The organism is Burkholderia sp. AU32262 (assembly GCF_020419985.1).
GTDB lineage: Bacteria > Pseudomonadota > Gammaproteobacteria > Burkholderiales > Burkholderiaceae > Burkholderia > Burkholderia semiarida.
The window spans coordinates 282,318-339,074 of sequence record NZ_JAIZRS010000002.1 but is presented as its reverse complement, the minus strand read 5'-3'; the positions used below and the strand labels follow the sequence as shown (position 1 = coordinate 339,074).

Annotated in this window: 48 protein-coding genes, 4 pseudogenes and 2 riboswitches (1 of these 54 cut by a window edge); of the genes and pseudogenes, 29 read left to right on the top strand and 23 right to left on the bottom strand. The window is 66.2% G+C overall.

The annotated features are described in order from the left end of the window. From LGN10_RS03165 to LGN10_RS03150, 4 genes and pseudogenes are all read left to right on the top strand, one after another. Nucleotides 1-64 (top strand): annotated as a pseudogene (locus tag LGN10_RS03165) (transposase) (its annotated part extends 155 nt beyond the left edge of the window); the annotation flags it as partial. Then, entirely contained in the window at nt 49-3,054 is a 3,006-nt protein-coding gene (locus tag LGN10_RS03160) for an ATP-binding protein (RefSeq protein ID WP_226221722.1), read from the top strand. The pseudogene LGN10_RS03165 and the gene LGN10_RS03160, both read left to right, overlap by 16 nt. Before the next feature lie 282 nt (nt 3,055-3,336). Beyond that, nucleotides 3,337-5,058, top strand: a complete 1,722-nt coding sequence (gene poxB / locus LGN10_RS03155; protein WP_226221720.1) for a ubiquinone-dependent pyruvate dehydrogenase — start codon at nt 3,337-3,339, stop codon at nt 5,056-5,058. Between the two features lie 498 nt (nt 5,059-5,556). Beyond that, nucleotides 5,557-6,147 (top strand): class I SAM-dependent methyltransferase, encoded by a 591-nt coding sequence (locus LGN10_RS03150; protein ID WP_226221782.1) that lies wholly within the window; start codon nt 5,557-5,559, stop codon nt 6,145-6,147. Between the two features lie 173 nt (nt 6,148-6,320). On the opposite strand, the gene LGN10_RS03145 is transcribed toward LGN10_RS03150, so the two are convergent. The 4 genes from LGN10_RS03145 to LGN10_RS03130 form a co-directional block, all read right to left on the bottom strand. Further along, nucleotides 6,321-7,460, bottom strand: coding sequence for an acyltransferase family protein (locus LGN10_RS03145; protein WP_226221714.1), 1,140 nt, complete (start codon nt 7,458-7,460; stop codon nt 6,321-6,323). After that, nucleotides 7,457-8,263 carry an OXA-1043 family class D beta-lactamase gene (gene blaOXA, locus LGN10_RS03140; RefSeq protein ID WP_226221713.1) on the bottom strand — a complete coding sequence of 269 codons (807 nt, stop codon included), beginning with the start codon at nt 8,261-8,263 and terminating at the stop codon, nt 7,457-7,459. The genes LGN10_RS03145 and blaOXA overlap by 4 nt, the downstream gene beginning before the upstream one ends. Nucleotides 8,264-8,606: 343 nt before the next feature. After that, nucleotides 8,607-8,960 carry a hypothetical protein gene (locus LGN10_RS03135; protein ID WP_059579670.1) on the bottom strand — a complete coding sequence of 118 codons (354 nt, stop codon included), beginning with the start codon at nt 8,958-8,960 and terminating at the stop codon, nt 8,607-8,609. After that, complete coding sequence (locus LGN10_RS03130; protein ID WP_226221711.1) at nt 8,957-9,634, bottom strand: hypothetical protein; 678 nt, start codon at nt 9,632-9,634, stop codon at nt 8,957-8,959. The genes LGN10_RS03135 and LGN10_RS03130 overlap by 4 nt, the downstream gene beginning before the upstream one ends. Nucleotides 9,635-10,154: 520 nt before the next feature. On the opposite strand from LGN10_RS03130, the gene LGN10_RS03125 reads away from it, so the two are divergent. Beyond that, the gene (locus LGN10_RS03125) at nt 10,155-10,727 is read left to right on the top strand and encodes a hypothetical protein (RefSeq protein WP_059640534.1); all 573 of its coding nucleotides are present in this window, start codon (nt 10,155-10,157) and stop codon (nt 10,725-10,727) included. A gap of 27 nt (nt 10,728-10,754) precedes the next feature. Here the strand turns inward: LGN10_RS03125 and LGN10_RS03120 are convergent, their stop codons facing one another. Then, on the bottom strand, nt 10,755-11,630 hold the full coding sequence (locus LGN10_RS03120) for a LysR family transcriptional regulator (protein ID WP_059579674.1): 876 nt from the start codon (nt 11,628-11,630) through the stop codon (nt 10,755-10,757). A 161-nt stretch (nt 11,631-11,791) separates the two neighbouring features. On the opposite strand from LGN10_RS03120, the gene LGN10_RS03115 reads away from it, so the two are divergent. From LGN10_RS03115 to LGN10_RS03105, 3 genes are all read left to right on the top strand, one after another. Next, the gene (locus tag LGN10_RS03115) at nt 11,792-13,111 is read left to right on the top strand and encodes a DUF3422 family protein (RefSeq protein WP_059640532.1); all 1,320 of its coding nucleotides are present in this window, start codon (nt 11,792-11,794) and stop codon (nt 13,109-13,111) included. 34 nt (nt 13,112-13,145) lie between these two features. Continuing rightward, on the top strand, nt 13,146-13,349 hold the full coding sequence (locus tag LGN10_RS03110) for a hypothetical protein (protein ID WP_059579677.1): 204 nt from the start codon (nt 13,146-13,148) through the stop codon (nt 13,347-13,349). Between the two features lie 108 nt (nt 13,350-13,457). Continuing rightward, entirely contained in the window at nt 13,458-13,892 is a 435-nt protein-coding gene (locus tag LGN10_RS03105; protein ID WP_226221710.1) for a GNAT family N-acetyltransferase, read from the top strand. A gap of 61 nt (nt 13,893-13,953) precedes the next feature. Here the strand turns inward: LGN10_RS03105 and LGN10_RS03100 are convergent, their stop codons facing one another. Continuing rightward, a complete protein-coding gene (locus tag LGN10_RS03100; protein ID WP_226221708.1) occupies nt 13,954-14,850 on the bottom strand; it encodes a LysR family transcriptional regulator in 897 nt (298 codons plus the stop codon). A 138-nt stretch (nt 14,851-14,988) separates the two neighbouring features. Between LGN10_RS03100 and tam the strand changes: the two genes are divergently transcribed. Continuing rightward, nucleotides 14,989-15,774 carry a trans-aconitate 2-methyltransferase gene (gene tam, locus LGN10_RS03095; protein WP_226221707.1) on the top strand — a complete coding sequence of 262 codons (786 nt, stop codon included), beginning with the start codon at nt 14,989-14,991 and terminating at the stop codon, nt 15,772-15,774. 90 nt (nt 15,775-15,864) lie between these two features. Here the strand turns inward: tam and LGN10_RS03090 are convergent, their stop codons facing one another. The 4 genes and pseudogenes from LGN10_RS03090 to LGN10_RS03075 all read right to left on the bottom strand — a co-directional run. After that, complete coding sequence (locus LGN10_RS03090) at nt 15,865-16,749, bottom strand: helix-turn-helix transcriptional regulator (RefSeq protein WP_226221705.1); 885 nt, start codon at nt 16,747-16,749, stop codon at nt 15,865-15,867. A 502-nt stretch (nt 16,750-17,251) separates the two neighbouring features. Then, entirely contained in the window at nt 17,252-18,124 is an 873-nt protein-coding gene (locus LGN10_RS03085; RefSeq protein WP_226221703.1) for an XAC2610-related protein, read from the bottom strand. Nucleotides 18,125-18,164: 40 nt separating this feature from the next. Continuing rightward, nucleotides 18,165-18,533, bottom strand: a complete 369-nt coding sequence (locus tag LGN10_RS03080) for a hypothetical protein (protein ID WP_059579694.1) — start codon at nt 18,531-18,533, stop codon at nt 18,165-18,167. A 21-nt stretch (nt 18,534-18,554) separates the two neighbouring features. After that, a pseudogene (locus LGN10_RS03075) lies at nt 18,555-18,770 on the bottom strand (winged helix-turn-helix transcriptional regulator); the annotation flags it as partial. Between the two features lie 44 nt (nt 18,771-18,814). On the opposite strand from LGN10_RS03075, the gene LGN10_RS03070 reads away from it, so the two are divergent. The 6 genes and pseudogenes from LGN10_RS03070 (at nt 18,815) to LGN10_RS03045 (ending at nt 26,429) form a co-directional block, all read left to right on the top strand. Next, the gene (locus LGN10_RS03070; RefSeq protein WP_226221698.1) at nt 18,815-19,471 is read left to right on the top strand and encodes a glutathione S-transferase C-terminal domain-containing protein; all 657 of its coding nucleotides are present in this window, start codon (nt 18,815-18,817) and stop codon (nt 19,469-19,471) included. 85 nt (nt 19,472-19,556) lie between these two features. Continuing rightward, nucleotides 19,557-19,943, top strand: a complete 387-nt coding sequence (locus LGN10_RS03065) for a hypothetical protein (protein WP_059579699.1) — start codon at nt 19,557-19,559, stop codon at nt 19,941-19,943. 92 nt (nt 19,944-20,035) lie between these two features. Further along, complete coding sequence (locus LGN10_RS03060; protein ID WP_226221697.1) at nt 20,036-21,328, top strand: TolC family protein; 1,293 nt, start codon at nt 20,036-20,038, stop codon at nt 21,326-21,328. 11 nt (nt 21,329-21,339) lie between these two features. Then, entirely contained in the window at nt 21,340-22,863 is a 1,524-nt protein-coding gene (locus LGN10_RS03055; protein WP_226221695.1) for an efflux RND transporter periplasmic adaptor subunit, read from the top strand. After that, a pseudogene (locus LGN10_RS03050) lies at nt 22,860-26,064 on the top strand (efflux RND transporter permease subunit). The gene LGN10_RS03055 and the pseudogene LGN10_RS03050 overlap by 4 nt, the downstream one beginning before the upstream one ends. Continuing rightward, nucleotides 26,061-26,429: a copper-binding protein gene (locus LGN10_RS03045; RefSeq protein WP_226221694.1), complete on the top strand. Its 369-nt coding sequence runs from the start codon at nt 26,061-26,063 to the stop codon at nt 26,427-26,429. Before LGN10_RS03050 ends, LGN10_RS03045 begins: the two are co-directional and overlap by 4 nt. A gap of 94 nt (nt 26,430-26,523) precedes the next feature. Here the strand turns inward: LGN10_RS03045 and LGN10_RS03040 are convergent, their stop codons facing one another. Continuing rightward, nucleotides 26,524-27,534: a sodium:calcium antiporter gene (locus LGN10_RS03040; RefSeq protein WP_226221693.1), complete on the bottom strand. Its 1,011-nt coding sequence runs from the start codon at nt 27,532-27,534 to the stop codon at nt 26,524-26,526. A gap of 69 nt (nt 27,535-27,603) precedes the next feature. Then, nucleotides 27,604-27,772: riboswitch (yybP-ykoY riboswitch) on the bottom strand. A gap of 115 nt (nt 27,773-27,887) precedes the next feature. On the opposite strand from LGN10_RS03040, the gene LGN10_RS03035 reads away from it, so the two are divergent. From LGN10_RS03035 to LGN10_RS03000, 8 genes are all read left to right on the top strand, one after another. Then, nucleotides 27,888-28,163, top strand: a complete 276-nt coding sequence (locus LGN10_RS03035; protein ID WP_059579714.1) for a metal/formaldehyde-sensitive transcriptional repressor — start codon at nt 27,888-27,890, stop codon at nt 28,161-28,163. A gap of 12 nt (nt 28,164-28,175) precedes the next feature. Further along, complete coding sequence (gene dmeF / locus LGN10_RS03030) at nt 28,176-29,183, top strand: CDF family Co(II)/Ni(II) efflux transporter DmeF (protein ID WP_226221692.1); 1,008 nt, start codon at nt 28,176-28,178, stop codon at nt 29,181-29,183. 2 nt (nt 29,184-29,185) lie between these two features. After that, nucleotides 29,186-29,371 (top strand): DUF1289 domain-containing protein, encoded by a 186-nt coding sequence (locus LGN10_RS03025; RefSeq protein WP_059579721.1) that lies wholly within the window; start codon nt 29,186-29,188, stop codon nt 29,369-29,371. Between the two features lie 90 nt (nt 29,372-29,461). Further along, nucleotides 29,462-30,670 carry an MFS transporter gene (locus LGN10_RS03020; protein ID WP_226221685.1) on the top strand — a complete coding sequence of 403 codons (1,209 nt, stop codon included), beginning with the start codon at nt 29,462-29,464 and terminating at the stop codon, nt 30,668-30,670. Between the two features lie 310 nt (nt 30,671-30,980). Continuing rightward, nucleotides 30,981-32,795 carry an ExeM/NucH family extracellular endonuclease gene (locus LGN10_RS03015; protein ID WP_059579743.1) on the top strand — a complete coding sequence of 605 codons (1,815 nt, stop codon included), beginning with the start codon at nt 30,981-30,983 and terminating at the stop codon, nt 32,793-32,795. Between the two features lie 703 nt (nt 32,796-33,498). Then, on the top strand, nt 33,499-35,346 hold the full coding sequence (locus LGN10_RS03010) for a S10 family serine carboxypeptidase-like protein (RefSeq protein ID WP_226221683.1): 1,848 nt from the start codon (nt 33,499-33,501) through the stop codon (nt 35,344-35,346). A gap of 43 nt (nt 35,347-35,389) precedes the next feature. Further along, nucleotides 35,390-35,821 (top strand): hypothetical protein, encoded by a 432-nt coding sequence (locus LGN10_RS03005; RefSeq protein WP_059579750.1) that lies wholly within the window; start codon nt 35,390-35,392, stop codon nt 35,819-35,821. Between the two features lie 135 nt (nt 35,822-35,956). Further along, nucleotides 35,957-36,124: a hypothetical protein gene (locus tag LGN10_RS03000; protein ID WP_226094112.1), complete on the top strand. Its 168-nt coding sequence runs from the start codon at nt 35,957-35,959 to the stop codon at nt 36,122-36,124. Between the two features lie 97 nt (nt 36,125-36,221). Here LGN10_RS03000 and LGN10_RS02995 read toward each other — a convergent pair whose 3' ends face one another. The 7 genes and pseudogenes from LGN10_RS02995 to LGN10_RS02965 form a co-directional block, all read right to left on the bottom strand. After that, complete coding sequence (locus tag LGN10_RS02995; protein WP_226221681.1) at nt 36,222-37,700, bottom strand: aminotransferase class V-fold PLP-dependent enzyme; 1,479 nt, start codon at nt 37,698-37,700, stop codon at nt 36,222-36,224. Nucleotides 37,701-37,855: 155 nt separating this feature from the next. Next, on the bottom strand, nt 37,856-38,170 hold the full coding sequence (locus LGN10_RS02990; protein ID WP_059579849.1) for a TrfB-related DNA-binding protein: 315 nt from the start codon (nt 38,168-38,170) through the stop codon (nt 37,856-37,858). Between the two features lie 18 nt (nt 38,171-38,188). Beyond that, nucleotides 38,189-38,446 (bottom strand): PAAR domain-containing protein, encoded by a 258-nt coding sequence (locus tag LGN10_RS02985; protein WP_059579755.1) that lies wholly within the window; start codon nt 38,444-38,446, stop codon nt 38,189-38,191. Nucleotides 38,447-38,525: 79 nt separating this feature from the next. After that, nucleotides 38,526-39,868: pseudogene (locus tag LGN10_RS02980) on the bottom strand (virulence factor). Between the two features lie 65 nt (nt 39,869-39,933). Continuing rightward, entirely contained in the window at nt 39,934-41,415 is a 1,482-nt protein-coding gene (locus LGN10_RS02975) for a virulence factor (protein WP_226221678.1), read from the bottom strand. After that, on the bottom strand, nt 41,412-43,724 hold the full coding sequence (locus LGN10_RS02970) for a DUF3274 domain-containing protein (protein ID WP_226221676.1): 2,313 nt from the start codon (nt 43,722-43,724) through the stop codon (nt 41,412-41,414). The genes LGN10_RS02975 and LGN10_RS02970 overlap by 4 nt, the downstream gene beginning before the upstream one ends. A gap of 19 nt (nt 43,725-43,743) precedes the next feature. Next, a complete protein-coding gene (locus LGN10_RS02965) occupies nt 43,744-46,362 on the bottom strand; it encodes a type VI secretion system Vgr family protein (RefSeq protein ID WP_264163050.1) in 2,619 nt (872 codons plus the stop codon). Between the two features lie 21 nt (nt 46,363-46,383). Here LGN10_RS02965 and LGN10_RS02960 point away from each other — a divergent pair, with 21 nt between their 5' ends. From LGN10_RS02960 to LGN10_RS02950, 3 genes are all read left to right on the top strand, one after another. Further along, nucleotides 46,384-46,545, top strand: a complete 162-nt coding sequence (locus LGN10_RS02960) for a hypothetical protein (protein WP_226221785.1) — start codon at nt 46,384-46,386, stop codon at nt 46,543-46,545. An 829-nt stretch (nt 46,546-47,374) separates the two neighbouring features. After that, complete coding sequence (locus LGN10_RS02955) at nt 47,375-48,124, top strand: hypothetical protein (protein WP_264163057.1); 750 nt, start codon at nt 47,375-47,377, stop codon at nt 48,122-48,124. A 151-nt stretch (nt 48,125-48,275) separates the two neighbouring features. After that, nucleotides 48,276-48,379: riboswitch (SAM-I-IV-variant riboswitch) on the top strand. A gap of 42 nt (nt 48,380-48,421) precedes the next feature. After that, complete coding sequence (locus LGN10_RS02950) at nt 48,422-48,778, top strand: hypothetical protein (protein WP_226221674.1); 357 nt, start codon at nt 48,422-48,424, stop codon at nt 48,776-48,778. 48 nt (nt 48,779-48,826) lie between these two features. On the opposite strand, the gene glmS is transcribed toward LGN10_RS02950, so the two are convergent. Further along, nucleotides 48,827-50,656 (bottom strand): glutamine--fructose-6-phosphate transaminase (isomerizing), encoded by a 1,830-nt coding sequence (gene glmS, locus LGN10_RS02945; protein WP_226221672.1) that lies wholly within the window; start codon nt 50,654-50,656, stop codon nt 48,827-48,829. Between the two features lie 156 nt (nt 50,657-50,812). On the opposite strand from glmS, the gene LGN10_RS02940 reads away from it, so the two are divergent. After that, nucleotides 50,813-51,304 carry an Lrp/AsnC family transcriptional regulator gene (locus LGN10_RS02940; protein WP_226221663.1) on the top strand — a complete coding sequence of 164 codons (492 nt, stop codon included), beginning with the start codon at nt 50,813-50,815 and terminating at the stop codon, nt 51,302-51,304. Between the two features lie 68 nt (nt 51,305-51,372). Here LGN10_RS02940 and LGN10_RS02935 read toward each other — a convergent pair whose 3' ends face one another. Next, the gene (locus tag LGN10_RS02935; protein WP_226221661.1) at nt 51,373-51,906 is read right to left on the bottom strand and encodes a methylated-DNA--[protein]-cysteine S-methyltransferase; all 534 of its coding nucleotides are present in this window, start codon (nt 51,904-51,906) and stop codon (nt 51,373-51,375) included. Nucleotides 51,907-52,319: 413 nt separating this feature from the next. Here LGN10_RS02935 and LGN10_RS02930 point away from each other — a divergent pair, with 413 nt between their 5' ends. Continuing rightward, the gene (locus LGN10_RS02930; protein ID WP_226221659.1) at nt 52,320-53,612 is read left to right on the top strand and encodes an MFS transporter; all 1,293 of its coding nucleotides are present in this window, start codon (nt 52,320-52,322) and stop codon (nt 53,610-53,612) included. 80 nt (nt 53,613-53,692) lie between these two features. Here the strand turns inward: LGN10_RS02930 and LGN10_RS02925 are convergent, their stop codons facing one another. After that, the gene (locus tag LGN10_RS02925) at nt 53,693-54,796 is read right to left on the bottom strand and encodes a LacI family DNA-binding transcriptional regulator (RefSeq protein ID WP_226221658.1); all 1,104 of its coding nucleotides are present in this window, start codon (nt 54,794-54,796) and stop codon (nt 53,693-53,695) included. A gap of 71 nt (nt 54,797-54,867) precedes the next feature. Here LGN10_RS02925 and LGN10_RS02920 point away from each other — a divergent pair, with 71 nt between their 5' ends. Then, nucleotides 54,868-55,704: an NAD-dependent epimerase/dehydratase family protein gene (locus LGN10_RS02920; protein ID WP_226221656.1), complete on the top strand. Its 837-nt coding sequence runs from the start codon at nt 54,868-54,870 to the stop codon at nt 55,702-55,704. A 28-nt stretch (nt 55,705-55,732) separates the two neighbouring features. On the opposite strand, the gene LGN10_RS02915 is transcribed toward LGN10_RS02920, so the two are convergent. Further along, nucleotides 55,733-56,053, bottom strand: coding sequence for a DUF1330 domain-containing protein (locus tag LGN10_RS02915; RefSeq protein WP_059579788.1), 321 nt, complete (start codon nt 56,051-56,053; stop codon nt 55,733-55,735). A 176-nt stretch (nt 56,054-56,229) separates the two neighbouring features. Beyond that, on the bottom strand, nt 56,230-56,688 hold the full coding sequence (locus LGN10_RS02910; RefSeq protein WP_059579790.1) for a MerR family transcriptional regulator: 459 nt from the start codon (nt 56,686-56,688) through the stop codon (nt 56,230-56,232). Between the last annotated feature and the right edge of the window lie 69 nt (nt 56,689-56,757).

The window sequence follows — 56,757 nt, the reverse complement described above, 5'->3', positions numbered from 1 at the left end:
CATCCTCTGCTGGCGGCAACTTCAAAAATCATTCTGCCAGCGTCTCTTATGCCCACCAAACTGAAAGCGCTGATTGCGCACGCTACCGCCCCGGGCCGCAAGCCGTTCGAGCCCGGGCGCGTGCGGCGCCAGCAGCAATGGCTGCTGTACGGAAGCGGTGTGGCGATCACGGTGTTCGTGCTGGTTTGCGCGGCACTTGTCGTGCGACTCGACCTGCAGGAATCGCTTACGCAGTACCGTTCGGAGTTTCTGGTGCGCAAGGCCGACCTGCTCACGGAGATGGAGGTGGTCAGGGCGCTGCAGAACCGCTATGTCGAGAACATCGAGTTGATCGCCAGGAACCGCACGGCCGTGGCGCCCGATACGCTCGGGCGCTTCGCCGACGATCGCGGCAGGCTGGTCGTCGTTGGCGAGGCGGGGCGGGTGGCCTTTGCCGCGTTCGCGGTCGCTTCGTCATCGCAGTCGGCAAAGGCCTACGCTCCGTGGCTGGGCAGGCTGCTCGCGCAGAGCGAGGTCACGGGCACCATGCCGGCACAACAGCCCGGCGATCCGGGAATGGGCGGATATCTGATCGATCCGGAAGGCAATTTCGTCATTGTCGCCGGGTATCCGTTGGTCAAGCAGGTGCTGGCGCTGCCCGCGGGCTTCGACATCAAGGCATTGATCCGGCAGTTGCAGCCGCCGCCCGAGTTCATATCGGCGGCGGCCGAATCGGATTACCGGAAGATCCTGCTGGACCGGCGACAAGACCCGCTCGTCGGGCGTTCGGTGCTGCGGTTCGTGCAGGCAGTACGCGACGCGCAGGGCAAGCCGATCGCCTGGTTTGCCCTTGTCACGCGACCTGCGATCGACGATTTTCTGCGTTCTTCGTCCGTCGGCAAGGATTACGCGCTGGTCGCCCCGGGCGCGCATGTCCTGACGGGGCGCGAAGCGGATCCGGCGCTGACTGCCCGCGCACTCGACTTTGCGCAAGGGGCGCGCGATGAAAGGGCGGCGCTCCATCGCGTCGGCATGAATATCGTCATCGGCGACCAGATGGCGGGGTTCCGCGCGGCGTTGATCGCGACCATCTCGTGGCGCAGCCTGTTCGACGACGTGGCTGCCCGCCTCGGAATCGCGATCGGTCTCGCGGTGCTGGCGATCGGCATGGTGTGGTTCGCGATCGTGATGTTCGACCGACGCGCGCTGCGCCCGATGAACCGTCGTGCAATCCGGCTGATCGAAAGCGAGGCGCTGAACCGCACGCTGATTCGCACGGCGCCGGCCGGGCTCATGCTGCTGTCGCTCGCCAACGGCGACACCATGGTGCGCAACGAGGCCGCGCAGGCATTTGACGACACCCGAACCGAGCCGCCGCTCGGCAAGCGCATCTGGCAGGCCTATCACGACAGTATGGCGGGTGGGCGGACGCCACGTGTCGTCACGCACGAATTGCCGGTCAGTCTCGCCGGCGACGGGACGGCCTTTCTCGCCGCGCACATCGTCCGTACGCGCTATCGCGGCGTCGATGTGTTGCTCTGTACGCTGACCGACATCACCGCCCACAAGCGGGTAGAGGGCATGCTGCGCGAGGCCCGGGAGGCGGCGGACGATGCGAACAAGGCGAAGTCGACGTTCCTCGCGACGATGAGCCACGAGATCCGCACGCCGCTGAACGCGATCGTCGGCAATCTGGAGTTGATGGAGCGCGCGCCGCTGCCGGCCGACGAGCGGCGACGCCTGCAGACGGTGATGTCGTCGTCGGATGCGTTGCTGCGCGTGATCAACGACGTGCTCGATCTGTCGAAGGTCGAATCGAACCAGATGGTGCTGGAGGCCGTGCCGTTCGATTTGCGTGCGGTTGTGCGCGACGTCGCGGCGATTTTCCGTCCGCTCGCCGCCGCCCGGCACCTCGCGCTCGAATGCAGGATCGATCCGCGGCTGGCCGACGGTCATGTCGGCGACCCCACTCGCCTGCGTCAGATCGTGTCGAATCTCGTCAGCAACGCAATCAAGTTCACCGAGCGCGGCAGCGTGACGATCGAGGCGCGCCCGACAGGCGCCGACGGTCGAGCGCATGGCGTCGAGGTGGTGGTACGCGACACCGGTATCGGTATCGCGCCGGAGAGTCTGCCGACGTTGTTCGACGTGTATGTCCAGACCGATGCGTCGATCTACCGGCGCTTCGGCGGCACGGGGCTCGGCCTGCCGTTGTGCCGGCGCCTCGCGCGGCTGATGCATGGCGACCTGGCGGTCGAGACCCGGCCGGGCCAGGGCGCGACGTTCATCGTGTCGCTGCCGTTGCGCGACGCCCCGTCCGGATGGCGCGCCGAGTTCGACGAGACGGATTCCGCCGCGTCGTCGTTGCCGGCATACGCGGCGGGCGAGACTCCGCTGCGCGTGCTCGTTGCGGAGGATCATCCGGCGAGCCGCGCGCTGCTGCGCGATCAGCTCGATGCGCTGCATTGCGACGCCATGCTCGTCGCGAACGGTGTGGAGGCGATGCGCGCGTTCTTCGCGCATCCGTTCGACGTGGTGCTGACCGATCTCGGCATGCCGGAACTCGATGGCTTCGCGCTCGCGAACTTCCTGCGCGAGCAGGGCGCGAAGGTGCCGGTGATCGCGATGACCGCGCATGCGACCGAGGAGGATCGGCGGCGCTGCGCGCAGACCGGCGTCGCGGAGGTCGTGCTCAAGCCGCTGTCGATCGATGCGCTCGGCGCGGTGTTGCGGCGCCACGGAGGACGCGGCGCTGCGGCGTCGCATCAGGCCGATCGTGCCGCCCGGCCGGTGCCGCCCATGACGGACGAGATACGCGAAAAATTGCGTGCCTCGACGCTGCATTCGCTGGCGACGATCGATGCCGCGCTGCTGCGCGGGGACGTCGCATGCCTTCGCGGCGAACTGCATTCGATGCGAGGCGGTTTCGCGCTGGCCGGCGATGGGGAGTCGAGCGAAGCATGCGCGAAAGGCGAGCGTATGCTGGCTGCGGGCGGTCTCGACGCGTTCAAGCGGGAATGGCCGGAGATACGCGCGGCGATGGAGGCCGCGCTGGCGAGATTGGCCGGCATCTGAACCGATTGGCGCCGCGCCGGGCTGCGCCTCCTGCGCGCGAACTTCGTCCGCGAAACCGATGAAGCCGAGCCCGCCGAGCGGATGCGCGTTCATGGTGCTCGCGGAGATCCTGTCCACGCACGCGTTGCCGCTGTCGCGCGGCGTGACGGCCGGTTTCGCGCGGGTGTTCCGCGCGCAACGGGCCGCGATTGCACCGATCAGACGTCAGTTTGCGTCCTTGACTATCATGCGCCCATGCGGGGCAGATGCCGCATATCGCGATAACCTAACTGTGAGGGCATCATGGCAAGACAGACGATGGCGGAATACCTGGCGAAGACGCTGGCGGCAGCGGGCGTCGAGCGCATCTGGGGCGTGACGGGCGACAGCCTGAACGGCCTGTCGTTCAGCCTGAGCCAGATCGGCTCGATTCGCTGGATGCATACGCGGCACGAGGAAAGCGCGGCGTTCGCGGCCGGCGCGGATGCCGCGTCGACCGGGCGGCTCGCCGTTTGCGCGGGCAGCTGCGGCCCCGGCAACCTGCACCTGATCAACGGCCTGTACGACTGCCACCGCAATCACCAGCCGGTGCTCGCGATCGCCGCGCACATCCCGTCGACCGAGATCGGCCTCGGCTATTTCCAGGAAACCCATCCGCAGGATCTGTTTCGCGAGTGCAGCCACTTCGCCGAACTCGTGACGAACGCGTCGCAGTTTCCGCGCGTGCTGGCGCGGGCGATGCGCACCGCGATCGAGGAACGCGGCGTCGCGGTGATCGTGCTGCCGGGCGACATCGCGCTCGGCGACGGCCCCGACGAGGCGCCTGTCTGGAGCGAGTCGGCGCCGCCGTCCATCGTGCCGGCCGATGCCGATCTCGACCGGCTCGCGGCGCTGCTCAACGGGTCCGACGCCGTCACGCTGCTGTGCGGCAGCGGCACGCAGGGCGCGCACGACGAAGTGGTCGCGCTGGCCGACACGCTCGGCGCGCCGGTCGTGCATGCGCTGCGCGGCAAGCAATTCGTCGAATGGGACAACCCGTTCGACGTCGGGATGACGGGGCTGATCGGTTTCAGCTCCGGGTATCACGCGATGGAATCGTGCGACACGCTGCTGATGCTCGGCACGGATTTCCCGTACCGGCCGTTCTATCCGGCGAACGCGAAGGTCGTGCAGATCGACTGGAAAGGCTCGCAGCTCGGCCATCGCGCGCCGCTCGCGCTGGGGCTCGTCGGCACGGTGAAGGAGACGATCGCGGCGTTGCTGCCGCGCTTGACGCGCAAGACGGAGCGGCGCTTCCTCGAGAATGCGCTGAAGCACTATGCGGCCGCGCGCAAGGGGCTCGACGATCTCGCGGTGGCCGAGCCGCCGGGCCGCGCGATTCATCCGCAGTACCTGACGAAGATCATCGACGAAGTCGCGGCCGACGATGCGATCTTCACGGCCGACGTCGGCACGCCGACGCTGTGGGCGGCGCGCTACCTGACGATGAACGGCAAGCGGCAACTGCACGGCTCGTTCAACCACGGGTCGATGGCGAATGCGATGCCGCAGGCGCTCGGCGCGCAGGGCGCGCATCCGGGGCGGCAGGTCGTGTCGCTGTCGGGCGACGGCGGGCTGTCGATGCTGCTCGGCGATCTGCTGAGCGCCCGCCAGCTCAAGCTGCCGATCAAGATCGTCGTGTACAACAACAGCCTGCTCGGCTTCGTGTCGATGGAGTTGAAGGCGGCCGGCTATCTCGACACGAACGTCGACCTGAGCCCGACCGACTTCGCGGCGATCGCGAAAGGCGCCGGCATTTTCAGCGTGCGCGTCGAGCATTCGGAGAACGTCGAGCACGCGTTGCGTACGGCATTCGCGCATAACGGGCCGGCGGTGGTCGACGTCGTCACGTCGAAGTACGAGCTCGCGATGCCGCCGAAGATCGAGCTCGCGCATGCGAAGGGCTTCAGCCTGTTCATGCTGCGCGCGATCCTCAGCGGGCGCGGCGACGAGATCGTCGAACTCGCGAGAACCAACTTGCGGTGACGTGTGCTGCGCGTCGTGCAATCAGCATGGCGCGCGGTGCACAGCGCCGGCAGTGCCGCCTGCTCGCACATGGCATCGAAGACCACCGTCGACGCCGTCGGCGGGTGGGGCGCGGGCGAATGGCACTCCGCATCATTGTCCAGACCCCATTTCGGCCGTCACCACGAGGTCGCGGGCCGACGATCTCGCCGCGATCGAGAGACGACGCGGCATCAGGTATGGATCGTCGGCGAGCGTTGCGCCGCGCGCTTGCCGCGGCGCGTCGATCGCCGCGCGTGGAACGGGCGGGTGGTCGGGCACGAATGGGTCACGCGAATCAGGGTCAATCTTCACGTCGCCTTAAGTTTGCGTTTCCTAGAATCGATTGACCGTCGCGCGTCCTGCGGCGGACCGATTCGCCAGGAGGATGCACATGAACCTTGCCCGTGTCGCCGTAACCCTGTTCCGCGCAGTCGTCGGCACGCCGCCGCTGACCGCACAAGCGCTGGAGGCGCGCCTATGACGTGGCCGAACGCGTGGCGTGTCTCGGCACTGTTCGTGCGCGAGTGGGCTGGCCGGCCGGCCTCGGTGGGGGCGTTGTGCCCGAGTTCGCGGCATCTGGCGCGCGAGATGGCCGACGCGGTGCCGGGCGGCGACGGGTTGGTCGTCGAGCTCGGCGGCGGCACTGGCGCAGTCACCGCGGCGCTGCTCGAACGCGGCGTCGCGCCACGGCGCCTCATCGTGGTCGAACGCTCGCCGGCGTTCGTGCAGCATCTGCGGCGCCGCTTTCCCGGCATCTCGATCGTGTCGGGCGACGCGCGGCAGCTCGAGCGGCTGCTGCCGCCGGGCGCCACGGTCGACGCGATCGTGTCGTGCCTGCCGCTGCGCACGCTGCCGCGTGAGGACGTGGCGGCGATCCTCGGTCAATGTCAACGCGCGCTGTCGGCCGACGGCGTGATGATTCAGTTCACATACGATCTGCGCCCGCCCGGCCGTCATCCGCTCGGCGATCCGGGATTCGTCGCGTGCGACAGCCGGATCGTCTGGGCCAATCTGCCGCCGGCGCGCATCGTGACCGTGCGCTGCGCCGCCGCCGAATACGCCGGCTGAGCTGGCCCCGGCGCGCTGCCGCATCCTAGCAGCGGCCATACCGACTCTTCCAGATTCCATCCATCGTGCCGTCATGTCCGGTTCTTGCCGCTGGATGGGTCGACGCGTCGTGAGCCATGCTTGCGATCAGGTCGCCGGTGTCGTGTCGGCGATACTGGCGATATGGTCACGCGCTAGACACGCGCGCTGTCCGTTACCTGCACCCCGGGCCGCGACGCGACCCGCTTGATGAAGCGATCGAGCGGCGTCGCGTAGCCGCGTGCGATGACCGCGCTCACGCCGGCCGACAGCGCCAGATAGGTGACGAGCAGCGCCAGCTTGCCGTTGCCGTGCGTGGCAGACGGCGGCCAGAACGTGCGCAGCGCGCCGAGCACGATCAGGTGGAACAGATACAGCTCATAGCTGAGCCGGCCGCTCCAGCGCAGCGGCGCGAGCGTGCGACCGCGAGCGGCGCCGCGTTCCGCATGCGCGCCGATCAGCAGTATGGCCGTGCCGAGCGCCATCGCGGACACACCGAACACATGGCTTTCGGCGATCGGCCACGCGAGATAGAGCGCGGTCATCAGTGCGGCGGCGAGCCATTGCACGGGCGCGGCCGCAAGCTTCTGCCATCGCGCGCGTGCGGCCAGCAGCGCGGTGCAGCAGCCGATCGCGATGCCGTCGAAGCATGCGAAGTACGCGTACAGGAACCCGCCTTCATCACCCGGATGCGTATAGCGGTACACGGGACCGATCGCGGCAATCAGCAGCCAGAACGCGAACAACCGCGTGTCGCGACGCAGCGCGATACACAGCAGCGGGAACGACAGATAGAACACCTCTTCGACCGACAGCGACCACAGCACGCCGAGCGCGTAATTGACCCATCCGTACGCGCCGATCAGCACGTTCATCCAGAACGTGAGCGACGCCAGATTCACGAGCCAGTACGACACGGCGATGCCCTGCGGCGCATGGTTCGTGAAGATCGGCACGCCGGCCGCCGCGAGACCGTTGACGAGCGCGAGCAGCAGAAGCAGGCATGGGACGATCCGGGCGACCCGTGACACGTAGAACGCGCGCACGTCGAGCGCGCCGAGGCCGCCCCAGCGGCGGCGCGCGTTCGACGTGATCAGGTAGCCCGAGATCGTGAAGAACATCGTCACGCCGTAGTTGCCATTGCGCACGATCGCATGGATCGTGTCCCAGCCGAGCACGCGCGCGAGCGCGGTGTCGCGCAGCGAATACGCGATGTTGAAGTGATGCAGCAGGACGAGCAGGATCGAGACGCCGCGCAGCAGGTCGATGCGGGCGTTGCGGGGGGCGGTGCTCATTGCGGCCGGGCCGGTTCGGCCAGCGTCGGCAGCGCCGCGAGGAACGTGTCGCGCGAGCGCAGGCCGGCGTTCGGCGTCTGCCGCTCGTCGTCCTGGATCAGGTTCGCGAACACCAGCGTGCGCGCACCCTTCGTCGCCCAGCCGACAAACCAGCCGTATGCGTGCGCGGCATCGTACTTGATACCCGGCGAGCCGGTGCCGGTCTTGCCGTGCACCGTCCAGCCGCCCGGCTGCGTGTCGATCAGCGTGATGCGTGCGGTCATGTCGTACGCGTGCGCGCTGACGGGCAGCGTCCGTCGCGCGATCCCGCGCATGAACGCGACTTGTTCGAGCGGCGAGATGCGTAGCGACGAATTGACCCACGCGCCCATCACGCCGGGGCGTTCGCCGTCGTTGCTGGTGACGTCGGCGTTGCCATAGCCGAACGCGCTCGTGTACTGCTGGAAGCGTGCCTGCCCGAGCGCCTGCGCGACCTGCTGCGAATACCAGAAGATCGACAGTTTCATCCAGCGTGCCGGGTCGGTTGGCTCGCGCCACGGCGCACCGCCCCAGTCGGGGTAGCCGGTGTGGAAGTGGAGCGTGGGCGTGTGCTCGTCCTTCAGCACGCCGGCGTCGAAGCCCATCAGGCCGATTGCGACCTTGAACGTCGATGCCGGCGTCACGCGGGTCGTGCAGTCGCCCTGCTGCACGAGCACCGTGCCGGTGTCGGCGTCGGCGACGACGGTGCAAACGGGATGGGCGTGAGACGGCGCGGCGGCCGCGAGGCCGGCGAAGGCGAACAGCGCATGGCGCCAGGGCTTCAAGTGCAACTCCTTGGAAAGCGTGCGGAAGGTGCGCGGGGCGGGCGGGAAGCGGGAGGGCCGTGCGCAATCGAAGCCGACGGTCGGCATGGGTGAGCACGATCGAGGCCGTCGGGGTGGGCCACAGTGTATCGGCGGATCGCCGACTGTCGACCTGTCATGGTTGACGGGGCGCGCATGGCGACCCTCGCCGGGTCCAGCGGCTCGTGTCGATCACACGCATTGTCACGCCGATGAGAGGCTCGCGGCCGGCCTGTGCCTGCGGGCGGACAAAGACACCTCGCGCAGACCGGCGCGGTTGTCGCATGGTGGCAGGGGGAGGCGGCTGCCCGGGGCTTGCGACGCGTTACAGGTCCGGATCCAACCCGAAGTGCAGGAGCGTTTCGCGGCGGCAACGCGCTTCGGCGTCGGCTATCGAGATGACGCTCAGCGTGCTCTTCGATCGGTCGATCGGCCCCACGTCGAAGACTTTTCGTTGCGGTGGCGCGGGCGAGTGGAGGGCCGGCAGTGTATCGGGCGCGACGGTGGTCGTATTTGACGCCTGCGAGTGTCCGTCATGACGTTCGTGCGTGATGAGCGCGTCGATGAACTGCTTGAACTGCGAGAAGCGAATGGGAAGATGGGTGTTCGGCGCGCGACCGCGTCCGGCCGTGGGCTTCACGATCCGAAAGCCGGCAATTGGACGGTGTTTCCGAGTCATCCGTATATCCCTTTTTCGATCAGGTATCGTTGCAGTGCCAGTACTGACGCGCCATGAGGCGCAACGTTGAATGTCATCACGCGATGCGATCCGGCCGCCCGCCAGAAGTCTCGTCCGGATCGCGTCGCGTAAAGCGCATGCAGAGACCGAAGCGATCCGTCGGCCAAGCCGACCGGATATCCCTGGAAGCACTGGAACAGTGCAGCCTCGTCGCCATGCGTGCCGGGAATGGGCGCATCGAAACCAAACCGCGGCCACGCGTAATATCCGCAGAGCCGAGGCCCGCCGGGTTCGGGTGGTACTTTGCGGCCGCCTATTGCGAATGCGCTGATCCGCGCGATCTTCAACCTATCACATGCCCTGACGATTCGCCACAGCATCGCCGCGCCGAGCCCGACGACAGCGTTATCGACGAGATCGATGATCCCAAGCTCGAGTATGGACGCATCGTGGGTTTGAAGCACGGATACGCGGTTCTCGGATCGGATGAGTCCTGGATGCGTCACGGAGAACGTCAGTCGATTCGTGCTATCGAGATACACCTGAACGTCCGACCCGGCAGGCGCACCACACAGCGAAACCAGCAGTTCGTCCGGCACGTCGCCGTCCACGCCGAGGCACGCGGAGATATCCAGATCGTTTCGATCGACCGTGAGCGGATCGTCGAAGTACATCGTCTCGTATGGGAGGACGTGACTGAGATCGACACGCTGAACGGTCATGGCTGCGGGCGACGAGTGGAAAGCGCCCAGCATATCGCCGCGCCCCCGGCGGGCCGAGTCCGCCAAACGGCCGATCGGATGTCGACTCGATTGCCCGTCGTATCCGCCTTGCCCCTGTCGAACGTCGGCAGCGCCACGCGGCAGCTCGGCTCGTAAAACAGCAGGATCCGTCCGTCGCGCGGCATGCCGTTTTTTGCACGACCGCCCCGTTTTTTTGCACGGCTTTTATACGGTCGCTTCTAAGCTGGGGACGTGTCGAACAGCCGGGACGGCTTCCGTCCGCGCCATGACCTTCATTCATCCCTTTCCCGCGTTCGATGGGCGTTCTGCCCGCCGCCCGCTGAGCCGGGAACGCCGATTGCTCGGCTAATCCGCCGCCGATTCGCCGGCCGGCGTGCTGTCCGCCGGCCGGCAACGGCGGCCGTTTGTGCGCTGCGTCGAACGCGGCGCTACCCCTGAACAGGGAGGGCCCATGTACCTTACGGAAGAAGTGCGTATCGCGCGCCCGGCCGCCCGTCGCGCGCACGCCGCGGCGTTGCCGTCGGGCAGGCAGCTTGCCCGGCAATTGATGGTGACGGTTCGCGCGGCGGACGTGCTGCTGCGCCAGGCGATTCGCGTGCCCGATCGCCATCAGTGGTCGGTCGACGCCGAACGCGTCGATGCGGCCGGCGGGCCGCTCGCCGCGTGGGATTCCCACGTGACGTTCCGCATCGTCAAGTCACTCGCACCGGCGTTCGATGCGGACGGGGATGCGAATGCAGCCGACCCCGATCAAGTCGCGGTCGAGATCCGGTTGTTTCTTCCCGAACAGGCTTATGTGGCCGAGCGGCGCATCGGCATCTTCGGCCGGCGACACGGCCAGCGGTTCAGCGCGACGCTGTCGGTCACGGCCGGCTCGCAGTGGGGCGGCCGGCGCAGCGAGCACGTTCCGCCGGCAGGGCGGCACGTGCACGGCGACACGCTCGAAGCGCTCGTGGACACGGTGGCCGGCATCGTCAACGCGGCGTTGCGCGCGGCCGGACATGGCGCGACGGGCCACGGGTGAGCCTGCGGCGAGCGAGCGCCGGCGGGCTCAGGCGTCGCCGGTCTGCCCGGTCTGCCGTTGCAGGTCTTCCATCAACTGTTCCGCGAGGAAGTCGCACGGCGGCCGTTTCGACTTGGTGCTGCGCGCGAGGATCAGCTCGAGCGGCGGCAGATCGGGCAGCCCGTGCGAGCGGCCGAGCATCGACAGTTGCGCGGGAATCGCGCAGCGCGCGAGCGGCGCGACCGCGAGGCCGGCCTCCACCATGCTGAGCAGCCCGAGCAGGCTCGGGCTTTCATACGACGTGCGGTACGGCACTTTCGCGCGTTCGAGGCTGCGGATGGCGTTCTCGCGCGCGACGCTGCCCGGCATGAACACCGCGATGGGCAGCGGCCGCTCCTCCCACACGCGCGGCCCGTTCGTCATCGCGGCCCACGCCATCGGCTCGTGGCGGATGAAGTCGCCCGACAGCCCCTTGATGCGCGTCCCGCACACGAGATCGACGGTGCCCTCCTTGATCAGCGGCGCGAGGGCGCTGCTCGGCAGCCCCATCACCTGAATCTCGACCTTCGGGTAGGTCGCGGAGAATTTCTTCAGCACCGATGGCAGCAGCGACGACGCATAGTCGTCCGGCACGCCGATCACGACCTTGCCGGTCACTTCCGGCCGCACCACGGCCGCCCATGCCTCGTCACGCAGCGCCAGCATGCGTCTGGCGAATCCCAGCAGCACCTCGCCTTCGCGCGTCAGCACGATGCTGCGCGGCTTGCGCACGAACAGCGGCCGGCCGATCGCGTCTTCCAGGCTCTTGATCTGCATGCTCACGGCCGACTGCGAGCGGTTCACGACCTCGGCCGCGCGGGTCATGTTGCCGGTTTCCGCGACGGCGACGACGGTGGCCAGCACGTCGTGATCGAGCATCTTCATGGGGTATCAGGAAAACTGAACGTAACGATCAGCATTATGCGTTTTTATTGTTGCTGTGTGTCTGCCATAGTGCGATCACGCTGGCGCTTCGCCCGACGAGGCGCGGCGCTCGGGCCGGACGATCCGGCGTGCGGGACCGAACAGGGAAGCGTGGTGAATCGATGATGGACCATCCGTTGCGCGCCGCACTGGCCGCGGAATTGCATGCGCGGCCGTTCCTGCGGCTCGCCGAAGCCGTATCGCTCACGCATTACGCGATCTATGCGGACGGCCAGCCCGACATCCACGAAACGCTGCTGCACGCGCTGTGCCGCGACACGGGCATCGACGCGCCGCACGAAGGCGCGACGCACCACGCGGTGCAGTCGCCGTGCGGCTGGCACCTGAAGTGGGAGCGCCACACCGAATTCTCGACCTTCACGTTCGTCGCGCCGCGTCGCGACGCCGGCTATTTCGACGATCTCGCGATCACCGGCATTCCGGCTGCGTGGTTCGCGCGGCTGGCGGGCATCCGCTTCGTCGCGGTGCGGATGGAACTGCTGTCGGGCGATGCCGCGCAGCGTGTGTGCGGCGACCTGCGGCGCTGGATCGACGGGCCCGCGCTCGTCGGCAGCCACGTGCTCGGCGGCGGCAAGGTGTTCTGCGACTGGCACGTACGCGACGACGGCTTCATGCGCTTTCTCGTCGTCGACGAGGATTTCCGCGAGGAGCAGGGCGGCCGGCTGTTGCAGCGTCTGTACGAAATCGAAACGTACCGGATGATGGCGCTGCTTGCGCTGCCCGTCGCGCGCCGGATGAGCCGCGAGCTCGACGAGATCCATGCGGCGCTGCATGCGTTGATGCAGCGGATGGACGCGAGCGGCGCCGACGGCGACGACGCGGCGCTGCTCGTCAGGCTCACGCATCTCGCGGTGCGGGTCGAATCGTTATCGGGATCGGGGGCGCGCTTCAGCGCGTCGCGCGCGTACGAAAAGCTCGTGCTCGCGCGTATTCAGGAGTTGCGCGAGGAGCGTATCGAAGGGATGCCGACGATCGCCGAATTCATGGAGCGGCGCTTCGCGCCGGCGATGGAAACGTGCCGCAGCGTATGGGCGCGCCACGAGCAGATCGCCGCGCGAATCGCGCGTGCGGTCGACCTGCTGCGCACCCGCGTGAATCTCGCGCAGGAAAAGGACGTCACGCGGCTGCTGGCCGGCATGGAGCGCACCGCGCGCAACCAGCTGCATTTGCAGCACGCGGTCGAAGGGCTGTCGGTGGCGGCCATTTCGTACTACGTGCTATCGCTCGCGACGGCGGCGTTCAAGGCGCTGCACGTGATGAACCTGCCGGTCGATCCCGAACTGGCGGAAGGGCTGCTGATCGCGCCGGTCGTGTTCGCGGTGATCCACATCACGCGACGCACGCGTGCGCAGCTTGCGCGTTCGGAGGCGGCGCATGACGGTGCGCCCGTGCATGCGGCGGCGTTGAAGCGGGCCAGCTAAAACATCAACGACCTATCAAGGCAAAGGAGTGGAGATGACTTTTTCGCAGAAGCAAGCGGCGTTCTATAGCGGTTTCGATGCCGCGTTCGACGAGCCGGCCGCGGATGACGCGGGTATGCCGGAAGAAATGCGCGTGACGTCGTATCAGGCCGTGCTGCAGGAACCGATGACGTCGCTCGTCGGGAATACGCTCGACCGGCCGGAGGTCGCGGCGGTGGCGATTCTCGGGTACAACTGACGCGCGTTTCGTTCGCCGCGATCGTTGTGACCTGACGCGCTATAGTCGTGCGATATCCGCCGCGTGTGCTGCGCAGCCGGCGGCCTATTCACGTACGCGTTCGCTTCCATGACAGCCCATCCCGACGTCACCCTTCAACTGACCGACACCGAGCAGCCGGCCGCCCGGGACTTCATCAGCCGCAAGCTCGGCGAATTCAACCACGCGATGACGGGGCGCACCGATACGGCCGCGCTCGACGTCTACGTGACCGATCCCGCGACCGGCGACGTATTGGGCGGCCTCACCGGCCGGACGTCGCTGGGCCTGTTCTTCATCGATTTGTTCTATTTACCCGAATCGCTGCGCGGCGGTGGCTTCGGCAGCCGGCTGCTGCGCGAGGCGGAAGCGGAGGCGAAGCGGCGCGGTTGCGCGCGTGCGGTGCTGTACACGATCTCGTTCCAGGCGCCGGACTTCTACCGGAAGCACGGTTACGAGACGTTCGGCGAAGTGCCGTGCGAGCCGGAAGGCGCGGCGCGGGTGTTCATGGTCAAGGTGCTGTGAGCGGCAACGGGCCGCTTCCTGACATCTCGCGACGCGCCGGTCGCCCCGCACGGCTCGCGAATCACCGCCCGGGCGTCGCACGCTCGACGATCATGTCGTACAGCGCCCGCGCCGCGGGCGACAGTTGCGCGCTTCGCCGCGTGACGAGCACGAGCGTGCGCGACACCGACGGCTCGATGAGCTCGATCGTGCGGACCATCGGATACGCATTCTTCTGGATCGCGAGCTTCGGTACGACGGCCGCGCCGAGCCCTTCCGCGACGAGCCCGAGCGCCGTCGAACTACGCTGCACCTCGTAGAACGAATGCAGCGACACGCCGCTCGTTTTCAGCGCGCCTTCGAGCAGCCCGCGATTGCCGCTCACTTCGCCGGCGAAGATCAGCGGATGCGGCTGCAGCGCCGCCCAGCGGATGCGCCGCCGCTTCGCGAGCGGATGATCGTCGCGGCACACGAGTACGTAAGGGTCATGCGTGAGCGGCACGCTGACGAGTTCCGGGTGCTGGTCGCCGGCGATGCTGATGCCGAATTCCGCCTCGCGCCGCAGCACGGCCTGCAGCACCGACGCCGATGCGTGATCGAGAATCTTCACGCGATCGTGCGGCCGGTGCCCGGAGAACGCGCGCAGGATGCGCGGCAGGTACTGAACGCCGACCGTCGGCACGCACGCGATCGTGACGTCGCCGCGCTGGCTCAGGCCCGTCTCGCGGATTTCGGTCAGCGCATCGGAGAGCTCGTTCAGCAGCCGGCGCGCCTGCGGCAGGAAACGCCGGCCGATCTCGGTCAGCGTGGTGCGGCGCGTCGTGCGTTCGACCAGCGCGACGCCGAGATACGCCTCGAGCTTGCGCAGCCGCTGCGTGATCGCCGTTTGCGTGACATGGAGCGTATCGGCAGCCTGCCTGAAGCTGCCGCCGTCGGCAATCGCGACGAAAGCCTGGACACCGAGCGTATCGATTTTCATCAGAATTTTGAATCAATCACGATATTAAATTCATTTTACTGAAGGCCGGCGGCAGTCGCAGAATGCGCTGGACCGATGGCCAGCCGCTTCCCCCGCGCGGATGCGCGGCGGCCGGTCATGCCGACAAGGAGATCTATCGTGACGACCCCGCTCGATCAATACGCGAATCAGTACGTGCAGTTCGAGGACGAACGGACACGGCCGGTGCGCGACCTGCTGGCCGCCGTGCCGAACACACCGATCCATACGGCGATCGATATCGGCTGTGGGCCCGGCAATTCGACGGAAGCGCTGATCGCGCGCGCGCCGGACGCGACGATCCACGGGATCGATGCGTCGGCGGACATGATCGCGGCCGCGCGCAAGCGCCTGCCGGCGCTGCGTTTCGACGTGGCCGATGTTTCCACCTGGGACGATCCGGGCGGCTATGACCTGATCCTGTCGAACGCGGTGCTGCAATGGGTGCCGGCACACGACGTGCTGTTCCCGAGGCTCGTCGACCGGCTCGCGCCGGGCGGCCATCTCGCGGTGCAGATGCCCGACAATCTCGACGAACCCGCGCACCGGCTGATGCGCGAAGTCGCCGCGGCCGGGCCGTGGGCCGACAAGCTGAAAGGCGCGGCGCGCACCGAGCGGTTCGATGCGCGTTATTACCATGCGCTGCTCGCGCCGCTGTGCTCGCGCGTGGACGTGTGGCGTACGACCTATTACCACCCGCTGCGCGGCGGCGCGGATGCGGTCGTCGAATGGTTCAAGGGCAGTGCGCTGCGGCCGTTCCTCGCGGCGCTCGACGCGTCCGAACAGCGCGCGTTCGTCGCGCGCTATCGCGACGCGCTGGCCGGACCGGACGGTTATCCGGCGCAAGGCGACGGCACGGTGCTGCTGCCGTTTCCGCGCCTGTTCATCGTGGCGACGCGCAAGTAACGCGGCAACGACGCGGCATCGATGAGACCGATGGCCGTGCGTCAGCGCACCGCCTGCAGCGATGCCGGGACGCCGACGCGGTGGCGCAGGTCAGCGCAAGATGGCCGGCGGCGCGCCGCCGTCGCGCGCTTCGGCGGCGGGGCGCGCGGCGGTGGCCGAACCCCACGCGGCGAGTTCGCGCTTCGTGCGTACGCCGAGCTTCGCGAAAGCACGCTTCACGTAAGACTCGGCCGACGCGACCCGCACGCCGAGAATCCCGGCGGTTTCCGGCACGGTCTTGCCGGAGAGCAGGTGCTTGCAGGTTTCGTATTCGCGCTTCGACAGCTTCACGCCGTCGGCCGCGAGCCGCGCATCGAATTGCGCGAGCGGATGGACGTCGGGCGTCGCGTGCGCGATGCGCCGCGCGGCGGTGGTCGACGCATGCAGTTCGAGCAGCGGAAACAGCATGTCGCTGATGCTGCGGAAGCGGTTCATCTCGGCGAGCGTGAACGGCGGCCGGTCGCGGCCGCGCTCCAGCGCGATCGAATGCTGCGAATAGCGCGTGCCGCGTGCGAGCACGCATTCGTGCCCGATATGCACGTCGTCGAACAGGCGCTGGCGGAACTCGCCAGGCGGGATCGCCGCGACGTCGCGCACGACGAGCATCGTGCCCGTCTTGCCGCGCAGCCCCGCGAACAGCGGGTCGCTGTCGAGAAAGCGCTCGTAGTAGAGCGTCATCACGTCGGAGACGCCGGTGGACGCGGCGCCGATGCCGCTGCTGCCGATCCATTCGCAACGGTAGCCGGTCGGCATCGTCGCGTCGACGCGCGAGCGTTCGACGTGTGCGACGTCGAGCGGCACGACATCGTTCAGCAGTTGCGTGAGCCGCGGCACGAAGTGCGGCGTGCCGACCGTCTCGATCAGCTCGCCCAATGCCTTGAACGATACGTTGAAGCGATCGTTGTCGCGGTGGAAGGAATTCACGTTGAGCAGCATGCGGTTCCGAAGGGCCTGTTCCGCCCATGACGCGCGTTCCCCTGATACGAAAAAAACAGGTGTCGGGCCGGCCCTCGGCGGGGCCGACCGCCCGCCCGTCATCCGCGGGAGCACGCCCTTGACGCGGCTGGATTCTAGCGCTTGCCGTTCGCCCCGTAAAACGTCGCGCGTCACCCCGAAGAGGGCATACCGGGGCAGTGTAAACGAGTCACTGCATCTCCACCTTTTTTCTTGCGCGGCTACGCGTCGATGCGTGCCACCTCGCCGACGAGCAGCCCGTACGATGGCTGCCCGCGAGCGCCATCGCGGCGATGCAGGTGGGCCACGGTCGTCTCCTGTGTTCTATGCGCCGGCCGGCGCGCGCGAACGAGGCGGCCGGATCGAATGGCGTTGGAGCGAACGTTGGAGCCGTGGCGCGGCGTGCGTGACATTTGGGCAGGCATCCCGTTAATGGGATGTTCAGCGCTCGATATGTGGCGGCGGGGGAGCACTGCATCGTGCCTCAGTTTCCCATCGCCTCCTTCGCACTGACCCAGCCCTGCACGGCGCCGGCTTGCGGATTGCGATACCGCACCTTCAACCACCGGAAATCGTCGCTCGCGTCGATCACCTCCACCGTGTCGCCCGCGACGACATAGCGGCGCGTGGGTGCGTCGGCCATCGCGACGTGCAGCGGCAGGCGCGCCGGCCGCACCTTGAACGTGACCGTGCCGCCATCATGATCCTGCGGGCGGCGCGACACGCGCCTGCCGTGCTCGTCGTAGGTGAGCAGCATCGACGACGGGCCCGAGTCGCCGTCGAGCAGATCGCGCAGATCGCGCAGATCGTCGGGGATCGCTTCGCTGGTTTGATACAGATACATCTTGCCGTTGCCGCCGAAGCGGTACGCATCGGTGTACCAGATCGGGCCGCCGCGGCACGAGCTGTACAGCGTGCGCGTTTTCGGCTTCGCTTCGACGTTGATCAGGTCGTCGCAATTGCCGTGCGGCCCGTTGCCCGCCGGCATCTTCAGCGGTTCGAACCGCTGGCGCGCGGGGTCGTACAGGTAGATGCCGTAGTTCTCGTTGACCATGCCGAGCACCGCGCGCATCGCGAGATCGCGATGGCCGTCGAAGTTGTAGTCGTCGGTCGCGAGGTGGTAGCGGCCTTCCTCGTCGGCGGCGGTGACGGCCAGCGTCTGGGTCGTTCCGCTTGGCAGGAAGCGGACCGTGACGTGCGCGCCGTCGGTGCGCTCGACGCGTGCCGTGACGGCATCGTCGATCTTGAACTCGAGCAGCGGCCGGGCGGCGTGCGCGGCGGGTGCGATCGACGCACACGTGGCGAACAGCAGCGCGGCGACACGGGCAAGCGGGTGGAATCGCGGAAATCGTGTCATGGGCGGTTGTCGTGGCGAGGAAGAGCGTGCAGGCGACCGATCAACCGCGCGTGCTGTCGTCGCGATAGCCGTCCTTGCCGACGAAGATTTCCTTCAACGCGGCGCGCAGCGTCACCGGATCGTACTGACCCGGCGCGAGATGGATCACGTAGCGCGTGTGGCCGTCGAGACGCGCGGCGACGCCCGGTTCGATCTCGACGTCGATCGTGTCGTCGGTCAGCCGCACCGACAGATCCTTGACGCGCAGGTTGAGCTGGTCGCGCACCATCACTTCGATCAGCGTGTCGTCCGGAAAGCGCGACAGCGCGAAGCAATAGTCCTGCTCCGCGTCGTGACAGTAGATGTTGGCGAAGCTTTCGTCGTCGTCGAGGTCGGACGTGGCCGCGCCGACGGTAGCGTGAAGTTCCATGAGCGTGGTTCCTGCGTGGGGTTATCGGGGGACATGCGCCGTCGGCTCGATTGCGGCCGGGGCGTTGGGTGTCGCGTCGGCGTGCGCGTCGCGTGCCTTCAGCCACAGCCCGAGTTCGCGCATCACGTCGACCACCGGCCGCAGCCGGTCGCCGTCCGCGGTGAGATCGTACTCGACGCGCACCGGCACTTCCGGATAGACGGTGCGCCGCACGAGGCTCGCGTCTTCCCGGTGCCGTGCCGATGCGAGATATTAGCGCCCGCGTCGCGGCGAATCGATACATGGACAACCCACGAAGGAAACGCACGAAGCTCTATCACGCTCCCGGCAGCTGTTCGCAGGCGATTTGCATTGTGCTGCGCGAAGGCGGATTCGACGCCGAGATCGTCGAGGTCGACGCGCGCAAGCATGTCGTCGAGGACGGCCGCGATTACTACGACGTGACCGAACTCGGCTACGTACCGCTGCTCGAACTCTACGACGGCACGATGCTGCGCGAAGGGCCGGTGATCGCGCAGTATCTCGCGGACCAGCGCCCGGAAGCCGCGCTCGCGCCCGCTTACGGCACGCTCGCGCGCTACCGGCTGCTGGAATGGCTGAACTTTCTCGGCACCGAGATCCACAAGGGCTTCATTCCGCTGCTGTATGCGGTGCAGGCGGGCAAGTACGTCGAGCCCGTGCGGCAGAAGCTCGACGGTCGCTTCGCGTGGATCGACCGCCAACTCGCCGGCAACGCTTTCCTGACGGGCGACACGTTTACCGTCGCCGATGCGTACCTGTTCGCGCTGACGGGCTGGGGCAAGGCCGGCTGGATGCGTTCGGTGTACAACGCGGATATCGACCTGAGCCGGCATGCGCATCTGCGGGCGTGGTACGAGCGGGTGCGCGAGCGGCCGGCCGTGCAGGCCGTGCTGGCGGCGGACGACCTGCCGCGATGACGCGCGGCGGCCGCCGCGGGAAACGCGTCGTTTCTTCGTCGCGACGCCGCGCCATGCCGCGACGGGCCGCGCTATAATCGCCGCCATGAAACTGTTTCGGACTTTCATCCTGCTGCTGCTGTGCGCGGTGCTGCCCATCACTGGGCTGGCAGCCAGCGGCCTGACCGGTGAATGTCCGATGCAGCACACGATGTCGATGGACGCGGATACGGGCATGAACATGGCCATGTCCGCCGACATGAGCAACTGCGATTCGATGCAGCCGCCCTCCGCCGATCACGCGAAGGCCAAAGCCAAGGGCATGGCCTGCAAGGTGACGGCCCAATGCCAGTTCGGCAGTCTCTATCATCCGGCCGCCCGCGTCGACGTCAGCCGTCCCGCTGCCTTCGCCAGCACGATCGTCTTCCACTACACGCAGTCCGTCCCGGCTCGCGACCCGAACGGGTTGTGGCGCCCGCCACGCATCAGCTGATCCCGATTTGACCGGTTCACCGCGCACGCGGTGAGGTTTCGTCCTGTGCGCAGGACGTGGAATCCCTTTGGGTTCCGATTTGGGGTTACACCATGTCATTCGCTTTCCGCACGCCGCGCATGCCGCGTGCATGCCGGCGCGCGCCCGTATCGTGGGCCGCGCTGCTGATGGCGGGCGCGGTTCACGCGCAGCAGTCGCCGCTCACGCTGGACGCCGCGCTGCAGTCCGCCACGGATCATTCCGCGTCGATGCAGGCCGCGCAGGCTGCCGTGCTCGCGCGTGCCGAAGCGGCCGTCAGGGCCGGCCAGTTGCCGGACCCGATGCTCAAGGCCGGCATCGACAACCTGCCGATCAACGGCGGGCAGCGCTTCACCGTCGGCCAGGACTTCATGACGATGCGCCGCATCGGCATCGAGCAGGAGTGGGTGTCCGGCGACAAGCGGCGGCTGCGTACCGCGCTGGCCGACCAACAGGTCGGCCGCGAGCGCGCGGGCTATCTCGTGGAGCTGGCGGCCGTGCGCCGGCAGACCGCGGCCGCGTGGCTCGATGCCGTCTACGCGAAGCAGGCGCTCGCGCTTCAGCAGGCGCTGCTCGGTCACATGAACCATGAACTCGACGCGACGCAAGCGTCGTATCGCGGCGCGAAGGCGAGCGCGGGCGACGTCGTGCAGGCGCGCGCGATGCTCGCGCAGACGCAGGACCAGGTGCTCAAGGCGCAGCAGGCGTATCGCACCGCGCTCGTCGCGCTGGCCCGCTGGACGGCGACGCCCGTGACGGACGTGACGGGTACACCGCCCGCGCCCGAATCCGTCGTATCGGCATTGCCGCCGGACGAGCTGCGCGTGTCGCAGCCGGCGCTCGTCGCCGCCGCGGACGATATCGCGGTGGCCGAAGCCGACGCCGCGGTCGCGAACAGCGAGCGCAGCCCCAACTGGACGTGGGAAATCGCGTACCAGCAGCGCGGCGGCGCGTATTCGAACATGGTGTCGGTGGGCGTCTCGATCCCGCTGCCGCTCAATCGCAAGAATCGCCAGAACCGCGACGTGGCCGAAAAGGCGGCGCTCGCGACGAAGGCGCGCCTGATGTACGAGGACACGCTGCGTCAGGTACAGGCCGACATCCGTACGCAATCCGACACGCTGGCGAGCGGCCGCGAACGTATCGCGAACCTGAGCGCCGCGCTGTTGCCCGCCGCCGATCAGCGCGTGCAGCTCGCGACGGCCGCGTACCGGGCCGGCACGGGGTCGCTCGCCGACACGTTCGCCGCGCGGCGGGCGCAGCTCGAAGCGCAGTTGCAGGTGCTCGACCTCAGGCGCGACGTGTCGCAGACCTGGGCGCGGCTCGAATATCAGGTCGTGCCGTCGGCGATGGCCGCCGCGCAGTGAAGGAGACGCTCATGACAAGGCAATCACTGATGCGTGCGGCGCTGATCGCATCCGCCGGCACGATACTCGTCGGCGCCGGCTATGTCGCCGGCGTCCGCCATGCGATGAACGGCGCGGTGGCGTCCGCCGTGCCCGCTGCGGCGCCGTCGGGCGCGCCGGCGCCGCAGGCCGCGCGCAAGGTCCTGTACTGGCACGACCCGATGGTGCCGAACCAGCACTTCGACAAACCGGGCAAATCGCCGTTCATGGACATGCAGTTGCAGCCCGTCTATGCGGACGAAGGCGGCGACGCGCCGGGCGTCCGGATCGATCCGGGCCTGCAGCAGAACCTGGGCATTCGCTATGCGACCGTGCGCCGGCAGCAGACGGCGGCCGGCTTCGACGCGGTGGGCGCCACGCAGTTCGACGAAGCGCGCTCGGCGGTCGTGCAGTCGCGCGTGACCGGCTACATCGACCATCTGTATGCACGCGCGCCGATGCAGCGCATCGCGAAGGGCGCGCCGGTCGCATCGCTGTTCGTGCCCGACTGGCTCGCGCCGCAGGAGGAATATCTCGCGCTGAAGCGCGGCGGGATGGACGGCAGCCTGCTCGACGCGGCGCGCGCGCGGATGCGGGCGCTGTCGATGCCGGACGGGATGATCGCGGCCCTCGACCGCACCGGCCGCGCGCAGACGCACGTCGTGCTGAGTGCGCCGGAGGCCGGCGTCGTCAGCGAGCTGAACGTGCGCGACGGCGCGATGGTCGCGCCCGGCCAGACGCTTGCGAAGATCGCCGGCTTGTCGACGCTGTGGCTGATCGTCGAGGTGCCCGAGGCGCTCGCGCTGAACGTGCAGCCGGGGATGTCGGTCGACGCGACGTTCGCGGGCGATCCGGCGCGGCATTTCAGCGGACGCATCCGCGAAGTGCTGCCGGGCATCAGCACGGGCAGCCGCACGCTGCAGGCGCGCGTGGAGATCGACAACGCATCGCTGACGCTCACGCCCGGCATGCTGATGCGCGTGCGGGTCGCGGAGAAGGAGACGGTGTCGCGCCTGCTCGTGCCCTCCGAGGCCGTGATCGCGACCGGCCGGCGCACGATCGTCATCGTGAAGCACGGCGACGGCCGGCTTCAGCCGGCGTCGGTGACGGTCGGCAACGACGTCGGCGGCGAAACGGAAGTGCTCGACGGGCTGAACGAGGGCGACACGGTCGTCGCGTCGGGGCAATTCCTGATCGATTCGGAAGCCAGCCTGAAAAGCGTGTTGCCGCGGCTGGAGCGGGCGGCCGGGGCAAGCGCGGCCGCATCGTCCGTGCCGGCAACCGCGCCGGTCTACGAAACCACCGGCAAGGTGGAGAAAGTCACGGCCGACGACATCACGTTCTCGCATCAGCCGGTGCCGGCGCTTGGCTGGGGCGCGATGACGATGGCGTTCGGCAAGCCGTCGGCGCACGCGTTTTCCGACGTGAAGCCGGGCCAGACCGTGCGTTTCGCGTTCACGCAGACCGACGACGGCTACCGGCTGACGAAGGTCGAGCCGCAGCGAGGTGAGCGATGATCGCGCGCATCATTCACTGGTCCGTCCACCACCGGTTTCTGGTGCTGCTGGCCACCGTGCTGCTCGCGGCATGGGGCGTGCATTCGCTGCGACAGACGCCGCTCGACGCATTGCCCGACCTGTCGGATACCCAGGTGATCGTGAAGGCGTCGTATCCGGGCAAGGCGCCGCAGATCGTCGAGGATCAGGTGACCTATCCGCTGACGACGACGCTGCTCGGCGTGCCGGGCGCGAAAACCGTGCGCGCGTATTCGTCGTTCGGCGACGCGTTCGTCTACGTGCTGTTCGACGACCGCACCGATCCGTACTGGGCGCGCTCGCGCGTGCTCGAATACCTGAGCCAGGTGCAGAGCCGCCTGCCGGCGGGCGCGACCGTGTCGCTCGGCCCGGATGCGACCGGTGTCGGCTGGGTCTACGAGTACGCGCTCGTCGATCGCACCGGCCATCACGATCCCGGCCAGCTGCGCGCGCTCAACGACTGGTTCCTGAAGTTCGAGCTGAAGGCCGTGCCGGACGTATCGGAAGTCGCGAGCATCGGCGGCATGGTGCGCCAGTACCAGGTCGTGCTCGATCCCGACAGGCTGCGCGCGTACGGCATCACGCAGGCGGCGGTCGCGGAGGCGCTCGGCAAGGCCAACCAGGCATCCGGCGGCTCGGTCGTCGAGCTGGCCGAGTCGGAGTACATGGTGCGGTCGTCCGGCTACCTGCGCACGCTCGACGATTTCCGTCGCGTCGTGCTGCGCACCGACGACGCCGGCACGCCGGTCCTGCTCGGCGACGTCGCGCGCATCCAGGTCGGCCCGGCGATGCGGCGCGGCATCGCGGAGCTGAACGGGCAGGGCGAGGTGACGGGCGGCGTCGTCGTGATGCGCTCGGGCAAGAACGCGCTGACGACGATCGACGCGGTGAAGGCGAAGCTCGCCGAGCTCAAGCGTTCGCTGCCGGCCGGCGTCGAGATCGTCACGACCTACGATCGTTCGCAACTGATCGCGCGCGGTCGACAACCTGACGGACAAGCTGATCGAGGAATTCGTCATCGTCGGTGTCGTCTGCGCGGTGTTCCTGTTCCATCTGCGCAGCGCGCTGGTCGCGATCCTGTCGCTGCCGCTCGGCGTATTGGCCGCGTTCATCGTGATGCGCTATCAGGGCGTGAACGCGAACCTGATGTCGCTCGGCGGGATCGCGATCGCGATCGGCGCGATGATCGACGCGGCGATCGTGATGATCGAGAACGCGCACAAGCATCTGGAAGCGTACGACCGCGCGCATCCCGGCGAGCCGATCACGGCCGCGCGCCGCTGGGAACTCGTCGCGGCCTCGGCCGCGGAGGTGGGGCCCGCGCTGTTCTTCTCGCTGCTGATCATCACGCTGTCGTTCGTTCCAGTGTTTTCGCTGGAAGGGCAGGAGGGCAAACTGTTCGCGCCGCTGGCGTTCACGAAGACCTATACGATCGCGGCCGCCGCGGGGCTGTCGGTGACGCTGGTGCCGGTGCTGATGGGCTATCTGGTGCGCGGCCGCATTCCGCCCGAGCACGCGAACCCGATCAACCGCGTGCTGATCCGCCTGTACCGGCCGCTGCTCGACGCGACGCTGCGGCGCCCGTGGGCCGCGATCGGCGTCGCGGTCGTCGTGCTCGTGGTGACGGCCGTGCCGTTGTCGCGGCTCGGCGGCGAATTCATGCCGCCGCTCGACGAAGGCGATCTGCTGTACATGCCGACCGCGCTGCCGGGCATCTCGGCCGACAAGGCGAGCGAGCTGCTGCAGCAGACCGACCGGCTGATCAAGACCGTGCCCGAGGTCGACACGGTGTTCGGCAAGTCGGGCCGCGCCGATACGGCGACCGACCCGGCGCCGCTCGAGATGTTCGAGACGACGATCCGCTTCAAGCCGCGCAGCGCGTGGCGGCCGGGCATGACGCCGGAGAAGCTGATCGACGAACTCGACCGGACGGTGAAGGTGCCGGGCCTGTCGAACGTGTGGGTGCCGCCGATCCGCAACCGGCTCGACATGCTCTCCACCGGGATCAAGACGCCGGTCGGCGTGAAGATTTCCGGGCCGGACCTCGCGGGGATCGACGCGATCGCGACGCAGGTCGAGGCCGCCGTGAAGCGCGTGCCGGGCGTGACGTCCGCGCTCGCGGAGCGGCTGAACGGCGGCCGCTACATCGACGTCGACATCGACCGGCTCGCCGCCGCGCGTTACGGGCTGTCGGTGGCCGATATCCAGTCGGTCGTGTCGTCGGCGATCGGCGGCGAGGACGTCGGCGAAGTGATCGCGGGACGCGAGCGCTTCCCGATCAACATCCGCTATCCGCGCGAGATCCGCGATTCGCTCGAGAACCTGCGGCAGTTGCCGATCGTCACCGCGCGCGGCGCGCAGATCCGCCTCGGCGACGTCGCGCGTATCGCGATCGCCGACGGGCCGCCGATGATCCGCAGCGAGAACGCGCGGCTGTCCGGCTACGTGTACGTCGATCTCCGCGGTACCGACCTCAGCACGGCCGTGCGCGCGATGCAGCAGACCGTCGCGCGGCAGGTTGCGTTGCCGCCCGGCTATTCGATCGCATGGTCGGGGCAGTTCGAGTATCTCGAACGCGCGGCGGCGACGCTGCGCACCGTCGTGCCCGTCACGCTCGTCGTGATCTTCGTGCTGCTGTTCGTCACGTTCGAGTCGGCGGCCGACGCGCTGCTGCTGATGTCGACGGTGCCGTTCGCGCTGGTCGGCGGGTTCTGGCTCGTGTGGGCGCTCGGACACGCGGTGTCCGTCGCGACGTCGGTGGGTTTCATCGCGCTGGCGGGCGTGGCCGCGGAATTCGGCGTCGTGATGCTGCTGTACCTGAAGGGTGCGCTGCAGCGCCGGCTCGACGCAGGCGAACCGCCGACCGATGCGTTGCTGCTCGATGCGATCCGCGAAGGCGCGGTGCTGCGCGTGCGGCCGAAGGCGATGACGGTCGCCGTCGTGCTCGCCGGGCTCGTGCCGATCATGATCGGCCACGGCGCCGGTTCCGAAGTCATGCAGCGGATCGCCGCGCCGATGGTCGGCGGCATGGTCACGGCGCCGCTGCTGTCGATGTTCGTCATTCCCGCCGCGTGGCTTCTGCTTCAGCGCCGTCGTGCGCGAAGCGCGGGCCGCGCGCGGCATTCCGATGCAGTTCCTTCCGGCACGAACGTGCCATCCCTTCCCACCGGAGAATCACGATGAAGATGAATCAACTGATCGCCACTGCAACCGCTGTCGTCGCGCTGAGTGCTTTCGCGGTACCGGCGTCCGCCGCCGGCGACATGTCGGGCATGGACATGTCCGGCATGAAGATGTCGTCGGGCGGCGCGGCGGATTCGAACGCCGCGCTGACCGACGCCGAAGTGAAGAAGGTCGATGCCGCGAGCGGCAAGATCACGCTGAAGCACGGCGCGCTGGAGAATGTCGGGATGCCGCCGATGACGATGGCGTTCAAGGCGAAGGATGCGGCGATGCTCGCGCACGCGCATGCGGGCGACAAGGTCAAGGTGCGGATCGAGAAGGTCGACGGCACGTTGACGATCGTCAAGCTCGTCAAGGCTTCCTGAGCGTCCGGATGCGGGCGTTGCCGTCGCCCGCATCGCATGCAGCGACGCGCACCGAGCCGACGTGTCGGTCGGCCGGTGCGCCCCACCGGCGCATTCAGCGCGTGAGCGTCAGCACCAGATATCCCGCATAACCGGCGCCGTTCGCGAGCAACGCCCAGATCGCGAGCCCGCGCGTGCGCGCATTGACGCGCAGCCAGGCGGCCGCCGCAAGCGTGATGATCACACCGGTCAGCACTTCGGGGCGCGGCTCCCACGGCGTCAGCATGATGCCGATCGCGGGCAGCAGCGTGCCCTGGAACACCATCGCGCCGGTGATGTTGCCGAACGCGAGCGTGTCCTTCCCGCGGCGGATCCACAGCACGCTGTTGACCTTCTCCGGCAGTTCCGTCGCGATGGGCACGATGATCAGCGACAGCAGCAGCGCCGACACGCCGAGCACGTGCGACACGCCTTCCACGCCGTGAATGAAGCCCTTTGCACCGCCGACCAGCAGCGCGACGCCGATCAGCAGTTGCAGCACGATCGTCGCCAGGTTGGTCGGCAGGCCGACGCGCGACAGGAACATCGCGTGCGGCGCCTCGGTGCCGTGCCCGGCGTCGACGAGCCCGGTCGACGCGCGGAACGTCAGCACGACGTACATCACGTAGAGGCCGACCAGCATCGCGGCGAGCAGCGCGCGCATGGCCCAGTTGTGATGCGGGACGAACATCGCGACGGTCGCCAGCGAGAATGCGGCGAGGAAGGTGTTCATGTCGCGCACGAAGCCCGTGCGTTCTGGCGCGATCGTGCCGCGCAGCCCGCGCGAGCGGATCACGGCGAGCGTCATCAGGAACGTGGTGAGCGTCGTGAGCATCAGCGGCGCGCCCAGAATCGCGCCGACGCCGATTTCCTCGTTCACGGCCTGGTTCGACGTGCCGCCGGCCAGCGCGAGCAGCGGCACCATCGTTTCGGGCAGCGCGGTGCCGACGGCCGCGAACAGCGAGCCGGTCACGCCTTCGGAAATCTTCAGGCGTTCGCCGAGATGTTCGAGCGCATTGGTGAAGAGTTCGGCCGCGACGAGGATGACGATCAGCATGAACGCCAGTTCGACGAACATGAACGTCATGCGGCACCTCCGCAGGCAGCGGTGGCGCGGGGGAGGTGAGCAGGGAGGGACATGGGGACTCCGTGGTCGGACGCTGACGAACCATGACACATCCGCCGCCGTCCGACCAGGAACGACGCGACGTGCCGATGGTCTCGCCAGGCCGATCAGGCTGAACGCGCCACGGCCGCAGGCCGAGTGTGTTGACGCGTTCGCTTTCCGGCGGACGGAAAGCAGGCTACTCCCCAAAGACGGAAATCAGTCTAGCCGAGCGGTTTTCCTTCGACAAGCCTTCGTCTCGAAAAATATACCCCTCCACCCTATAGGGTCAGCCTTCCGGATATATACTCCCCTACCCTATACCGGAGCCGCCGATGAGTCATACCGTTCGCGAAAAACAGAAGCTGCTGAACCGCGTGCGCCGTATCAAGGGGCAGGTCGAGGCGATCGAGCGGGCGCTGGAAGAAGAGCGCGGCTGCAACGACGTGCTGCAATTGATCACGAGTTGCCGCGGCGCAATGAACGGCTTGCTGGCCGTCGTGCTGGAAGACCACATCCGGTCGCATCTCGTCGATGCGGACACGGCCGACGCGCACGAGGGCAGCGCGACCGAGCAACTGATCGACGTCGTGCACAGCTATTTCAAGTAACCGGGCCGGAACATGAACGAATTCAATGGCTCGCCGGCCGGCGGTGCGCACAGCCACGCGTTTCTGGGCGCCGCGCACACGCGCAATGAGCGAAAGACGTGGATGGTCATCGGCCTGTGCACGGCGATGATGATCGCCGAGATCGTCAGCGGCACGTTGTTCGGCTCGCTCGCGCTGGTCGCCGACGGGCTGCACATGTCGACGCACGTGGGCGCGATGCTGATCGCCGCGCTGGCCTACACCTATGCGCGCCGGTACGCCGACGATCCGCGCTTCGTGTTCGGCACCGGCAAGCTCGGCGACCTGGCCGGCTTCACGAGCGCGATCGTGCTGGCGATGATTGCGTTGCTGATCGGCTACGAGGCGATCGCGCGCCTGCTGGCGCCGGTGCCGATCCATTTCGACGAAGCGATTCCGATCGCCGTGCTGGGGCTCGCCGTGAACCTCGCCAGCGTGTGGCTGCTGAGCGGCGACCACCATCACGGGCATGGTCACGGCCATCACCACGCGCACGGGCACGACCACCACGATGACCATGACCACGACGACCACGCGCACCATGATCGCGGTTCGCACTCGGCCGCGCATCGCGACCACAACATCCGGTCGGCCTACGTTCACGTGATCGCCGACGCGGCCGTGTCGGTGCTGGCGATCGTCGGCCTGCTGCTTGCGCGTGCGTTCGGATGGGGCTGGATGGACCCGCTCGCGGGCATCGTCGGCGCGCTGGTGATCGCCAACTGGTCGTACGGGCTGATGCGCGATACGGGCGAGATCCTGCTCGACGTCAACGTCGATCGCCCGCTGACGGACAACGTGCGTCGCGCGATCGAGGCGCTCGGCGACACGGTCAACGATCTCCATGTGTGGCGCGTGGGCCCCGGGCACATGAGTGCGATCGTGTCGGTCCAATCGGGCGACGCCGCGCGCGATGCGCGTTTCTACCATGCGCTGCTCGCGGGCTTCGACGGCATGTCGCACGTGACGGTCGAAGTGATGACACCTGCGAAGGCGGCCTGATCGTGGCCGTGAAATCGCCGTGTATCGACCTGTGCGCGTTCGACGGCCGCACGGGTTTTTGTGTCGGCTGCCTGCGCACGCGCGACGAGGCGCGCGACTGGAAGAAGCTGACCGATCATCGTCGGCATCAGATACTGAACGATCGTAAGCGCCGGCAGGCGAAGCTCCAGCGCGATACGGCGGAATAGCAAGGGCACGCGTTCCCCGGCTCGGCATCGCGGGCGTGCGGTAGCATCACGGGCATTCAGCTTCAGGATTCCTGAACCGGGGAGCGACCCATGCAGACCGACGCATCGACCGGCATTCTTCGGCAGATTCCCCGCAGCGTGTGGGTGCTCGGCTGTGTCAGCCTGCTGATGGACGTGTCGTCCGAAATCATCCACAGCCTGTTGCCGATGTTCCTGATGGCGGGCCTTGGCGCGAGCGCGACGACGATCGGCCTGATCGAAGGGATCGCCGAGGCGACGTCGCCGGTCGTCAAGGTGTTCTCCGGCACGCTGAGCGACTACCTGCGCAATCGCAAATGGCTCGCGGTGGCCGGCTATGCGCTCGGCGCGCTCAGCAAGCCGCTGTTCGCGATCGCGCCGACGATCGGCGTCGTGGTGACCGCGCGGATCGTCGACCGCGTCGGCAAGGGGATTCGCGGCGCGCCGCGCGATGCGCTCGTCGCCGACGTCACGCCCGTTCACCTGCGCGGCGCCGCGTACGGACTGCGCCAGGCGCTCGACACGGTGGGCGCGTTCCTCGGGCCGCTGCTGGCCGTCGTCATCATGCTGGCGTGGCGCGACGATTTCCGCCTCGCGTTCTGGCTCGCCGTGATCCCCGGCGTGCTGGCCGTGGCGCTGCTCGCGTTCGGCATCGACGAACCGGCGCGTGTATCCGGCGAGAAGCGCGTGAACCCGATCCGCCGTGCGGTCGTCGCGCAACTCGGCACCCGCTACTGGTGGGTCGTGGCCGTGGGCGGCGTGTTCGCGCTCGCGCGTTTCAGCGAGGCGTTCCTGGTGCTGCGCGCGATGGGCAGCGGCGTGCCCGTCGCACTTGTGCCGCTCGTGATGGTCGCGATGAACGTCGTGTATGCGTTGTCCGCTTACCCGTTCGGCAAGCTCGCCGATACGACGAGCCACACGAAACTGATGGTGATCGGGCTGGTGCTGCTGATCGCCGCCGATGTCGTGCTGGCGCACGGCGCGCACTGGCCGACCGTGCTCGTCGGCGTCGCGCTGTGGGGGCTTCATATGGGGATGACGCAAGGGCTGCTCGCGACGATGGTCGCGCAGGCCGCGCCGGCCGAACTGAGAGGGACCGCGTTCGGCGTGTTCAACCTGATCAGCGGGGTCGTGACGCTCGTATCGAGCGTCGTCGCGGGCGCGCTGTGGGACCGGGCAGGCGCCGCCGCCACGTTCTACGCGGGAGCCGTATTCAGCGCGGCGACCATCGTGCTGCTCGTGTGCGTTCGCACGTCGTTCGGCGCCGTGCGGGATCGCTAGCGCCGAACGCGGTGGCGAGAAGCGGTGTGAACCGGGAGCAAATGCGGGGCGCATCGTCATTCCGCGGTCCTCGCGCTCCGTGTCGTTGCGAGGTGCGCCTTGCAAGCATGTGGCCATGCGAAACAGACGAAACAGGCGAGCAAGGCGATGCTGCAGCTGTCGCGGGACTCGATGAAGGATCGAAGCCGAGCCCGAGTAACGGTCGTCGTCCGACGGTTGCCGTAAATTACATACGCCTGTCTCGCGATTACCAAAAACTGTCATTGAGCGCCGCTAAGCTTTCGCCACCCTCACAACCGGGATTCCCGCCATGCGCTCGACAATCCGCCTGTTTGCCCCGCTATTGCTGCTCCCGACGCTCGCCGCGCCGGTATTCGGCGCCACCGCCGCGCCCGTCAGCCCGAACTGCGGCGGCAGCACGACGCCGATCGCCGATATCCAGGGGCCGGGCGCGCCGTCGCCGCTCGCCGGTCAGAACGCGTCGATCGAGGCCGTCGTCACCGCCGATTTCGGCGGCACGGACGGCTTTGGCGGCTTCTTCGTCCAGCAGGCCGACGCGCAGCGCCGCAACCAGCCGGGCGTGTCCGAAGGCCTGTTCGTCTATGCGCCGAAGGTGCGTGCGAAGGCCGGCGATCTCGTGCACGTGACGGGCAAGGTCGAGGAGAAATACGGGCAGACGCAGCTCACGCTGTCGGGCGCGATCGCGGTGTGCGCGAACGGCCAGACTGTGACGCCCGCGACGCTCACGCTGCCGGTCGACGGCCCGAACGCGTTCGCCGCATACGAAGGGATGCGCGTGCGCCTGCCGCAGACGCTGAGCGTCACCGACAACTACGAGCTTGGCCGCTACGGCAGCGTGATGCTCAGCAACGGCCGCCTGCGGACGCCGACGAGCGTCGTGCCACCCGCGCAGGCGCAGACGCAGATCGACGCGAACGCGCGCAACCGCCTGATCCTCGACGACGGCTCGAACAAGCAGAACCCCGCGACCGTGCCGTATCCGGCGCCGGGCCTGTCGGCCGCGAACACGCTGCGCGCGGGCTACACCGTGCGCGACGTCGAGGGCGTGCTCGAAGTGCGTTACGGCGCATGGCGCGTGCAGCCGCTGCCGGGCGCGGCCGTGCCGGCGTTCGACAAGCGCGAGAACCCGCGCACCAACGCACCCGCGCGCGACCCGAAATCGAACCTGCGCGTCGCGTCGTTCAACGTGCTCAACTACTTCAACGGCAACGGTCTCGGCGGCGGCTTCGACGATCCGGACAACCGCGGCGCGAAGACGTTCCAGGAATTCCAGCGCCAGGAAGCGAAGATCGTCAGCGCGCTGAAGGCCATCGACGCCGACGTGATCGGCCTGATGGAAATCCAGAACAACGGCTACGGCGAATTGAGCGCGGTGCGCCAGCTCGCGGCGAAGCTCGGCAATCAGTGGCGCGTGGTCGATCCGGGCACGTCGCGGCTCGGCGGCGATGCGATCGCGGTCGCGATGATCTACGACAGCCGCAAGGTCGAACCGGTCGGTCGCGCGGCGACGCTCGCGATCGACGACAAGAACCGCCAGCCGCTCGCGCAGTCGTTCCGGCTGGTCGGCGGCAACAAGCAGGCGCTGACGGTGGCCGTGAACCACCTGAAGTCGAAGAACTGCCCGGACGCCGCGAACGACGATCTCGACCAGGGCGATGGCCAGGGCTGCTGGAACCCGACGCGCACGCGCGCGGCGGCGAAGGTGGCCGACTGGTTGGCCGGCAACCCGACGGGCGTCAAGAGCCAGGGCGTGCTGCTGATCGGCGACTTCAACAGCTACACGTACGAAGACCCGATCCGCACGCTCGAATCGCGCGGCTATCGCAACCTCGTCGCGCGCTGGATCGGCGCGAACGCGTACAGCTATGTGTACAACGGCGAAGCCGGCTATCTCGACCACGCGCTCGCGACGCTGCCGCTCGCGTCGCACGTGAAGGCCGTGCACGAATGGCACATCAACGCGGACGAGCCGCTCGCGCTGCAATACACGCTCGCGTACAAGTCGGCCGAGCAGCAGAAGACGTTCTACGCGGCCGATGCGTATCGTTCGTCGGATCACGATCCGGTGCTGATCGATATCGCGCTGCCGGGCGGCGGGAAGTAATCGTGGTTTGAGTCTTTGCGACGACGGGCGCGATGTGCGGCAATGCCGCGCGTCGCGCCCGTCCCGGAAAGCCGTTCGAATACCGGGTAAATAATGCCGCGAATAATTCGTCGAACCGGTATTTTATGGATGACGCAGTGCACATCGGCACTTCGATTGAAACGCGATTGAAGTGGAAAGAATCATCGAATGGCGTGTGCATGATGCTGCATCGTCTTAATCGATTGGCGATAATAAAATTGAAAGAATGATCCTGTCGATATGAAGGCTTTCGATGCGTTGCGCCAATACGGGAAGCGGCTTCTGCGCCGTGCTGAAAAAGTAAAATAGTCGGCGCGACCTAGCTGATAAAGCTTACCTTGCACGAATAATTCCGTTTTCTTTCAAATCCCAGACACTATCTGCCCTTCGCATCATCGCGGGATTTTTAATATCCGAATGATCTTTGACAACGCGGCGCAGCACCGCCTATTTTTGTCATGTCGTAAATTCCGGTAATACAAAAGTTGGCCAAACTGCAGGGGGCGCGTCCGGGCATCATTCTCGCCAGCAGTTTGCTGTGTCTGTATCAAGTTCAGTCTCTGAGAAGTCCCATTCCCAACCGCCGACTGCCGACCTTGCAACGCGAGTCGCGGGGTAGGCCTGCGCGTGTCGCGGGCGTTGGCGGCCTTTGTGATGCGGTATCCGAAGCCGAAGGAAAGAGATGAAACCAGACAAGAGCAATACCGGCAGCCGCCGTGTCCGTCGCGGCCGGGTGGCCGGGCTAGGCGCATTGACCGCCATGACGCTGGCGCTCGCGGCATGCGGCGGCGACGATTCGTCGTCCGTCGGCGCGTCGAGCCTCGCGCAGGCCACCGCGAGCCAGCAGGCCAGCGCGCAGGCGGCCGGCACCCAGGCGTCGGCGGCCAACCAGCCGTACGTCGACCCGGTCGCGTACTCGATGAACGCGACCGACGGCCTCGCGCCGTCGCAGGTGTCCGAGAAAGCGGCCGTCATGCATTACCAGTGGAAAGGCGGCGGCAAGACGATCGACTACACGACGACCACCGGCCACCTGACCGCGCAGGATGCGAACGGCAATCCGGAAGCGTCGATGTCGTATGTCGCGTACACGGCGCCCAGCACCAACGGCAAGCCGCGCCCGGTCACGTTCGTCTACAACGGCGGGCCCGGCTCGTCGTCGATCTGGCTGCGGCTCGGCTCGTTCGCGCCGACCCGCGTGGCCACGCCCGATCCGCTGTTCGGCACCAACTGGCCGAACTATCCGCTCGTCGACAATGCGGACAGCCTGATCGACACCACCGACCTCGTGTTCATCGACCCGCCCGGCACCGGGCTGTCGGAAGCCGTGTTGCCGAACACCAACCAGAAGTACTGGGGCTCCGACGTGGACGTGAACATCATGCGCGACTTCATCCAGCGCTACCTGAACGTCAACGGCCGCGGCACGTCGCCGATCTACCTGTACGGCGAATCGTACGGCACGCCGCGTACCGACATGCTCGCGCTCGCGCTCGAATCGGCCGGCGTGCACTTGACGGGCATCGTGCTGCAGTCGTCGATCCTCAACTACTTCGCGGACGCGGTGGAAGCGGTGGCGATCACGCAGTCGACCGAAGGGCTGCTGCTCGATACCGATACGGTGGCCGGCTACCTGCCCGGCTACGCGGCGGTCGCGGCGTACTTCAACCAGGTGTCGCCGGCGCCGGTGAACCAGGATCTGTACGCACTGCAGACGGAACTGTTCACGACGCTGATCTACAGCCAGTTGCAGAAGTATTCGCAGTCGTGGGTGTTGAGCCAGCTCGGCATTCCGGATGCGCTCGGCACGCCGGTGTTCCCGAGCGATGCGACGCTCAGGCTGTGGTCGATTCCGTCGAGCCTCACGCAGCGGGCGCTGCGCGATTACTTCAACGCGAATCCGTTCGGCACGAGTCTGGTGCCCGGCACGACGATCGGCCGGTACGACGGGCGCGTGTCGCTGCCGAATTCGGACCCGCGGCTGCAGACCGACGGCGATCCGTCCGACATCCTGATCTCGCAGCCGTTCACTAACGCGCTCGCGACGCAGATGCCGGACTATCTCGGCTATACGGCCCCGAACGCGACGTACCTGCCGCTGAACGACGACATCATCGGCGTCTGGGATTTCTCGCACGACGGCCAGCCGATGCCCGACACGATCCCCGATCTGCTCGGTGCGCTGCAGCTCAACCCGAAGCTGCGCGTGCTCGCGGAGAACGGCTACCACGATCTCGCGACGCCGTTCTTCAACACCGAGAAGCAACTCGCGCGGCTGCAGACGGTGAAGGGCCTGAATCCGAAGCTGCAGGTGAACTTCTTCCAGGGCGGCCACATGATCTATCTGGACGACGTTGCCCGTCCGCAGATGAAGCGGGACTTGCAGACGTTCTACAAGGGCGCGCGGATTCCGACGGCGCTGACGCTGCATACGCTGCCGCCGCCGTGGCCGGACGAAAACCCGCCCGGCGTACCGACCGGCAGCGCGCCGGGCGCGACAGCGGCGACGACGCTGGCGGCCGCCCCCTGAGCGACGGACTCCTTGTCAAAGGAACCCTCTATTCATCCATTGAATGCGAGCGATCATGTCCCTAATCCAATTGATGCGGCGTATGTCCCCGTTGATCGTGCTCGGTGCCGTGATGAGCAGTGCCTACGCGTTGCCGCCGCAGGCGGTGGCGCCGGTGAAGCTGCCGCACGGCGGGCGCGGCGTCGACGGCCCGTTCTTCCCGGCCACGCGGGCGGCGCCGGTGTTGCCGTCGACCGGTGCGGCCCTGCAGCAGCAGGCGCAGCAGCGCGTCGACGCGCGGCTCGGCGGCAATACCGTGCTGAGCAACGGCGCGGCCGTGACGAAGGCGCAGGCGCAGAGCAGCGGGCTCGGCTTCGTGTCGCAGCACTTCGACGAGATCGATGCGAAGCACACCGGCCGCGTGACGATGAGCGATGTACGGCAGTTCATCCGGCAGCGACAGGTGCAGGCGCAGCAGGAGCAGCAGGACGAGTGACGTAGCAACGCAGGGCGGCGGCCGGCGCGGCTTTCCCTCGCGCGGGCCGCCGATCATCGCGCAGCTCGTCGCGCATTTTCGGCGGCGTGCCTACGTGACCGGCCGGCGCCAGCCGATCGCAACATCCTTGTCTACATGTTCGAGGCGCCGCACGCGCGTGCGCTGTTCGCCGCGAGCCGGGCCGACGAGGCGCCGCGGATGATCGCGCTGTTTCACACGAGCCACGATCTCTATGCGAAGAATGACGATCCCGCGCTGAAGCTGGCGATCCATACGCCGGTAAACGGCGATGACGAGGCGTGATGCGGATGTGAAGGGCGCCCGCCGACGGCCACGCAGCGAAGCATCTGCTTCGTGCGTGAACGCGGGTCGTCACGCGTCATGGCGGGACAGCGGCGACTCAGGCCGTGCGCCGAGCGGACAGCCGATTCCACAGCAGGCCGGAGCGGCTGCCGCTGCGGCAATACGCGAGCACGGGCTTCGGCAGCGTGTCGACCAGTGCGCCGAACGCGTCGACTTCCGCTTCGCCGATGCGGTCGCGCTCGACCGGCAGGTAACGCGCATCCATGCCCAGTTCGCGCGCGGCGGCGGCGATCTCCTCGAACGCCGGTTGATCCGCGCCTTCGCCGTCGGGCCGGTTGCAGATCACCGCGCGAAAGCCGGCATTGCGGATCGCCTTCAGGTCGGCCGGCGTGATCTGCCGCGACGCGGTGAAGCCGGTCGCCGCCGCCGCCCGGCATTGCTCGATCGCCCGCGTGAAACAGGCGATCGCGAAGTCGACGTCCTCTTCCGTCGTGAAACGGCCGAAACTGATACGTACGGTACGTCCGGCCGTTTCGGCATCGAGGCCGATCGCGGTCAGCACGTGCGACGGTGCGCCGCTCGTCGAATTGCATGCGGAGGTGGACGACACGGCAAGCGCTTCACCGAGCATGAACGGGAAGAAGCCCGGCGCATGCACCGTCAGGCTCAGCGTGTGCGGGATACGGCGGGCGGCGGCCGCGTTCTGCGTGACGTCGCCGAGCGCGAACAGCGCGCCGGTGAGCCGCGCGCCGAGCGCCGCGATCCGCGCGGCCTCGCCGTCGAGCTTTTCAGCGGCGAGTTCGCAGGCTACACCCATGCCGACGATCTGATGCGTGGCGAGCGTGCCCGAGCGCAGCCCGCGCTCGTGGCCGCCGCCATGAATCTGCGGCGCGATGCGGCTCGCGATCTCGCGACGGACGAACAGCGCGCCGATGCCCTTGGGGCCATACACCTTGTGGGCGGACATCGACATCATGTCGATGCCGAGCGCGCGCACGTCGATCGGCGTCTTGCCGAGCGCCTGCGCGGCGTCCACGTGAAGCAGCGCGCCGGCGGCGTGGACGACGCGGGCGATCGCGCCGATGTCGGTCAGCGTGCCGATCTCGTTGTTCACGAGCATCAGCGACACGAGGCCCGTGTCGGGGCCGATCGCGGCCGCCACTGCGTCGGCGGTGATTTCGCCGTTGGCGTCGGGCGCCAGGAAGGTGACCTGCGCGCCGTGCTTCGACAGGTTCGCCATCGTGTCGAGAATGGCCTTGTGCTCGAGGCGGCTCGTGATCAGGTGGCGCTTGTCGGTCGCGTTTTCCGCATAGCCCTTCAGCGCGAGGTTGTTCGATTCGGTGGCGCCCGACGTCCAGACGATCTCGTCGGCATCCGCGCCGATGAGGGCGGCGACCTGCGCACGGGCGTGCTCGACCTTGTCTTTCGCCCGTCGGCCGGCCGCGTGCGAGCTGGACGCGGGGTTGCCGAAGATGCCGTCGAAGCCGAGGCAGGCCGTCATCGCTTCGATCACACGGGGGTCGGCAGGGGTCGTGGCTGCGTAGTCGAGGTAGTGCAGCGGGGGGATGTCGCTCATGTCCGTCTCTTGCTCATTGCGTGGTGACGGAATGATACGGGGGACAGAAGGGAAAAAGGATCCAAAGTTGGCTGACGATCCGATCTAACGTGGAATAACGTTTTGCTTATTTGCGGAATTGGGGAATTTGTTTTTATATGAGCACGCCGGCCCGATCACGTCGCCGTATCGGGGCCGGATTGGGTCGACAACCGGTGTGCATCCCGCACCCACGCCAGCAGTGCGTGCTCGTACTTCGACGGGATCGTGACCGTGAGCGTCGTGAGGCGGGTGGCGCTGCTGGGCAATTCCAGATAGCGCCGCCAGGTTTTTCGCACCAGTTGCGACATCGCGGAGTCCGTCATGCCGAGTTCGGCGGCCAGCGCCCGTTGGGATCTGCCTTTCACGAAAATCTCGTGCAAGGCCCACTGGTTCAGCGGCTTGGTCCGCGTATCCTGAAGCCGCAACAGCCGGAACTGTTCGGCAGTCATGCGTCGGGTCGTTTGCATTCAGATCCGCCCCGAATGTTGAAGTGACGAGATCAATTCCGCGCCGCACGAAGTCTTGTGGCCGTCGAAAGCGGCGGCCCGGCCTTCGATGTCGAAGCTCGGGTCGCCTTCGGCGATCTCGCAGGCGCCATGAATCGGACACGAGCACGCGTCGCCGATACGCGCGACCGCGCGCCCCATCACCGTGCTTGTTTGGGCGCCGGATTCGACCCGGCCGCCGTGGGTGTGCGTATCTTCTACCCGGATAATTCCCCGCATGGGATTTCCTCCTCCAAATGGTTTGAGGTCTGACGCGGCGATCACGTTCGGACGAAGCGATTTGCCGTGCCGGTGTGCATCACCATGAATAGCCTTGCATGCCGTAATTCGTATCGTGTCGGCGTCCCCACCACGGCAGGTAGGCGTTGTTGCCGCCGCGTGCGCGGAACCAGTCCTTGTCGGGATCGATCGGCGTGAGCTTCGACGGTGGCCGGACAACGACCGCGACCGGGTGCTCGGGGTCGGTCGTGCCGGCGACGAGTGCGTTGCCGCCGAAGTGGTTGATCCGGCCGATGGCGAGCGCGACGTCGGTCAATGCGCTGCCGGTTCCCATGTCGCCGAGCAGGGCGGCCGTGTTGAAGGTCTGCTTGCGGTGGTCGTATTCGGGAAGGGTTTCGGTCAACGTCTGCGCGAGCGCGGCAAGACGTGCCGACGATGCGTCGCTGCCTTTACCTGCGTCGTGAACGATGTAGTTGAGGTCGGGGGCCGCGATGCCGGCGTTGCGTGCGGCTCGGTCGATGGTCGCCTTCCACGCCTGCACGGCGCGCGTTGTGCCGACCTTCGGCGAAAAATCGCGCGTGTTGCCGGTTGCTGCCTTGCCGATCCAGGCGAGCGGTTCACGCTCGGTGTTGAAGGTCGGGCCGGCGAGGAACAGCACGACAAGATTCTCGTTGATCTGTGCGTCCGTGGGCGGGAAGTTGGGTGCGTCCCAGTTCATCGCCCAGACGCTCTTGTCGGGGTTCGCCTGCAAGTAGTCCAAGGCTTTGTTCAGCGATGTGAATCCGGCGTTGGGGCCGCCTTGTGTGACTTGTACGTCGGGGAGCTCGTTGCGGCTCCACATCGTCGGGAAATGTGTGTTGCCGATAAAGAAGGTTTCTCGAAGCGACTCTGTTAGGTAGTCGCGGGCGATAGCCGAATCGAGGCGCTCAGGGACTGCGCCCTCGATACGAATCCCGGAAATTTCGCGCCAATCCTTCTTTTCATCTGGTTTTACTGTGTAGAAGTACTTCGCGTTCATCGCGTAACGACTACTCATCAGACGGGGAAATTTTTCCATGTACTTGTGGTAGAAGCCCTTGAACGTCTCCGTGCCACGATTTCCATAAGCGATTCCGGCTACTGATTGCAACGTAGCGAAAGACTTCGGATCGGTGCGCACCATGTCATCATTCTTGTTCGGTGCGACAAGCCCTGCGTCCACAGCAATTGCCATTCGGTCGGATAGTCCATGCGTTGCAACGGATTCAACCAAATGAGTCCGACGACCTGGGCAAAGAATGGCTTCGCCGGCTCTTCGACGGAGGGAGCTGCGTTCGCTATCGGTTCAGCGGCGGCTGCGGAATGCGCCGAGCGCATCATGGCCGTCGAGAACAGAAACGCCACAAGTGCCACCAAACTCGGTACAACTACAAATCGTTTCATCCCACCTCCTGCTGCCCGATACAACATCTACGTTCACGTTTAACGCGCTGCCGTGCCGGTGCGCATCACCATGAATAGCCTTGCATGCCGTAATTCGTATCGTGTCGGCGTCCCCACCACGGCAGGTAGGCGTTGTTTCCGCCGCGTGCGCGGAACCAGTCCTTGTCGGGATCGATCGACGTGAGCTTCGACGGTGGCCGGACAACGACCGCGACCGGGTGCTCCGGATCGGTCGTGCCGGCGACGAGTGCGTTGCCGCCGAAGTGATTGATTCGGCCGATGGCGAGCGCGACGTCGGTCAATGCGCTGCCGGTTCCCATGTCGCCGAGCAGGGCGGCCGTGTTGAATGTCTGCTTGCGGTGGTCGTATTCGGGAAGGGTTTCGGTCAACGTCTGCGCGAGCGCGGCAAGACGTGCCGACGATGCGTCGCTGCCTTTACCCGCGTCGTGAACGATGTAGTTGAGGTTGGGGGCCGCGATGCCGGCGTTGCGTGCGGCTTGATCGATGGTTGCCTTCCACGCCTGTACGATTCGCGTCGTACCGGTCTTCTTCGGAAAATCATGCGTGTTGCCGGTCGCGGCCTTGCCGATCCAGGCGAGGGGCTCACGCTCGGTGTTGAAGGTCGGGCCGGCGAGGAACAGCACGACAAGATTCTCGTTGATCTGTGCGTCCGTGGGCGGGAAGTTGGGTGCGTCCCAGTTCACTACCCAGACGCTCTTGTCAGGGTTCGCCTGCAAGTAGTCCAGGGCTTTGTTCAGCGATGTGAATCCGGTGTTTGGGCCGCCTTGTGTGACTTGTACGTCAGGGAGTTCGTTGCGGCTCCACATCGTCGGGAAATGTGGGTTGCCGATCGAGAACGTCTTTCGAATCGAGTCCTGCAAGTAGCTTTGCGATTCGGCTGCGTCAAGTCGTTCCGGAATTGCAAGCTCGACACGGATGCCAGCCAACTCGCGCCAGTTCTTTTTATCGTCAGGGCTGACCGTGTAGAAGTATTTCGCGTTGCTCGCGTAGCGTGAGTGAAGCAGCAGCGGGAACTTGGTCATGTACTTGCGATAGAACCCTCTAAATGTTTCTGCTCCGCGGTTGCCATATGCGATGCCTGCTACCGATTGGAGAGTAGTAAAGGACTGCGGGTCGGTGCGAACCATATCGTCATTCTTGTTCGGCCCGGAAAGCCCTTGCGTCCACAACAACTGCCATTCGGTCGGGTAATCCATGCGTTGCAATGGATTCAACCAAATCAGACCGACAACTTGGGCAACAAATGGCTTCGCCGGCTCTGCGGCGGCCGGAGCTGAGTTCGCTACGAACTCAGGGGTTGGCGCGGAATGCGCGGAACGGGTCATGGCCGTAGTAAACAGAAAAACCATGAGCGCTACCAAACTGGGTACAACTACCAATCGCTTCATCCAATCTCCAAATTCCAACTGTGTCGGGTCCGGTTGTTCTACGTGTGCCATCAGCGAGGCCATGAGTACGGCTGCGATGATCCATGCTCCGACCGAAACGGCAACACGTCGCGGCCATGTAACGATCAGCACCTTCATACCGAACCCCCAACCTTCAGATAAAACTGTCCTTCGCGTTCGTCCGTGATCGCGGTCGGCATTCTGCCTTCGCTGTTCTCCTCATGGATCCAACTTTGTATCGATAGATCGTCAAACTTTCCGCGTATAAAGTACTCCGTGTATTTCTTGTTCGGGCTGTCGTCGGGAATACCGTCTCCCATTCGCCAATCCGCCTCAATCCGCAAGTCGTAGAGTTGATCCGGCGTCAGATAGCAAACCCCGATCGCCACGTCGTACGCAAGCGCCTTTTCGGCATGCTTCGGATTCGTCATCGTCGTGGAGTGATTCGTCGGGCTGTTGGTCGCGCCACGATCGAGCCAATCGACAATCTGCTGATCTCGCCATTCCTTGTAGCCCTCCGGCATTTCGCTCTTGCCGTCCTCGCCGATTACGTGGCCATCACCATCGAGCCATTCCGTATTCAGCGTTCGCCGCGCTTCCATCCGCATCAACGCGCGATCCTCATAACGCTGTCCGGCTTCGCTCTCTGCCGTCCCTTGCGCGACACTGTCCGCGTTCTTCGCCTTGTACTGATCGTAGGGATCGTCCGCGCGCTTGTCTGCCTCGCTTTTGCCTGCGTCGCGCCATGCGGCCGGCGGATCGTTGCCTTCGTTGAAGTCGCTTGTCGCATTGCCGTCCTTCGTTTCGATGGGCTTGCCGAACCGAAACGCCTTCGGCGCGAACGGTTCGTCGAGTGCCGGCGCGTCCGCCACCACGGTCCAGCCCTGCGGCGGAACGGCGTTCACGCGGAACATGTTCAATGCCGAGCTGATCTGGGTGACGAAAAACATGATCGGCGCGGATGCAAGCGTGGCCGCCACCCCGAACACAGACTCGTTTCCCTTGAGTGCACCGATGAGATTGAACTTGGCAGGTGGCGAAGGCGGATACCAGAAGCCCGAAGTCGTTCCCTTTTTGCCATGCCGCCAGTCGTCTTCCCAATACCGATAGTGCTTCTGCACGCCAACCCGGAAGCCGGAGGCAAAGACGCGCTGCGTCAGCACGCCGGGCACGCCGATATCGTTCAGCTCGTTCTTGTCGATGCCGCGCCAGCCGATGCCTTGAACCGTGACCGCCGAGATCACCTGATCATGCGGACAGCAATACGCGGTGACGCGACCATACGTCGATCCGTTCAGGCCGTGGCGTATCCGATCCTCTTGTGCTGCATAAGATTTCTTGCTGGTCGGCGATACCCGTTCGTTCGCCATGTCTTCATCGATCTTGTCGGCGGGCAGTTCGTAGGCCTTCCGCGTGCCGATGATCGACAGAAACTTGCCGAACGTTTTCGTGCGGGCGGTGTAGGTCTGTCGTCCGCGACGGCCGCCACCGTCTCGGGTCGCGCGTTGCGACCAGGTATCCATGAACGTATCGGATGGATTTGGGCCGTCCGCACGCGCAAGGCTGTACGGCGCATTCGCCAGTACATAGGCATCCGCCACGCAATGCCCGCTACGTCCCCACGGATCTTCGACATCGGGCAGTGCATCGCCGAAGAAGGCCGCGGTAAGGCCCACGATGTTGCCCTGGCTATGGCACACGACGGTGATCGGCACGTCGGCCTGCATGCGGCGAATCGACTCGATCAACCTCGCAAGGCGCAACGCCGCGAGCACGCCATATGCGCGGGGTGGCGCGCGATACAGCGGTCGATTGGTCGGGTTGATCCCCTGGACGGTCAACCACCCGGCCGCGCGGTCGTCGAGGCCGCCTTGCCAGAGATCGGGCAGGCTCGCGCAACCGTTCGTGAACGGGCCGCCGCCCCAGTAGTCCTTCTCGTTCAGGAAGATCTTGTCGCCGTACTCTTTCAACTCAGCGGCGGTCGCCCGATAGCCCCATCGAAAATGAATGACGGGAGAGTAGGACGGGTCGGATTTGATGTAGTTGCCGGACCAAAGCTTCGGATTCAAAAACCCGTCCGGCGTCACGCTTTCCGTGTACTTCGCCGGCACCAGTTGCCCGGCATCGATGCCGTGATACTTCAACTGATCGTCCAGCCGCCCGAGCCGGCGATTCAGGCCATCGCACAGCCCCTGCTCGGCGGCCTCGAACCATTCGCCTTCGGAGTTAACGCCATGCACGAAGATGACGACACCGGGCAACGGCATTTGCTTGACGCAGATCAGGCGGGTGTCTTTCGTCCACATCGCAACCCCGTCGGTCCGGCCGACGACGATCTGCGGCGCCTCCGGGCGCGACGCGGCCGCGTCGGGCACGTCGGCCTTCGCGGCGTGCTCGTTGGTGCGGATGTCCTCTTCCGGTCGAGGATCGAGAGATGACTGATTCATCCGGAATCCTGCGCTTTCGTTAAACATTCTTCTTGGTGAACTGCACCGCCAGCCTCTCGAACCGGTCGGTGTCGACCGCCGGCAGTTCCCCGGCCGTGTCGGTCGTCAAATTCGACAGCGTTCCCGAAGCCTTTCGAACCTGCCCTTCGAACCCCGGCGCCGCGTTGCCGTCCGTGGGGCGGATCAGCTTCGGGACGCGGCCGAGCGTATGTCGATCGAAGGCCGGCAGATCGGCGCTCATGCTGGCGGGGCCGTCCCACGCGTGACCGTTGGATTTCACGGTGAACTTGCCGGGGCATCCGAGTTCGATATCGCTCCCACGCAGCTTCAGATACGCGCCGCCCGCCGTGACGAATACGACTTCGTCGCTCGCCGTGCCGGCAAGCTTGCCGCCGGCCGCGGTCAACTGAATGCTTTTGCCGGACTCGATTTGCGTGTCGTCGTGCTGCGATTGAATGGCCACTTTCCCCTGATGCGCGATCGCCGATACGCCATTGCCGTGCGCGAACATCGCGACGCCATGCCCGGCATGCAGATTGATTCGCTCGCCGCTCGTGATTTGCACGTGTTGCTGCGCGACCTGATCGATGTTCTCGCCCGCATACGTGACGTGCGTTTTCGGCGTGACGTTCAGCGAACCCGCTTGCGCGCCGAACGCCATGAATGCGCGGGCGTCGCCGGTAGCGCCGGATTCGGAACTGCCGGGTTTCCAGTGACGGAACGCATCGGCGAGGGTGTCCTGGCCGGCCGTGTCGGGGGAATGCCCGCCATGCTGGCCGGCATGATCGCCGAGCGACTTGAACAGCGTCGTGCATTGATCGAGCAAGTGGATCAGCTCGTCGCGATCGAGCTGACCGCCGGTTGCGTGCGAACGCGCATAGGTCGTCAACAGCATGCCTTGGGCGGCGCGCAACGCCGCGGCGGCGTCGGTGCGCAGCTCCGCGCCTTCGCCCCGATCGTCTCCGTGGCCGTCGATGCGCGGCTGCGTCAGGTAGCCGAGATTCAACTGCGTGTGCGCATGTTCGCTTGCCAACTGCGCGGAGATCTGCGACGGCGTATCGTCGAGGCGAAGCTGGTTGTGCCGGCGGCCCCTGATTTCCCGCGTCTTGATGCCGGACACGTAGCGATTGCCTGGAAGCGCGCCGGTATCGCTGAAGGTCGCCGGCGGGTTCGCACCGTTGCTCAACACGCCGATGATCACCAGACGGTCCGGATCGCCCGACAGGCTCCCAAGCAGGACTTCCATCCCGACACGCGGCAGGAACAGCGCGCCGAAGCATTCGCCGGCGAGACTCGCCGCGACGCGAATCGGCGCGCTGTCGCCGGCAAGGCCGTTCGTACCGGCGCCTTGCGCATGAGCGTGGTCCGCCGGATCGAGACCGTGAAGCTGCACACGCACGCGGCCGGTCTTGTCGCAAAACACCTGCTCGCCCTGCGTGCCGACGATCGTGCCGGTCAGCAGGTGAACCGGCGGCACGTCGATCGTCGGATCGTAGGCCGGCTTGAGCGGTACACCGCGTTGCACGCACGTGAAGCTGTTTTCGTAGCGCGTGTCCGTTTGTCCCGATGCATCGGGCGGCGGAACGGTTGGCGTCAGGTTGCGGCTTGCCGCGAACAGCCCGCTTGCGCGGCCCGACAGGTCTTTCGGCAGGTTGTTCCAGATGACGTGTCGAATCGACGTGACGACGAACCGACGGCGATCGATGGGCTTCATATCCAGCTCGGGGTCGCCCGCCAGCGTGAATCCGTATCCGACCAGCATGTCGCGCACGGTGCCGATGCCTTCGAAGCGTGCGGCTTCGAACTGATGGGCCAGCATCCGGTCGTGCGCGATGCGTGCGTGATCGTTCCACGAGTCGCCGACGTGCGGGATGTCGATCGCGACGTCGGTCAGCAAACGCGCGAGATCGTTCCCCGACTCGCCCTGGTCGATGTCGGTGAAGGCCTCGAAATCGTCCACGCGCGCGGTCTTGTAATCCCACGACGGGCGGCGGACCTTGCCCGCGGACAGACGCTGGTCGTACGCGAAGAGCGTCACGGTGTCGCGTTGCTCGACGCCGGCGTCGCGCGGGTGAAGGCGTACGGTGCCCGCCGGCGCGTCCAGAAGACGATGCGGATCGTCGCAGAACACGAGCGTGTGAATCGGCCGCTCGTCGGTCACGCCGCGTCTGCCGTCGACCGGGGCGGCCTTCGCAAAGACCGTGATGCCCTCTCGGCGCAGCAGACGCCGGATGAAGCGTGCGTCGGATTCGTTGACCTGCCGCGTCAGCTCGCGTGCCGGATAGCGATCGGCCCGCAAGGTCGACAGGTCGAAATCGAACGCTCGCGCGAGCGCGGGGCTGCGCTGTTTCCACTCGTTCATCAGCGTCGCCAGAATGTCCGGCACGCTGCGCGAGCGGAACAGGCGCGCGTTCGTGCGACGGTCCATCAGCGACAGGGCGTCGCATACATGCAACTGATAGACGGTCAGTTCGCCGTCGGATTGACCGGCCCGCACTTCGTGCACGATTGCGTTGATGGCCCGGATGTCGCCTCGATCGGTCGTCAGCCGGACCGATACGGGCAAACCGAGAAACAGCGCAGGCGGCAGATGATCGTAGGTGGACACGCAGGTCAATTGCCCTTCGATGCCCGACATGAGCCCCTCGCGGATATCGGCATGATGGAGCGCCAGCAGATGACCGACTGCGCGTTGCGCCTGACCGAAATGAAGGGCGACCGGTCGTTTGTTCCGGTCGACCAGAGCCGACGCAAAGTTTCGCAAAGTTGCTGCAATCGACATAACGACAATCTCGTTATTTATTGTTCCGGATTCGGATGAGTTCGAATCCGCCTCTCAGGGTGACAAGGCGATGGTCTTTCGAATTTCGGAGCGAAGAATAGCAAGCTATTTCTATCTTTAATTGATATTTTTATTTTGAGATGGAAAATAAGTTATTTTGAAACAATGGTTAATGTTTGTTTGGTTTGGGTGGGGATTTTGTGTGAATGAGAATGTGTCGATTCAAATATTCTGGATTGGTATTTGTCTCGACTCATTTTCCAATATCGTCGAAGTAGGGCTTTTTTGTCCGGACATGATTGAGTGGGAGGTTGAAAAATCGGAATTGTCCCGACTCAATGCGAGCAGCGACATGTCATGCCATTGAAATCGATGCGGGCGGGCTTGCGCTCTGGCGCGCGATATGCCCACCCGCCGATCGAATGTCGAAAATGCAGGATGATTTGATCAGCGCCGCGCTTCACTACCGGTTGTCAAAGCGGGTATGCGTCGCCGGACTATCGGCGGGCGAGTCGCGGCGCGAATGCGCGCGTAAATGTCGAGCCGGATCCGAACGCGTTTCGCGAGTCAGGCGATGGCGCGGGATGCGTTTGCGGATGCGCGACGGGCGCCGCCGCGCGCTTTGCGTCGGTTGTTGTCGCCAAGGCAACACGGTAGTGTTGCCCATTGACGTGCCGCCGGGCCGACAATGAATCTGTGGCAACGCGTGCCGGCATCGGCCAATTTCAGATGGCGGGTGCGTGGCCGATCATTCCACCCTATAGTGCTCGTCGTTGATCGATCTGGACGCGTTCGGGAGTTCGTCGTGTTTCACCGGAGATTCAAATTGGGTTGTTCACGCTTCGCGTGCATCGTCGCCGTGACGACGATGCTGGCGCCAGTCGCGGCGCATGCACAAGTGGAGGCTGGCGACGGCGCGACGCACGTCGCGGCGGCTGTCGATCACGGCACGTCGCCGGCACGACCGATCGTCGGCGACGATCCGGTTGCCATCCGCGAAGCGTTGCAGAAGCTGCACGTCAATACGCTCCCCCCTTCGTTGCGTGACCGGATTCGCGGCGCGGTCTCCGGCGCCGCCGGCCGGCCCGGCCCGGATCCCGACCTGGCGGCCGTCGGTCTGGATCGTGACGTGACATTCGTGGTGCCGGTGCGGTACGGGCTGAGATACCGGTCACGGCCGCACCTGCTGACGCTGGATGTCGACCTGTTCGATGCGGAGCGCGACGGCCGGGCAGGCATCCTGCTCAGAAGGGTGACGACGGGGCCGCGAGGGCGCGGGCTCGTGATTGCGCCGGAGGCGAAGGCAAAAGGGTACATCCAGCACGTCGACATCATCGAACTCGACGCCGGACAAGGCAAAAAGACCACGGTCAGGAGCCGCATGCGGCTTTCGGCCGCCGAGTACGCGCGGACGCAAGGCGACTTCGCACTCGTTTTTTCCGGGCGCCTGGTTCGGCCTTACCTGACCGAACAAACCGAACACGCCGATCCGAGTATCGAGGAGCCGACGGACATTTCGACGAGGATCTCCACGTTGCACATGGATCTCCGCGATATCTGGCTGGTGAGTCCGTCGAGCGGCGTCGTGGTTTCGAAGAAGCTGCGGTTGTCGAAGTAGCGGTTTCCGGCGGGCCGGTCATGCAGGCGCACGGATAGGGAAGGGCCGGATCAGCGGAGCCATCCGGCCGAAGCGGCGCGTTCCGAGGCCGCTTGTTCAACGCCGGGCTTTCGGTATAATGGACCCACGTTCGGAATGTCGAACGTGAGAATTCAAGCATCCAGAGTCGGGTTTTCCGACGCCAACCTGCCCTCCCGGGCAAGGTGGACGCCCTCGAGGCGATGCGGCCGATTGACGGCAACGAAACGGGAACAGCATGGCTGGCACCGGTTCGATAACCATTCATCCGGAGCAACCATGAGCCAAGTTTCCTCCGCTTCCCATCCGACGGTCTGTGAAGACTGGTCGCGTTTTCTTCCCGGTTTCACGTTGACGCATACGGTTCATCTCGTTTCGAGACGGAATCCGGGCATCGTTTCGACCGCGGCTGCCGTACTCGAAGGTGAAACGGCGACGGTCGACCGGTGGGCCATCACCCGCTGTGGCGACGTGCTCGAGCAGAAGATCGTGCTCGGCGAGATGACGGAAGGGCAAGCGGTTCGGCTGCGTGAACGGCTCGCCGCGCTCGATGGCGTGCTCCGGACGAGGGTCGAGCATCATTTCGTTCGGGTGGGGGCGGCCGCCGCCGGACATGGGGCGAAGAGCGGCCATTAGACGATGCGTGCGCGTCGTGGCTTTATCGGGTGACGAGGGGAAACCCCCTCACTCCACCGTCACCGACTTAGCCAGATTCCTCGGCTTATCGATATCCGTCCCCCGCGCGAGCGCCGCGTGATACGCGAGCAATTGCATCGGCACCGTATGCAGGATCGGCGACAACGGCCCGTAGTACTCGTTCAGCCGAATCACCTCGATCCCCTCGCTCGGCACCAACCCGCAGTCCACATCCGCGAACACGAACAGCCGCCCATTGCGCGCACTGACCTCATGCATGTTCGACCTGAGCTTCTCGAGCAGCATGTCGTTCGGCGCGACCGCGATCACCGGCATTTCGTTGCTGACGAGCGCCAGCGGCCCATGCTTCAGTTCGCCGGCCGGATAAGCCTCCGCATGAATATAGGAAATCTCCTTCATCTTCAGCGCGCCTTCGAGCGCGATCGGATAATGCATCCCGCGCCCGAGAAACAGCATGTTGTCGCGTCGCGCGAGCAATTCCGACCACGCCATGATCTGCGGTTCCAGCGCGAGCACCTTCGCCATCGCGTCGGGCAGGTGCCGCAGCGCACGCAGATGTTCCTTTTCTTCGTCGTCGCTCAACCGCCCGCGCACCTGCGCCAGTGACAGCGTCAGCAGGAACAGCGCGACGAGCTGCGTCGTAAATGCCTTCGTCGAAGCCACCCCGATCTCGATTCCCGCACGCGTCACGAACTGCAACGCACATTCGCGCATCAACGCACTCGTCGCGACGTTGCAGATCGCGAGCGTGTGCATCATCCCGCTGCGTTTCGCGACATGCACGGCCCCGAGTACATCGGCCGTCTCGCCGCTCTGCGACACCGCAACCACCAGCGTGCGCGAATTCGGCACGCTGTCGCGATAACGGAACTCGCTGGCAATCTCGACGCTGGCCGGCAGCTTCGCAATGCTCTCGATCCAGTACTTCGCGGTCAGCGCCGCGTGATAGCTGCCGCCGCACGCGAGCAGCAGCACCGAATCGACGTCGTTGAACGCCCTCCACGCGCCGTCGCCGAACAGCTCGGGCATGATCGACGAAACGTCGAGCAGCGTATCGGCCACGGCCTGCGGCTGTTCGAAGATTTCCTTCTGCATGTAGTAGCGGTACGACCCGAGATCGGCCGCGCCGCTATGCGCGGCGACGCGTTGCACCGCGCGCTCGACGCGCTGGCCGGCCGCATCGACGATCCAGTAGCGATGCAGTTGGATATCGGCGACGTCGCCGTTCTCCAGGTACGCAATGCGATCGGTGATGCCCGACAGCGCCATCGCATCGGACGCCAGAAAATTCTCGCCTTCGCCGACCCCGACGACGAGCGGCATCCCGTCGCGCGCGCCGACGATCCGGTGCGGCTCATCGCGGCACATCACCGCGATCGCATAGCTGCCGCGCAGTCGCGCGACCGCAAGCCGCACGGCCTCGAACAGATCGCCGTCGTACAGATGATCGATCAGGTGCGCGATCGCCTCGCTGTCGGTCTGGCTGGCAAACACGTAGCCGTGCGCCTGCAGCTCCGCGCGCAGTTGATCGCAGTTCTCGATGATCCCGTTGTGCGACAGCGCGATGCGCGCATTCGCGTCGCTCGGTGAGAAATGCGGATGCGCGTTGAGCGTGACGGGCGCGCCATGCGTGGCCCAGCGCGTATGCGCGATGCCGGTGTAACCGGACAACGCCTGCGCGGCGATCTCGCGCTGCAGATTCGCGACACGATCGACGCTTCGGGCGCGCGCCAGCGCGCGGTCGCGGTAGACCACGACGCCGCACGAATCGTAGCCGCGGTATTCGAGCCGCTTCAGGCCGTCGACGAGGTTCGGCAGGATGTCCCGCTGGGCTACCGCCCCGACAATTCCACACATATCGCGCTCCGTAAATGTCCTGTCTGGATCAGTGAGAGCGATGGTAGAGCCAGCGAAATGGAATTAAATTTCAAAAAATAGTGATAGGTGAAATTAACCGTTGATAGACTATCATGTTGAAATTAAATTTCACCTTCTAGCTGGAAGGAGTAGCCGATGCCCGGCATCACCCTCGACGATCTCGACCTGCGCATCCTCGCGATCCTGCAGGAGGATGCGTCGGTGTCGAACCTGCAACTGGCCGACCGCGCGCTGTCGTCGCCGCCCACCTGCATGCGCCGCGTGCGGCGGCTGACGGAGGCCGGCGTGATTCGCCGGCAGGTGGCGGTGCTCGACCCGGTCGCGATCGGCACGGCCGTCACCGCGCTGATCGAGATCAGCCTCGACCGGCAGACGGCCGAGGACTACGACACGTTCGAAGCGTACGTGTGCGCGGAGCCGGCCGTCACGCAGTGCTACCGCGTGTCGCCGGGGCCGGATTTCGTCGTGATCGCCGATCTGGCCGACGTCGCCGAATACGACGAATTCGCGCGGCGGCTGTTCACCGGCGCGTCGAACGTCCGCAACGTGCGGACGTTTTTTTCGACGCATCGCGCGAAATTCGAAGCGAACGCGCGGGTCGCGCATGCGATGCGCAAGCGCACATAGCGTGGGTGACCGGCAGCGCTGTCGCGGCTGTTCCGGCAGGACACGGGGCTGTCGTTCACCGAATGGCGTCAGAACGCGAGCGCCTGCTGCATCGGTTGATGCATGCCGCGCGAAAACCCGGCGCCTTCGAGCGACAGCAGCGCACGTTTGCGCTCGATGCCGCCCGCATAGCCGGTCAGGCTGCCCGATGCGCCGACCACGCGGTGGCACGGCACGATGATCGATATCGGATTGCGGCCGACCGCGCCGCCCACGGCGCGCGCGCCGCTCATCGGCAGCCCGACGCGCTCGGTGATGTCGCCGTACGACACGAGTTCGCCGAACGGAATCGCGAGCAATTCCTTCCATACCCGTCGCTGAAACGCGGTGCCGCGCAGGTGGATCGGCACCGAGAACGTGTCGCGCGCGCCGGTGAAGTACTCGGCGATTTCTTCCGCGACCTGGCGGGCGACGGGCGACATCGCGTGCGCGTCCGCTTCGGTCGCGATCGCAAGCGACGGAAAGTATTTCTGGCCGACGAAGTACAGGCCGGTCAGCGCATCGTCCTCGATGCGTACGGCGATGTCGCCCAGCGGGCTCGGAATCAGGTGAGCGGGAGTCATCGCGACACATCTCCATGAAGGCGCCGCACATGCAGTGCGGCATACGCGCGTCACGGCGCCCGGCGCGCCGCATGTGACGACTGTAAACCATCCTCGACGTCGATTCCGGCCGGAATCGGTCGTGCGTTTCGGCGGCCGCGCGGCCGCCACGCCGCGGCGGGAAAATCAGCGGAAAAACGGTTAATACCACTCTGCGAAACAGTCGTCTCTTTTCTCGCGACCAATTTGAGATGACTCATCGAAATCCCCGACTGACACGGTGCCGGTAGGCGGCCTATCCTTTGAAAAACGTTTTCCAGATTGGTTGGTGAAAGGGCCTATGCGCGAGCGCGCGGGCCGTTCGCCCCGGCGCCGGTCGCCGGTCAACGAACTTGGTGCGGCGCGACGGGCGCGACCGCGCATCGGAGACATTCATGCCCTCTGCCGTCGTCGGCGCCGTGCGCGCGGCCGCGAGCCGCTACCGCTGGACCGTCTGTGCGCTGCTGTTTTTCGCGACCGTGATCAACTACATGGATCGGCAGATCCTCGGCCTGCTCGCGCCGATGCTCCAGCACGACATCGGCTGGAGCCAGGTGCAGTGCGGCCGCATCGTGATGGCGTTTTCCGCGTTCTATGCGCTGGGCCTGCTCGGTTTCGGGCGCATCGTCGACTGGCTCGGCACGCGCGTGTCGTACGCGGTCGCGATGCTGGTGTGGAGCATCGCCGCGATGCTGCACGCGGCCGTCGGCTCGGTGGCGGGCTTCGCGTTCGTGCGCGCGCTGCTCGGGATCGGCGAGGGCGGCAACTTCCCGGCCGCGATCAAGACGACGGCCGAATGGTTCCCGCGCCGCGAACGCGCGCTCGCCACCGGCATCTTCAACTCGGGCGCGAACATCGGCGCGGTGTTCGCGCCGGCGATCATCCCGGCGATCGCGGTGGCCTACGGCTGGCGCGCGGCGTTCGTGATCATCGGCGCGATCGGCATCGTGTGGCTCGCGGTGTGGCTGGTGATGTATCGCACGGCCGATACGCGCGCGCTCGCCGCGGAATACGACGAGCCGCGCGACGAAGCCGAAGCGCTCGACGCGGCGAACGCGAACGCCGGCGCGCCGCGCTGGGGCGAGCTGATCCGCAAGCGCGAGACGTGGGCCTTTCTGGTCGGCAAGTTCCTGACCGATCCGGTGTGGTGGTTCTACCTGTTCTGGCTGCCGAAGTGGCTGAACGAGTCGCGCGGGATGGACATGCAGCACATCGGCTTGCCGCTCGTCTGCATCTATGCGCTGACGACGGTCGGCAGCATCGGCGGCGGCTGGCTGTCGTCGATGCTGCTGCGTGCGGGCTGGAGCGTGAACCGTGCGCGCAAGACGGCGATGCTGATCTGCGCATGCTGCGTGCTGCCGATCGCGTTCGTGTCGCAGGTGCAGAGCCTGTGGATCGCGGTGCTGATCGTCGGCCTCGCCGCCGCCGCGCACCAGGGCTGGTCGGCGAACCTGTTCACGACGGCCTCCGACCTGTTCCCGCGCCGCGCGGTCGCGTCGGTGGTTGGTATCGGCGGGATGGCCGGCTCGATCGGCGGCGTGCTGTTCTCGGAAGTGATCGGCCAGGTGCTGCAGCGCACCGGCCACTACTGGGTGCTGTTCGCGATCGGTGCATCGGCCTATCTGATCGCGCTGGCCGTGATGCATGTGCTCACGCCGAAGATGAAGCCCGCGAAACTCGACGCGTAAGCGCATTCCGGCAAACGAATGCGCCGCCCTCGGGCGGCGCTTCCTTTTTGCGTTGGGGAAAAGTGCGCGTCGCGACCGCGTCAGCTCGCCGAGGCCGTCGACGCGCGCATGATCAGCCGCGGCTCGAACGTCGAATAGCTCGCGTCGGTGCGCCCGGCGAGCGCGTCGATCAGCTTCTGCATCGCGAGCTCGCCCATGTTCTCGCTCTGGATGTCGACGGTCGTCAGCGCGGGCGCCGCGTATGCGCCATACGGCACGTTGTCGATGCCGGCGACGGACACGTCCTGCGGCAGCCGGAAGCCGAGCGACGCGGCCTCCTTCATGAAGCCGAGCGCGATCAGGTCGTTGTAGCAGATCACGGCTTGCGGGCGCTGCGGCCCGAGCATCACGCGCGAGCACGCGCGCTCGCCGGCCTCGGCGGTCGGCGCGTGCGCGTCGTGCACGTCGAGCGTGAGCCCCGCTTCGGCGAGGCAGTCGCGCGCGCCCTGGATCCGTTCGTCGTTCACGCGCGCGGTGCCGAAGCCGAGATACGCGATGCGCGTGTGGCCGAGGTTGAGCAGGTGACGCGCGAGCATGTAGGTCGACAGCCGGTTGTCGATGCCGACGCTCGGAATCGGCAGGCCGGGGCTGCGACGCAGCAGCACGAGCGGCTTGTTGAGGTCGAGCATCCAGCCGGCTTCCTCGTCGGGCATCCGCGTGCTGACGATCAGCCCGTCGACGCGCTGCGCGAGCGCTTCGATCAGCGAGCGTTCGCGCGTCTGGTTCTCCTCGGTGTCGACGAGCAGCAGCGTGTAGTCGTGTTGCAGCGCGACGCGGTTCGCGCCTTTCACGACGTTCGTGAAGTGCGGGTTGCTGATGTCGAGGATCACGAGGCCGATGGTGCGCGTGCGGCCGGTGATCATCGAACGCGCGAGCGGGTTCGATCGGTAGCCGAGCCGCTCGATGGCTTCCTTCAGCCGTGCCTCGACGGTCGGCGAGAAGCGCTGCGTGCCGTTCACGTACTTCGATACCGTCGCGACCGACACGCCGGCTTCCGCGGCCACGTCGCGGATCGTCGGGGAAACTTTTTTCATCCGAAGGGTAACGTTTTCGTTCGATAACGCCGGATTGTGGCAGAAAAAGCCCGCGTGCGGCCGTACGGCGATATCGGGAAAATGCGGATGGCCGCGAACAGGTCCGACCATTGACGTTCGGCGCGGCGTCCGCGTATAGTTGGAAAACGTTTTCCGGTTTAGATCAGATCCAAGGAGATTCGATGAACGCCTCATCCACCGCCGCGCGCAAACCGTTCGGCCGCCTGCTGCTGACGGGCGCGGCCGGCAACCTCGGCCGCCAGTTGCGCGGCGCGCTCGCCGACTGGGCCGACGTCGTGCGCGTCAGCGACATCGCGGCGCTCGGCGACGCGGCCGCCCATGAAGAGCTCCGCGTCGTCGATCTGGCCGATCGGCCGGCCGTGATGCAGCTCGTCGAAGGTGTCGACGCGATCGTCCATCTCGGCGGCATTTCCGTCGATGCGCCGTTCGACGATCTGGTCGGCGCGAACATCACCGGCACGTACAACCTGTACGAAGCCGCGCGCAAGCACGGCGTGAAGCGCGTCGTGTTCGCGAGCTCGAACCATGCGATCGGTTTCCATCCGGTCACCGAAGTGCTCGATGCCGATGCGCCGCTGCGCCCGGACAGCCTGTACGGCGTGACGAAATGCTTCGGCGAATCGCTGTCGCGCTACTACTTCGACCGCTTCGGGATCGAAACCGTATGCCTGCGGATCGGTTCGTCGTTCGAGGTGCCGAAGAATCCGCGCATGCTCGTCACGTTCCTCAGCTATCGCGATTTCATCGAGCTCGTGCGCTGCTCGCTGCTGACGAACCGCGTCGGGCACGCGATCGTCTACGGCGCGTCGGACAACCCGGTGAAGTGGTGGGACAACACGAAGGTCGGCTTCCTCGGCTTCCGCCCGCGCGACAGTTCCGAGCAGTTCGCGGAACTGTTCCCGGTGACGGCGCCGACCGCCGAGTACGATGATCCCGCGCAGCGGTTCCAGGGCGGCGGGTTCGTCGTCGGGGAGCCGATGGAGCGGAAGGTGTCGTAAGCGCTGCCGGCGTCGCCGGCGTCAATCGTCAACGCAGGATATCGGTTGCCTTGTGCCGTTCGTCGACACCGTCGATCAGGATCAACGGGCCGCTCGCGTGGCGTGCGCGCAGCGGCTGGATTTGCCGGTACGCATCCGAGTCGTACCACGCGCGCGCCGCGTCGAGATCGGGAAACGCGATCGCGATCAGGTCGCCGCGCCACACGCCTTCGCGCACTTCGGGCCGTGCGCCGTGAATCACGAAATGGCCGTCGTACGGCGCGAGCGTGCCGTCGATCCGTTCGAGGTATTCGACGATGTCGTCGCACATCTCGACGTCGTGCAGGTGGGCGATGGCATAGGCGGTCATGGCGGGCTCCTTGGCGGGATGCGGTGCGTGAGTCGATGGGGCCATGATCGCGGCGCGGGCGGCGCGCGTCGATTACCTGCGACGTAAGCAAATCGCGACAACCGCGCCGTGTCGCGCTTCAGGTCGCGAGCGCATCGATCGACGGACGACGCGACGCAATCCCGCAGCACACTCCATCACGCCCGCTTGCGCGCAGGCCGCACGACGGGCGCCGGTTCCAGCGGCTCGCTGGCCTGCTCGCACAGCCGGTCGAGCATCCGCTGCGCGGCGCCCGTGCAATCCTCGCCGGCCGGCTTGTTTTCGATCGCGTCGATCAGCGTTTCCAGATGCTGCCGGTTCTGCGCGAGACGCCGTTCGAGCAGCGCGATTTCATCGACCTTGTGCCGCAGCGCGACCAGCAGTTCGTCGTGCGGCCATGCGCCGAGATCCGGCGGCAGCACCGCGCGGATTTCGTCGAGCGAGAAGCCCGCGCACTGCGCGCGGTCGATGATCGCGAGCCGCGTCAACGCTTCCGGCCCGTATTCCCGATAACCGTTCGCCTGCCGGCGGGCCGGTTCGAGCAGGCCGCTCGCTTCGTAGAAGCGGATGCGCGACGCCGCGAGGCCGCTCGCCTTCGCCAGTTCGCCGATTTTCATGGTGGGCTCCAAAAGGGCTTGACCTTAAAGTTGACTTTAAAGTTATCGTTGGGCATCGTCAATCGAGGA

Bases quoted from the DNA above. Each gene is read 5' to 3' on its own strand.
- LGN10_RS03000 (WP_226094112.1), top strand. From the start codon at position 35,957: ATGTTCGAGGCGCCGCACGCGCGTGCGCTGTTCGCCGCGAGCCGGGCC.
- LGN10_RS03040 (WP_226221693.1), bottom strand. From the start codon at position 27,534: ATGACGTTCATGTTCGTCGAACTGGCGTTCATGCTGATCGTCATCCTC.
- LGN10_RS02955 (WP_264163057.1), top strand. From the start codon at position 47,375: ATGCTGGCGCCAGTCGCGGCGCATGCACAAGTGGAGGCTGGCGACGGC.
- LGN10_RS03145 (WP_226221714.1), bottom strand. From the start codon at position 7,460: ATGAGCACCGCCCCCCGCAACGCCCGCATCGACCTGCTGCGCGGCGTC.
- LGN10_RS03035 (WP_059579714.1), top strand. From the start codon at position 27,888: ATGAGTCATACCGTTCGCGAAAAACAGAAGCTGCTGAACCGCGTGCGC.
- LGN10_RS02925 (WP_226221658.1), bottom strand. From the start codon at position 54,796: ATGGTCGGACCTGTTCGCGGCCATCCGCATTTTCCCGATATCGCCGTA.
- LGN10_RS03015 (WP_059579743.1), top strand. From the start codon at position 30,981: ATGCGCTCGACAATCCGCCTGTTTGCCCCGCTATTGCTGCTCCCGACG.
- LGN10_RS02985 (WP_059579755.1), bottom strand. From the start codon at position 38,446: ATGCGGGGAATTATCCGGGTAGAAGATACGCACACCCACGGCGGCCGG.
- LGN10_RS03120 (WP_059579674.1), bottom strand. From the start codon at position 11,630: ATGAAGATGCTCGATCACGACGTGCTGGCCACCGTCGTCGCCGTCGCG.
- LGN10_RS03065 (WP_059579699.1), top strand. From the start codon at position 19,557: ATGAAACTGTTTCGGACTTTCATCCTGCTGCTGCTGTGCGCGGTGCTG.
- LGN10_RS03100 (WP_226221708.1), bottom strand. From the start codon at position 14,850: ATGAAAATCGATACGCTCGGTGTCCAGGCTTTCGTCGCGATTGCCGAC.
- LGN10_RS03005 (WP_059579750.1), top strand. From the start codon at position 35,390: ATGCGAGCGATCATGTCCCTAATCCAATTGATGCGGCGTATGTCCCCG.
- LGN10_RS03060 (WP_226221697.1), top strand. From the start codon at position 20,036: ATGTCATTCGCTTTCCGCACGCCGCGCATGCCGCGTGCATGCCGGCGC.
- LGN10_RS02915 (WP_059579788.1), bottom strand. From the start codon at position 56,053: ATGACCGCCTATGCCATCGCCCACCTGCACGACGTCGAGATGTGCGAC.
- LGN10_RS03130 (WP_226221711.1), bottom strand. From the start codon at position 9,634: ATGTACTTCGACGATCCGCTCACGGTCGATCGAAACGATCTGGATATC.
- LGN10_RS03125 (WP_059640534.1), top strand. From the start codon at position 10,155: ATGTACCTTACGGAAGAAGTGCGTATCGCGCGCCCGGCCGCCCGTCGC.
- LGN10_RS03010 (WP_226221683.1), top strand. From the start codon at position 33,499: ATGAAACCAGACAAGAGCAATACCGGCAGCCGCCGTGTCCGTCGCGGC.
- LGN10_RS02950 (WP_226221674.1), top strand. From the start codon at position 48,422: ATGAGCCAAGTTTCCTCCGCTTCCCATCCGACGGTCTGTGAAGACTGG.
- LGN10_RS03150 (WP_226221782.1), top strand. From the start codon at position 5,557: ATGACGTGGCCGAACGCGTGGCGTGTCTCGGCACTGTTCGTGCGCGAG.
- LGN10_RS02995 (WP_226221681.1), bottom strand. From the start codon at position 37,700: ATGAGCGACATCCCCCCGCTGCACTACCTCGACTACGCAGCCACGACC.
- LGN10_RS03115 (WP_059640532.1), top strand. From the start codon at position 11,792: ATGATGGACCATCCGTTGCGCGCCGCACTGGCCGCGGAATTGCATGCG.
- LGN10_RS03105 (WP_226221710.1), top strand. From the start codon at position 13,458: ATGACAGCCCATCCCGACGTCACCCTTCAACTGACCGACACCGAGCAG.
- LGN10_RS02960 (WP_226221785.1), top strand. From the start codon at position 46,384: ATGATGGAGCGCCAGCAGATGACCGACTGCGCGTTGCGCCTGACCGAA.
- glmS (WP_226221672.1), bottom strand. From the start codon at position 50,656: ATGTGTGGAATTGTCGGGGCGGTAGCCCAGCGGGACATCCTGCCGAAC.
- LGN10_RS02940 (WP_226221663.1), top strand. From the start codon at position 50,813: ATGCCCGGCATCACCCTCGACGATCTCGACCTGCGCATCCTCGCGATC.
- LGN10_RS02990 (WP_059579849.1), bottom strand. From the start codon at position 38,170: ATGACTGCCGAACAGTTCCGGCTGTTGCGGCTTCAGGATACGCGGACC.
- LGN10_RS02965 (WP_264163050.1), bottom strand. From the start codon at position 46,362: ATGTCGGGCATCGAAGGGCAATTGACCTGCGTGTCCACCTACGATCAT.
- LGN10_RS03160 (WP_226221722.1), top strand. From the start codon at position 49: ATGCCCACCAAACTGAAAGCGCTGATTGCGCACGCTACCGCCCCGGGC.
- LGN10_RS02935 (WP_226221661.1), bottom strand. From the start codon at position 51,906: ATGACTCCCGCTCACCTGATTCCGAGCCCGCTGGGCGACATCGCCGTA.
- LGN10_RS03090 (WP_226221705.1), bottom strand. From the start codon at position 16,749: ATGCTGCTCAACGTGAATTCCTTCCACCGCGACAACGATCGCTTCAAC.
- LGN10_RS02930 (WP_226221659.1), top strand. From the start codon at position 52,320: ATGCCCTCTGCCGTCGTCGGCGCCGTGCGCGCGGCCGCGAGCCGCTAC.
- LGN10_RS02910 (WP_059579790.1), bottom strand. From the start codon at position 56,688: ATGAAAATCGGCGAACTGGCGAAGGCGAGCGGCCTCGCGGCGTCGCGC.
- LGN10_RS03135 (WP_059579670.1), bottom strand. From the start codon at position 8,960: ATGACTCGGAAACACCGTCCAATTGCCGGCTTTCGGATCGTGAAGCCC.
- LGN10_RS03070 (WP_226221698.1), top strand. From the start codon at position 18,815: ATGGACAACCCACGAAGGAAACGCACGAAGCTCTATCACGCTCCCGGC.
- LGN10_RS03020 (WP_226221685.1), top strand. From the start codon at position 29,462: ATGCAGACCGACGCATCGACCGGCATTCTTCGGCAGATTCCCCGCAGC.
- LGN10_RS03085 (WP_226221703.1), bottom strand. From the start codon at position 18,124: ATGACACGATTTCCGCGATTCCACCCGCTTGCCCGTGTCGCCGCGCTG.
- LGN10_RS03055 (WP_226221695.1), top strand. From the start codon at position 21,340: ATGACAAGGCAATCACTGATGCGTGCGGCGCTGATCGCATCCGCCGGC.
- dmeF (WP_226221692.1), top strand. From the start codon at position 28,176: ATGAACGAATTCAATGGCTCGCCGGCCGGCGGTGCGCACAGCCACGCG.
- LGN10_RS02975 (WP_226221678.1), bottom strand. From the start codon at position 41,415: ATGAAGGTGCTGATCGTTACATGGCCGCGACGTGTTGCCGTTTCGGTC.
- poxB (WP_226221720.1), top strand. From the start codon at position 3,337: ATGGCAAGACAGACGATGGCGGAATACCTGGCGAAGACGCTGGCGGCA.
- LGN10_RS02970 (WP_226221676.1), bottom strand. From the start codon at position 43,724: ATGAATCAGTCATCTCTCGATCCTCGACCGGAAGAGGACATCCGCACC.
- LGN10_RS02920 (WP_226221656.1), top strand. From the start codon at position 54,868: ATGAACGCCTCATCCACCGCCGCGCGCAAACCGTTCGGCCGCCTGCTG.
- LGN10_RS03080 (WP_059579694.1), bottom strand. From the start codon at position 18,533: ATGGAACTTCACGCTACCGTCGGCGCGGCCACGTCCGACCTCGACGAC.
- LGN10_RS03045 (WP_226221694.1), top strand. From the start codon at position 26,061: ATGAAGATGAATCAACTGATCGCCACTGCAACCGCTGTCGTCGCGCTG.
- LGN10_RS03110 (WP_059579677.1), top strand. From the start codon at position 13,146: ATGACTTTTTCGCAGAAGCAAGCGGCGTTCTATAGCGGTTTCGATGCC.